Annotated in this window: 60 protein-coding genes and 4 tRNA genes (1 of these 64 running past the window's edge); 19 read left to right on the forward strand and 45 right to left on the reverse strand. The window is 67.8% G+C overall.

From position 1 onward, the window contains the following. Positions 1-3: 3 nt before the first annotated feature. Positions 4-633, reverse strand: coding sequence for a TetR/AcrR family transcriptional regulator (locus tag MOM01_RS15960; RefSeq protein ID WP_241386412.1), 630 nt, complete (start codon positions 631-633; stop codon positions 4-6). A 133-nt stretch (positions 634-766) separates the two neighbouring features. On the opposite strand from MOM01_RS15960, the gene MOM01_RS15965 reads away from it, so the two are divergent. Continuing rightward, positions 767-1,366: a TetR/AcrR family transcriptional regulator gene (locus MOM01_RS15965; RefSeq protein WP_241386413.1), complete on the forward strand. Its 600-nt coding sequence runs from the start codon at positions 767-769 to the stop codon at positions 1,364-1,366. On the opposite strand, the gene MOM01_RS15970 is transcribed toward MOM01_RS15965, so the two are convergent. From MOM01_RS15970 to MOM01_RS15980, 3 genes are all read right to left on the reverse strand, one after another. Then, positions 1,363-2,523, reverse strand: coding sequence for an acyl-CoA dehydrogenase family protein (locus tag MOM01_RS15970; protein ID WP_241386414.1), 1,161 nt, complete (start codon positions 2,521-2,523; stop codon positions 1,363-1,365). The genes MOM01_RS15965 and MOM01_RS15970 overlap by 4 nt on opposite strands. A gap of 64 nt (positions 2,524-2,587) precedes the next feature. Next, positions 2,588-3,736 (reverse strand): acyl-CoA dehydrogenase family protein, encoded by a 1,149-nt coding sequence (locus MOM01_RS15975; protein ID WP_241386415.1) that lies wholly within the window; start codon positions 3,734-3,736, stop codon positions 2,588-2,590. A gap of 49 nt (positions 3,737-3,785) precedes the next feature. After that, on the reverse strand, positions 3,786-4,580 hold the full coding sequence (locus MOM01_RS15980) for a TIGR03084 family metal-binding protein (protein WP_241386416.1): 795 nt from the start codon (positions 4,578-4,580) through the stop codon (positions 3,786-3,788). Positions 4,581-4,672: 92 nt separating this feature from the next. Between MOM01_RS15980 and MOM01_RS15985 the strand changes: the two genes are divergently transcribed. Next, positions 4,673-5,536, forward strand: a complete 864-nt coding sequence (locus MOM01_RS15985) for an EamA family transporter (RefSeq protein WP_241386417.1) — start codon at positions 4,673-4,675, stop codon at positions 5,534-5,536. Positions 5,537-5,545: 9 nt separating this feature from the next. On the opposite strand, the gene MOM01_RS15990 is transcribed toward MOM01_RS15985, so the two are convergent. Then, positions 5,546-6,439: a LysR family transcriptional regulator gene (locus MOM01_RS15990; protein WP_241386418.1), complete on the reverse strand. Its 894-nt coding sequence runs from the start codon at positions 6,437-6,439 to the stop codon at positions 5,546-5,548. A 101-nt stretch (positions 6,440-6,540) separates the two neighbouring features. Between MOM01_RS15990 and MOM01_RS15995 the strand changes: the two genes are divergently transcribed. Next, positions 6,541-7,566 carry a YeiH family protein gene (locus MOM01_RS15995; protein WP_241386419.1) on the forward strand — a complete coding sequence of 342 codons (1,026 nt, stop codon included), beginning with the start codon at positions 6,541-6,543 and terminating at the stop codon, positions 7,564-7,566. On the opposite strand, the gene MOM01_RS16000 is transcribed toward MOM01_RS15995, so the two are convergent. From MOM01_RS16000 to MOM01_RS16015, 4 genes are all read right to left on the reverse strand, one after another. Continuing rightward, positions 7,553-7,885: a DUF202 domain-containing protein gene (locus MOM01_RS16000; RefSeq protein WP_241386420.1), complete on the reverse strand. Its 333-nt coding sequence runs from the start codon at positions 7,883-7,885 to the stop codon at positions 7,553-7,555. The genes MOM01_RS15995 and MOM01_RS16000 overlap by 14 nt on opposite strands. A 16-nt stretch (positions 7,886-7,901) precedes the next feature. Continuing rightward, complete coding sequence (locus MOM01_RS16005) at positions 7,902-8,267, reverse strand: YidH family protein (RefSeq protein ID WP_241386421.1); 366 nt, start codon at positions 8,265-8,267, stop codon at positions 7,902-7,904. Positions 8,268-8,292: 25 nt separating this feature from the next. Then, a complete protein-coding gene (locus MOM01_RS16010; protein WP_241386422.1) occupies positions 8,293-8,748 on the reverse strand; it encodes a Rieske (2Fe-2S) protein in 456 nt (151 codons plus the stop codon). A 90-nt stretch (positions 8,749-8,838) separates the two neighbouring features. Beyond that, the gene (locus tag MOM01_RS16015) at positions 8,839-10,515 is read right to left on the reverse strand and encodes an FAD-dependent oxidoreductase (RefSeq protein ID WP_241386586.1); all 1,677 of its coding nucleotides are present in this window, start codon (positions 10,513-10,515) and stop codon (positions 8,839-8,841) included. Between the two features lie 167 nt (positions 10,516-10,682). Between MOM01_RS16015 and MOM01_RS16020 the strand changes: the two genes are divergently transcribed. The 3 genes from MOM01_RS16020 to MOM01_RS16030 are packed head-to-tail and all read left to right on the forward strand — an operon-like array spanning position 10,683 to position 12,243. Continuing rightward, positions 10,683-11,492: an acyl-[acyl-carrier-protein] thioesterase gene (locus tag MOM01_RS16020; RefSeq protein ID WP_241386423.1), complete on the forward strand. Its 810-nt coding sequence runs from the start codon at positions 10,683-10,685 to the stop codon at positions 11,490-11,492. After that, complete coding sequence (locus tag MOM01_RS16025; protein ID WP_241386424.1) at positions 11,489-11,980, forward strand: SixA phosphatase family protein; 492 nt, start codon at positions 11,489-11,491, stop codon at positions 11,978-11,980. The genes MOM01_RS16020 and MOM01_RS16025 overlap by 4 nt, the downstream gene beginning before the upstream one ends. Further along, positions 11,923-12,243 (forward strand): nuclear transport factor 2 family protein, encoded by a 321-nt coding sequence (locus MOM01_RS16030; RefSeq protein WP_308196999.1) that lies wholly within the window; start codon positions 11,923-11,925, stop codon positions 12,241-12,243. The genes MOM01_RS16025 and MOM01_RS16030 overlap by 58 nt, the downstream gene beginning before the upstream one ends. A gap of 60 nt (positions 12,244-12,303) precedes the next feature. Here MOM01_RS16030 and MOM01_RS16035 read toward each other — a convergent pair whose 3' ends face one another. The 26 genes from MOM01_RS16035 to MOM01_RS16160 form a co-directional block, all read right to left on the reverse strand. After that, on the reverse strand, positions 12,304-16,275 hold the full coding sequence (locus MOM01_RS16035; RefSeq protein WP_241386426.1) for a DNA-directed RNA polymerase subunit beta': 3,972 nt from the start codon (positions 16,273-16,275) through the stop codon (positions 12,304-12,306). Positions 16,276-16,387: 112 nt separating this feature from the next. After that, positions 16,388-19,894, reverse strand: coding sequence for a DNA-directed RNA polymerase subunit beta (gene rpoB / locus MOM01_RS16040; protein WP_241386427.1), 3,507 nt, complete (start codon positions 19,892-19,894; stop codon positions 16,388-16,390). 392 nt (positions 19,895-20,286) lie between these two features. After that, positions 20,287-20,982 (reverse strand): hypothetical protein, encoded by a 696-nt coding sequence (locus MOM01_RS16045; RefSeq protein WP_277609825.1) that lies wholly within the window; start codon positions 20,980-20,982, stop codon positions 20,287-20,289. Between the two features lie 115 nt (positions 20,983-21,097). Next, positions 21,098-21,709, reverse strand: a complete 612-nt coding sequence (locus tag MOM01_RS16050) for a hypothetical protein (RefSeq protein WP_241386587.1) — start codon at positions 21,707-21,709, stop codon at positions 21,098-21,100. Positions 21,710-21,801: 92 nt separating this feature from the next. Then, positions 21,802-23,049 (reverse strand): MCE family protein, encoded by a 1,248-nt coding sequence (locus tag MOM01_RS16055; RefSeq protein ID WP_241386429.1) that lies wholly within the window; start codon positions 23,047-23,049, stop codon positions 21,802-21,804. Continuing rightward, a complete protein-coding gene (locus MOM01_RS16060; RefSeq protein WP_241386430.1) occupies positions 23,046-24,374 on the reverse strand; it encodes an MCE family protein in 1,329 nt (442 codons plus the stop codon). Before MOM01_RS16060 ends, MOM01_RS16055 begins: the two co-directional genes overlap by 4 nt. Further along, the gene (locus MOM01_RS16065) at positions 24,371-25,621 is read right to left on the reverse strand and encodes an MCE family protein (RefSeq protein ID WP_241386431.1); all 1,251 of its coding nucleotides are present in this window, start codon (positions 25,619-25,621) and stop codon (positions 24,371-24,373) included. Before MOM01_RS16065 ends, MOM01_RS16060 begins: the two co-directional genes overlap by 4 nt. Beyond that, entirely contained in the window at positions 25,621-26,619 is a 999-nt protein-coding gene (locus tag MOM01_RS16070) for an MCE family protein (RefSeq protein WP_241386432.1), read from the reverse strand. The genes MOM01_RS16065 and MOM01_RS16070 overlap by 1 nt, the downstream gene beginning before the upstream one ends. After that, a complete protein-coding gene (locus MOM01_RS16075) occupies positions 26,616-27,695 on the reverse strand; it encodes an MCE family protein (RefSeq protein WP_241386433.1) in 1,080 nt (359 codons plus the stop codon). The genes MOM01_RS16070 and MOM01_RS16075 overlap by 4 nt, the downstream gene beginning before the upstream one ends. Next, positions 27,692-29,065, reverse strand: coding sequence for an MCE family protein (locus MOM01_RS16080; protein WP_241386434.1), 1,374 nt, complete (start codon positions 29,063-29,065; stop codon positions 27,692-27,694). Before MOM01_RS16080 ends, MOM01_RS16075 begins: the two co-directional genes overlap by 4 nt. After that, a complete protein-coding gene (locus MOM01_RS16085; RefSeq protein ID WP_241386435.1) occupies positions 29,062-29,922 on the reverse strand; it encodes an MlaE family ABC transporter permease in 861 nt (286 codons plus the stop codon). The genes MOM01_RS16080 and MOM01_RS16085 overlap by 4 nt, the downstream gene beginning before the upstream one ends. Positions 29,923-29,926: 4 nt before the next feature. Continuing rightward, positions 29,927-30,718 (reverse strand): MlaE family ABC transporter permease, encoded by a 792-nt coding sequence (locus MOM01_RS16090; RefSeq protein WP_241386436.1) that lies wholly within the window; start codon positions 30,716-30,718, stop codon positions 29,927-29,929. A 32-nt stretch (positions 30,719-30,750) separates the two neighbouring features. Then, positions 30,751-31,833, reverse strand: coding sequence for an ABC transporter ATP-binding protein (locus tag MOM01_RS16095; protein WP_308197004.1), 1,083 nt, complete (start codon positions 31,831-31,833; stop codon positions 30,751-30,753). Positions 31,834-32,143: 310 nt separating this feature from the next. Further along, the gene (gene rplL, locus MOM01_RS16100) at positions 32,144-32,530 is read right to left on the reverse strand and encodes a 50S ribosomal protein L7/L12 (RefSeq protein WP_016932673.1); all 387 of its coding nucleotides are present in this window, start codon (positions 32,528-32,530) and stop codon (positions 32,144-32,146) included. 123 nt (positions 32,531-32,653) lie between these two features. Beyond that, entirely contained in the window at positions 32,654-33,181 is a 528-nt protein-coding gene (rplJ, locus tag MOM01_RS16105) for a 50S ribosomal protein L10 (RefSeq protein ID WP_241386438.1), read from the reverse strand. Between the two features lie 391 nt (positions 33,182-33,572). Then, complete coding sequence (gene rplA, locus MOM01_RS16110; protein WP_241386439.1) at positions 33,573-34,286, reverse strand: 50S ribosomal protein L1; 714 nt, start codon at positions 34,284-34,286, stop codon at positions 33,573-33,575. A 125-nt stretch (positions 34,287-34,411) separates the two neighbouring features. Then, complete coding sequence (gene rplK / locus MOM01_RS16115; RefSeq protein WP_006552290.1) at positions 34,412-34,846, reverse strand: 50S ribosomal protein L11; 435 nt, start codon at positions 34,844-34,846, stop codon at positions 34,412-34,414. Between the two features lie 95 nt (positions 34,847-34,941). After that, complete coding sequence (gene nusG / locus MOM01_RS16120) at positions 34,942-35,778, reverse strand: transcription termination/antitermination protein NusG (protein WP_241386440.1); 837 nt, start codon at positions 35,776-35,778, stop codon at positions 34,942-34,944. 50 nt (positions 35,779-35,828) lie between these two features. Continuing rightward, complete coding sequence (gene secE, locus MOM01_RS16125) at positions 35,829-36,254, reverse strand: preprotein translocase subunit SecE (RefSeq protein ID WP_241386441.1); 426 nt, start codon at positions 36,252-36,254, stop codon at positions 35,829-35,831. Positions 36,255-36,286: 32 nt separating this feature from the next. Beyond that, positions 36,287-36,359 (reverse strand) — tRNA-Trp (locus MOM01_RS16130). A 182-nt stretch (positions 36,360-36,541) separates the two neighbouring features. Continuing rightward, a complete protein-coding gene (hadB, locus tag MOM01_RS16135; protein ID WP_241386442.1) occupies positions 36,542-36,967 on the reverse strand; it encodes a (3R)-hydroxyacyl-ACP dehydratase subunit HadB in 426 nt (141 codons plus the stop codon). Continuing rightward, the gene (gene hadA, locus MOM01_RS16140) at positions 36,954-37,529 is read right to left on the reverse strand and encodes a (3R)-hydroxyacyl-ACP dehydratase subunit HadA (protein WP_241386443.1); all 576 of its coding nucleotides are present in this window, start codon (positions 37,527-37,529) and stop codon (positions 36,954-36,956) included. Before hadA ends, hadB begins: the two co-directional genes overlap by 14 nt. 84 nt (positions 37,530-37,613) lie before the next feature. Continuing rightward, entirely contained in the window at positions 37,614-37,781 is a 168-nt protein-coding gene (gene rpmG / locus MOM01_RS16145) for a 50S ribosomal protein L33 (protein WP_003941903.1), read from the reverse strand. Between the two features lie 58 nt (positions 37,782-37,839). Continuing rightward, a tRNA-Met gene (locus MOM01_RS16150) sits at positions 37,840-37,915 on the reverse strand. Between the two features lie 43 nt (positions 37,916-37,958). Next, a tRNA-Thr gene (locus MOM01_RS16155) sits at positions 37,959-38,031 on the reverse strand. Positions 38,032-38,256: 225 nt separating this feature from the next. Continuing rightward, positions 38,257-38,339 (reverse strand) — tRNA-Tyr (locus tag MOM01_RS16160). A 150-nt stretch (positions 38,340-38,489) separates the two neighbouring features. On the opposite strand from MOM01_RS16160, the gene MOM01_RS16165 reads away from it, so the two are divergent. Then, a complete protein-coding gene (locus MOM01_RS16165; RefSeq protein WP_241386444.1) occupies positions 38,490-38,981 on the forward strand; it encodes a YajQ family cyclic di-GMP-binding protein in 492 nt (163 codons plus the stop codon). Between the two features lie 73 nt (positions 38,982-39,054). On the opposite strand, the gene htpX is transcribed toward MOM01_RS16165, so the two are convergent. Both htpX and MOM01_RS16175 read right to left on the reverse strand, forming a co-directional pair. Further along, a complete protein-coding gene (gene htpX, locus MOM01_RS16170) occupies positions 39,055-39,918 on the reverse strand; it encodes a zinc metalloprotease HtpX (protein WP_241386445.1) in 864 nt (287 codons plus the stop codon). Positions 39,919-40,014: 96 nt separating this feature from the next. Beyond that, entirely contained in the window at positions 40,015-41,061 is a 1,047-nt protein-coding gene (locus MOM01_RS16175; RefSeq protein ID WP_241386446.1) for a polyprenyl synthetase family protein, read from the reverse strand. Positions 41,062-41,173: 112 nt separating this feature from the next. On the opposite strand from MOM01_RS16175, the gene MOM01_RS16180 reads away from it, so the two are divergent. Next, positions 41,174-42,445 carry a geranylgeranyl reductase family protein gene (locus MOM01_RS16180; RefSeq protein ID WP_241386447.1) on the forward strand — a complete coding sequence of 424 codons (1,272 nt, stop codon included), beginning with the start codon at positions 41,174-41,176 and terminating at the stop codon, positions 42,443-42,445. A 94-nt stretch (positions 42,446-42,539) separates the two neighbouring features. Here the strand turns inward: MOM01_RS16180 and MOM01_RS16185 are convergent, their stop codons facing one another. The 3 genes from MOM01_RS16185 to menD form a co-directional block, all read right to left on the reverse strand. After that, on the reverse strand, positions 42,540-43,238 hold the full coding sequence (locus MOM01_RS16185; protein WP_241386448.1) for a demethylmenaquinone methyltransferase: 699 nt from the start codon (positions 43,236-43,238) through the stop codon (positions 42,540-42,542). Between the two features lie 93 nt (positions 43,239-43,331). Continuing rightward, positions 43,332-43,784 carry a DUF3592 domain-containing protein gene (locus tag MOM01_RS16190; RefSeq protein ID WP_241386449.1) on the reverse strand — a complete coding sequence of 151 codons (453 nt, stop codon included), beginning with the start codon at positions 43,782-43,784 and terminating at the stop codon, positions 43,332-43,334. Further along, a complete protein-coding gene (gene menD, locus MOM01_RS16195) occupies positions 43,781-45,400 on the reverse strand; it encodes a 2-succinyl-5-enolpyruvyl-6-hydroxy-3-cyclohexene-1-carboxylic-acid synthase (RefSeq protein ID WP_241386450.1) in 1,620 nt (539 codons plus the stop codon). The genes MOM01_RS16190 and menD overlap by 4 nt, the downstream gene beginning before the upstream one ends. 53 nt (positions 45,401-45,453) lie before the next feature. Between menD and MOM01_RS16200 the strand changes: the two genes are divergently transcribed. Both MOM01_RS16200 and MOM01_RS16205 read left to right on the forward strand, forming a co-directional pair. After that, a complete protein-coding gene (locus tag MOM01_RS16200; RefSeq protein ID WP_241386451.1) occupies positions 45,454-46,059 on the forward strand; it encodes a flavin reductase family protein in 606 nt (201 codons plus the stop codon). 71 nt (positions 46,060-46,130) lie between these two features. Further along, a complete protein-coding gene (locus MOM01_RS16205) occupies positions 46,131-46,991 on the forward strand; it encodes a siderophore-interacting protein (protein ID WP_241386452.1) in 861 nt (286 codons plus the stop codon). 87 nt (positions 46,992-47,078) lie between these two features. Here MOM01_RS16205 and MOM01_RS16210 read toward each other — a convergent pair whose 3' ends face one another. From MOM01_RS16210 to MOM01_RS16220, 3 genes are all read right to left on the reverse strand, one after another. Further along, complete coding sequence (locus MOM01_RS16210) at positions 47,079-47,519, reverse strand: DUF6918 family protein (protein WP_241386453.1); 441 nt, start codon at positions 47,517-47,519, stop codon at positions 47,079-47,081. Between the two features lie 73 nt (positions 47,520-47,592). Beyond that, positions 47,593-48,576 carry an o-succinylbenzoate synthase gene (locus tag MOM01_RS16215; protein ID WP_277609854.1) on the reverse strand — a complete coding sequence of 328 codons (984 nt, stop codon included), beginning with the start codon at positions 48,574-48,576 and terminating at the stop codon, positions 47,593-47,595. Positions 48,577-48,584: 8 nt separating this feature from the next. Next, positions 48,585-49,244 (reverse strand): PaaI family thioesterase, encoded by a 660-nt coding sequence (locus MOM01_RS16220; protein WP_241386455.1) that lies wholly within the window; start codon positions 49,242-49,244, stop codon positions 48,585-48,587. 64 nt (positions 49,245-49,308) lie between these two features. Between MOM01_RS16220 and MOM01_RS16225 the strand changes: the two genes are divergently transcribed. Continuing rightward, positions 49,309-50,202: a 1,4-dihydroxy-2-naphthoyl-CoA synthase gene (locus tag MOM01_RS16225; protein WP_241386456.1), complete on the forward strand. Its 894-nt coding sequence runs from the start codon at positions 49,309-49,311 to the stop codon at positions 50,200-50,202. A gap of 81 nt (positions 50,203-50,283) precedes the next feature. Here MOM01_RS16225 and MOM01_RS16230 read toward each other — a convergent pair whose 3' ends face one another. Further along, positions 50,284-50,580, reverse strand: coding sequence for a DUF4193 domain-containing protein (locus MOM01_RS16230; RefSeq protein ID WP_241386457.1), 297 nt, complete (start codon positions 50,578-50,580; stop codon positions 50,284-50,286). Between the two features lie 189 nt (positions 50,581-50,769). On the opposite strand from MOM01_RS16230, the gene MOM01_RS16235 reads away from it, so the two are divergent. The 7 genes from MOM01_RS16235 to MOM01_RS16265 all read left to right on the forward strand — a co-directional run bounded on the left by MOM01_RS16235 (position 50,770) and on the right by MOM01_RS16265 (position 55,615). Continuing rightward, entirely contained in the window at positions 50,770-51,216 is a 447-nt protein-coding gene (locus MOM01_RS16235; protein WP_241386458.1) for a hypothetical protein, read from the forward strand. Between the two features lies 1 nt (position 51,217). After that, a complete protein-coding gene (locus MOM01_RS16240; protein WP_241386459.1) occupies positions 51,218-51,598 on the forward strand; it encodes a VOC family protein in 381 nt (126 codons plus the stop codon). A gap of 191 nt (positions 51,599-51,789) precedes the next feature. Continuing rightward, entirely contained in the window at positions 51,790-52,974 is a 1,185-nt protein-coding gene (locus MOM01_RS16245) for an inorganic phosphate transporter (protein ID WP_241386460.1), read from the forward strand. Next, positions 52,971-53,228, forward strand: a complete 258-nt coding sequence (locus MOM01_RS16250) for a hypothetical protein (RefSeq protein ID WP_241386461.1) — start codon at positions 52,971-52,973, stop codon at positions 53,226-53,228. The genes MOM01_RS16245 and MOM01_RS16250 overlap by 4 nt, the downstream gene beginning before the upstream one ends. 27 nt (positions 53,229-53,255) lie before the next feature. After that, positions 53,256-53,555, forward strand: coding sequence for a DUF3349 domain-containing protein (locus tag MOM01_RS16255; protein WP_241386462.1), 300 nt, complete (start codon positions 53,256-53,258; stop codon positions 53,553-53,555). Continuing rightward, entirely contained in the window at positions 53,552-54,697 is a 1,146-nt protein-coding gene (gene menE / locus MOM01_RS16260) for an o-succinylbenzoate--CoA ligase (protein ID WP_241386463.1), read from the forward strand. Before MOM01_RS16255 ends, menE begins: the two co-directional genes overlap by 4 nt. Positions 54,698-54,745: 48 nt before the next feature. Further along, positions 54,746-55,615, forward strand: coding sequence for a 1,4-dihydroxy-2-naphthoate polyprenyltransferase (locus tag MOM01_RS16265; RefSeq protein ID WP_241386464.1), 870 nt, complete (start codon positions 54,746-54,748; stop codon positions 55,613-55,615). 22 nt (positions 55,616-55,637) lie between these two features. Here the strand turns inward: MOM01_RS16265 and MOM01_RS16270 are convergent, their stop codons facing one another. Continuing rightward, a complete protein-coding gene (locus MOM01_RS16270) occupies positions 55,638-56,027 on the reverse strand; it encodes a phage holin family protein (RefSeq protein WP_241386465.1) in 390 nt (129 codons plus the stop codon). Between the two features lie 110 nt (positions 56,028-56,137). Here MOM01_RS16270 and MOM01_RS16275 point away from each other — a divergent pair, with 110 nt between their 5' ends. Then, positions 56,138-56,617, forward strand: partial view of a hypothetical protein gene (locus MOM01_RS16275; RefSeq protein WP_241386466.1) — the 5' portion only. It continues 528 nt past the right edge of the window; only the first 480 of its 1,008 coding nucleotides appear in the window; its start codon is at positions 56,138-56,140; the stop codon falls past the right edge of the window.

The raw sequence follows: 56,617 nt of genomic DNA on the forward strand, positions 1-56,617 counted from the left end.
AGACTACCGAGCCGGGCCGCTCGGCGTGCGGCGACGCGAGGAGTCGCACAGGACCGCGTCGAGCTGTGCGGCCCAGTGCCTCACGATCTCGCGCCGGCGGGCGGAGTCGTCGGTCAGCACGTCGGCCAGACCCAGGCCACGCGCGAGATCGAGCGTCGCCTGGACCATCCGGTGCACGACCGGATCACTGTCGTCGGCGGCGAGTTGCTCGACGGCCACCGCGTGCGAGACACGCCCGAACTTCTCCTCGAGCGGCAACAGCATCTCCCGCAGCGCCGGATCCGCAGCCGCGGCCGTCCAGACCTGCAAGGCCGCCTTGAACATGTTCCCGGTGCACTGGTCGACGATGCGTTCGACCACCGCTTCCGTTCGGCCGATGCCCGGAGGCACGTCGAACGCTTCGGTCCGCACCCGTTCGATGCGGTTGTCGAACATGAACTCGAGCGACGCCGTGATGAGATCCTCGCGAGTGGGGAAATGATGCTGGGTGGCTCCGCGGGAGACTCCGGCCCGCTCGGCGACCACACCCATCGTGGTGGCGGTCCAGCCCGATTCGGCGAGACAGTCGATCGTCGCCTCGAGCAGTCGTCGTCGCGTCGCGCGGCTGCGATCCTGCTTCGGTTCTCGGACCATCTCGTTCGTCTCCTCGTCCCGTGACGACTGTTCTTCTGCCGAACGGGTATACGTACGACCCCCGGAACCGTACGCAGGGCTTATGAACCGTACACTCGTATAACGGGTCGGGGTGAAAGGGGCGGCACCAACTGTGGCGACGATTGTCAGGCGCGAAGATTACTTCGACGCGGCCTTAGCCATCCTGGCTACCAACGACCATGCGGGACTCAAACAGGCGAGATTGTGCAGTCGTCTCGAGGTGACGACGGGCTCGTTCTACAACTATTTCGACAGCTGGGGACAGTTCAAGTCCGAGCTCCTCCAGCACTGGCTCGAGAATCAGACCCTCCAGCTGACTACTGCGGCACGACTCGAGGGCTCGATGCCCCGTCGGCTGCAGTTGCTCATCGACTTCGCGTGCAACCTGCCGCACTCCGCCGAGTCCGCCATCCGCGGCTGGTCGCACAGCGACCCGGCGGTGCACGAAGTGCAGTGTCAGGTCGACGAACTGCGGTACGCCGTGATCGCCGAAGCGGTGACCCCGATCCTCGGGCCGCAGGAGAAGGTGGAGCCCTTCGCTCGCACGGCCCTGTACGCGCTCGTGGGATATCAGCAGACCGTGCCCCTGCAGGATGTGAGTTCCCTGCGTTGGTCGCTCGACTACCTGCTCCAGACGCTGTTGTCCCGGCTGAGCGCGGACCACCACCTCCCTCCGGCCTCCGACACCCGGCCGGCCGGGCCTCCGGCCTAGTACGACTTCGGCAGGCCCAGCGAATGCTGGGCCACGAAGTTGAGGATCATCTCCCGGCTGACCGGTGCCACGCGAGCGATCCGCGCGGCACCGAGCATCGCCGCAAGGCCGTACTCACGTGTGAGCCCGGCGCCACCGTGCGTCTGGATCGCCTGATCGAGCGCGGTGATCGCCGCTTCACCCGCCGCGTACTTGGCCATGTTCGCGGCTTCCGCGGCGCCGAAGTCGTCGCCGCTGTCGTAGAGCACCGCAGCCTTCTGCATCATGAGTTTGGCGAGTTCGAGCTCGATCTTGCGCTGCGCCAAGGGGTGTGCGATGCCCTGGTGCGCGCCGATCGGCTGCTTCCAGACGGTGCGCTCGTTGGCGTACCGCACGGCGGCGTCGAGGGCGTACCGGCCCATGCCCACGGCCATTGCCGCACCCATGATGCGCTCCGGATTCAGGCCCGCGAACAGCTGCATGAGGGCCGCCTCCGGCTCACCGACGAGGGCGTCGGCGGGGAGCCGCACGTCGTCGAAGAAGAGCGAGAACTGGTAGTCCGGTTCGAGGATGTCCATCTCCATCGGCGTCTTCGTGAAGCCCGGCGCGTCGGTCGGCACGATGAACAGGGCCGGCCGGAGTTTTCCGGTCTTGGCGTCCTCGGTCCGGGAGACCACGAGTACCGCGTCGGCCTGGTCGACTCCCGAGATGTACACCTTGCTGCCCGAGAGGATCCAGTCGTCTCCGTCGCGACGCGCGATGGTCGTGATGTTGTGCGAGTTGGAACCTGCGTCGGCCTCGGTGATGCCGAACGCCATGATGCGCGACCCGTCGGCCAGTCCCGGCAGCCACTGCTGCTTCTGCGCTTCGGTGCCGTACTTGGAGATGATCGTTCCGCAGATCGCGGGTGACACCACCACGAGCAGCAGCCCGCATCCCTTGGCGGAGAGCTCTTCCTGCACCAGGGCGAGTTCGTAGATGCCGGCGCCGCCGCCCCCGTACTCCTCGGGAAGGTTCACTCCGAGGAAACCGAGCTTGGAGGCCTCGGCCCACAGTTCGGTGAGCGGTTCGTGATTGCGCGACTTGGGGAGCACGTAGTCGACGTAGTTGTAGCGTTCGGCCAGAGCCGCCACCGAAGCGCGCAGTTCCTTCTGCTCGTCGGTTTCGATGATGCTCACGAGGATGCCTTCCGGTCGTGTCGGACACGCGGCCGTGGTCGGCCGTACGAGGAGAACAAAGGGCTCAGGTTCCGAAACCCAGCCGCTTGGCGGCGAGTTCGGTGAGGATTTCGGTGGTGCCCCCACCGATGCCGAGAATGCGCATGTCGCGGTACTGCCGCTCGACCTCGGATTCGGCCATGTATCCGAGTCCGCCGAACAGCTGCACGGCCTGGTGCGCCACCCACTCGCCGGCCTCGACGGAGGTGTTCTTCGCGAAGCACACCTCGGCGATCAGGTCGGTCTCCCCGGTCAACGCCCGCTCGGCGACGTGCCGGGTGTAGACCCGGGCGACGTCGATACGGCGTGCCATCTCGGAGAGCGTGCGCTGCACGGATTGCCGGGTGATCAGCGGGCGGCCGAAGGTCTCCCGGTCGCGGCACCACGCCACCGTGAGATCGAGGCATCGCTGTGCACCGGAATAGGCTTGTGCGGCAAGGGCGATCCGCTCGGCCACGAATCCCTGTGCGATCTGCAGGAAGCCTGTGCCCTCCGCGCCGACGAGGTTGCCGGCCGGGACGCGCACGTCCGCGAAGGACAGTTCCGCGGTGTCCGATGCCCGCCAGCCCATCTTGTCGAGCTTGCGGGAGACCGTGAAACCGGGTGTGCCCTTCTCGATCACGAGAAGTGAGACTCCTCCCGCCCCGGGGCCGCCGGTGCGCACCGCGGTGACCACGAAATCCGCCCGGCAGCCCGAGGTGATGTAGGTCTTGGCGCCGTTGACGAGGTAGTGGTCACCGTCGCGGACCGCTGTGGTCGTCAGGTGGCCGACATCCGAGCCGCCGCCCGGCTCGGTGATGGCCAGGGATCCGACGAGTTCACCTGCGAGGGTGGGGCGCACCCACCTGTCGATCTGCTCGGCGTCGCCGGCGGCGATGAGATGCGGTAGCGCGATGCCGCAGGTGAACAGCGACGCGAAGGCTCCCCCCGAGGCGCCCGCCTCGTGGAACGCTTCGCACACGGTCAGACTGTCGGCACCGTCACCGCCGGAACCGCCGGCCTCCTCCGGGAAACCCGCACCGAGGAGACCGACCTTCGCCGCAGCGAGATGCAGGTCACGGGGCAGTTCGCCGGCCCGCTCCCAGTCGTCGAGGTGCGGCAGGATCTCCCGCTTCACGAACGCCGTGACGGTCTCGCGCAGCGCGCGGCGCTCGGGTGTGGTCCACATGTTCACGGTGTCTCCGGAAGGTGTCGTGGTGGCGGTCGGGGGTGGCACGTCCGGCTCAGGAACCGGCCGAACTCGGTGCGCGTCCGGCACCCGGAGTTCCGGCGAAGGCCTGCGCGAGGCCGAGCCATTCCTCGGCGTCCGGGCCGTCGGCGACGAGGGCGGTGTCGTCGCGGTGGATGCGCTGGGTGACCAGCAGGCAGAAGTCGAGCGCCGGGCCGGTGACCGATTGCGCGGCGTCGGAGGGTCCCCATTCCCACTCGCTCCCGTCGGGTGCGGTGAGCCGCACGTGGAAGGGTTCGGCCGGTGGGGCGAGGGCGCGGATGATGTACGCGAAGTCGCGCGTCCGTACACCGAGATGCGCGACGTTCTTCAGGCGGGCGGTGGGCGTGCGTACGACTCCGAGGGCATCCGCGACGTCGCCGCCGTGGGCCCACGTCTCCATCAGGCGCGCCGTCGCCATCGACGCCGCCGACATCGGAGGTCCGAACCACGGGATCTTCGTGCCCCGCGGCAGTTCGGCGAGGGCATCCGCGAGTTCGCGGCGGATGTCGCGCCAGTCGGCGAGCAGATCGGCAGCGGCCCGGGTGGCCTGCTCGTCCGCCCCGGCGTCGACGAAGCCCGAGGGATCGGCGAACGCCGCCTCGATCATCGCGACGAAGGCATCGGGTTCGCGGACAGCGGTGAGCGCTGCTCGATCCGTCCACAGGAGGTGACCGATCTGATGGGCGATGGTCCATCCGGGTGCGGGGGTGGACAGCGTCCAGCCGTCGTCGGACAGGTTCGCGACGAGGCCGTCGAGGTCGTCGCCTTCCGCGCGGAGATCGTCGAGCACTGTGTGCAGATCGGCCATGAGGCAAGCGTCACACGTCGCGGGCGCAAAATCAAGCACTCATGATTGTTTTACGGCGGGCGGTGGCCGTCCGTGTCGGAGAGACTGACGTGATGGCCGACGTCCACCGCACGCATACCGCCGTGCCTGTGGCGGCCGTCCTGGGAGCGGTACTGTCCATGCAGTTCGGGGCGGCGTTCGCCGCGACACTGTTCGACCGGGCGGGTGCGCTCGGCACTGTCACCCTGCGTCTCGTGTTCGCGGCGGCGATCCTGTGCGCCCTCGTCCGGCCTCGGGTGCGCACGTGGACACGCGAGCAATGGCAGGCCGTGGCGACGCTCGCCGCCAGTCTGGCGCTGATGAACGCGTCGTTCTACGCGGCACTGACGCGACTGCCGCTCGCCGCCGCCGTCACCATCGAATTCCTCGGTCCGCTCGGACTGGCCGCGGTGTTGTCGCGCCGTGCGCGCGACGCCCTGTGGGTACTGCTCGCCCTGGCCGGGGTGGTCCTGCTCGGAGCGGGTGACGAGGCCGGCCCGTCCGGCGGTCTCGACCCGGTGGGCATCGCCTTCGCCCTGGTCGCCGCCACCGGATGGGCGTGGTACATCGTGGCCGGCGCCCGCGTCGCCACGACCCTGCGCGGGCCGTCGGGACTCGCCGGCGCCACGGCCGTCGCAGCCGTCGTCATCCTGCCTTTCGGAGCGGCGTCGGCCGGCACGCAACTCCTCTCGCCCGACCTCGCGCTCACGGGACTCGCCGTGGCGCTGCTGTCGTCGGCGATTCCCTACACCCTGGAGATCCGGGCCTTGCGCGACCTGCCGAAGAAGGTGTTCGCGATCCTCATCGCGCTCGAACCCGCCGCCGCGGCACTCGCAGGTCTCCTGGTACTCGGCCAGCTCGTCGACCCCCTGGCCGCCGTGGGCATCGTGCTGGTGGTGGCCGCCGGAATCGGCGCGATGCGCACCGCGCGGGCCTGAACAGGGTCCTCAGCTACCGCGAACGATCATGCGGACGAGTTCCCCTGCCGGCCCGGCGAGCCGGCGCGGTGGCCGCCAGACCGCACGGAGTACCCGGCGCAGATCGAGACCGTCCACCTCGACAGCGACCAGACGCCCGGAAGACAGATACTCCTCGACCGCGAGCGTGCTGAGAACAGCGGGGCCCGTGCCGCCGAGCACACTCGTCCGGACCGCGGCACCGCTCCCGAGCTCGAGCAGCGGTGCCGCCCGTTCGTATTCCTGCAGCGCGAGATCCAGTGTGCGCCGGGTGCCGGAGCCCTCCTCACGGACGACGAGCGGTGTCGCGGCGAGTTCCGCCACGGTGAGCGGGCGCCGTCGCCGCGCCCAGGGGTGTGCGGGCGGAACGACCACGACGAGGCGGTCCCGCGCGACCGGCACACTGTGCACCCCCTCGGGCACCGACGGTCCTTCCACGAATCCGAGATGGCACCCACCGTCCGCGACCACATCGCACACGCGCATCGAATTGTGGACCTGCAACTGGATCTGGACGTCGTCGCGGATCAGCCGGAAGGCCCCGAGCCAACGCGGGACGAGATGCTCGGCGACCGTCATCGAAGCCGCGACCATCAGTTCGGGCTGCCGTTCGACACGCAGAGCGGCAGCGGCGTCGAGCAGTCGTCCCGCATCGGCGAGCACCTCGCGTGCCCAGTGCGCGACGACGGTTCCCTCCGGCGTGAGCGCAGATCCGGTGTGGCCCCGGCGCACGAGGACCGCGCCGAGTTGCCGCTCCAGCCGGCGCAGGGTCCGGGTCGCATTCGGCTGGGCGAGGCCGGCGGCACGGGCGGCAGCTCCGAGCCCGCCCAGGTCGTCGATACCGACGAGGAGTTCGAGGGCTCCGAGGTCCGGCCAGTCGGTCATGCACGAACGATATGTCACCCGCACTACTCATATCGAGCCGGCATGAGCTCATGCCCGATCGGAGGCTGGTGCGGGCCTCGCGGGGACGGGAGAGTCGAGACATGCCCGCCGTTCTCTCCGCCTCGCCCCGGCCGACCGTCGCCCCGGGCCTGCTCGTGGCCGGGGCGGGTACGCTCGCTGCCCTCGCGGCAGCCCACCTCGTGCCGGAGGCCAGCCCGCTCCTCGTCGCGATCGTCCTCGGTGTGGCGGTGGCGAACGCGGGCCTGCCCACGGCCGCCGTCGAGACCCTCGGACCCGGGATGGGCGTGGCGTCCAAGCACCTGCTCCGTGTGGGAGTCGCACTCCTCGGACTGCAACTCGCGGTGTCCGATCTCGCTGCTCTCGGGTGGGGAACGGCGCTCGTCGCGGCGACGGTCGTCGTCGCGGGCATCGGCGGATCGCTCGCCCTCGGCAGATCGCTCGGTGTGGGGTGGACCCAGCGCCTGCTCATCGCGTGCGGGTTCTCGATCTGTGGGGCGGCTGCTGCGGCAGCGGTCGACAGCGTGATCGACTCGCGCACACGCGAACTCGTGACGACCGTCGCGCTCGTGGTCGTCTTCGGCACCGCGATGATCCCGCTCGTCCCACTCGTGGCGGAGATGTCCGGACTCGACACCCGGTCCGCCGGACTCTGGGCCGGCGCGGCGATCCACGAGGTCGCACAGGTCGTCGCGACCGGCACGGCACTCGACGCCGCGGCGGGAGGGGCCCTCGCGGTCGCCGTCACCGTCAAACTCGCGCGGGTGGCCCTGCTGGCACCCGTGATCGCGATCGTGGGCGTCGTCGCACGCCGACGGGGCGAGGGTCGCACGGACGGGAAGCCCCAGCCGATCGTGCCGCTCTTCCTGCTGGGCTTTCTGGCCTGCGTCGCGGTGCGTTCGACGGGCGTGCTCGGCCCGTTCGTCGTGGACGTCGCGCACTCGGTGCAGACGGCGCTGCTGACGGCCGCGATGTTCGCCCTGGGCACGGGGGTGCGGCCGGCGGTGTTGCGCGGGGTGGGATGGCGGCCGGTCGCCCTCGCCGCTGCAGCGACGATCTGGATCGCGGGAATCGCTCTGGCCGGAGTGCTGGTGATCAGTGCGCGATGAGGATCAGGACGGCCGACGCCACGGCGAGGACGGCGACGGTCCCTGTGATCGCGACATTGCGCCACCAGAAGTAGGGCACACTCCCCTCGACGAATCCGCGCACCCGGGCGCGATGGCCCGACCGGGCGGCGAACAGCAGAGTGAGGACCGGCACCAGACAGACGAGCCCGATCGTCGCCACTACGGGCCCCGGGCCGGGAACGAACCGCATGAACGCCAGCACCACCGCGCCGAGCAGTGCGCCGGTGCGCAGCCACGACAGGCTCGTCCGTTCGGGTTGCAGACCCGCGTCGTCGTGCCGCAGATCGTCCGGCCCCACTAGGACGCCACCGTTCTCACCGCACGATGGCGACGGCCAGCACCACTCCCGCCGCGCCCAATGTCACTGCGAGCAGATAGGCCGCCCAGGGAAGCGGAAGCGGTCGCCCGGTGCGCATCGCGCGTTCCACGCTGTGCCAGCGGAGCAGGGCGAACACCACGAGCACGGCGGCGAACACCAGGAGGACGCACGCGAGCGTCGTGCGGAGCCCGACGGACACGATGTCGCCCGCGAAGGTCTCGAGTGCCACCGCAGCGGCGAGGATGCCGAGCGCGGTGCGCACCCATGCCAGGAAGGTGCGTTCGTTGGCGAGGGTGAATCGCGGGTCGGGATCGGTGCCCTCACGCAGTGCTTTCGGGCGCCAGCCTCCGCGTTTCTCCACGAAGCGGACTCTATCCCTCGCGTGGTCAGCCGACGACGAGATCGGAACCGCGGGCCGCCACCGGGCGGGACTTCAGCGGCCGCTTCGCCGGCCCTTCGGTGGGTACGCCGTCGAGGTCGAACCGGCTTCCGTGACACGGGCAGATGATCCGGTCGTCCTCGACACCGCTGATGTTGCATCCCTGGTGACTGCAGATCGCGATGAACGCCCGGAACTCGCCCTCCGTGGGCTGGGTGACCACCAGTCTCTCCGACTCGAGCATCACTCCCCCGCCGACCGGAACGTCCGCGACGGCGGCGACCACCTTCGCGTCGGGGCCGGGCGGAGTCGTGGTGGTGGGCGCCGCGGCTGCGGGACGTGCCTCACCGGCGTCATCGGACGCCCCGCAGGCCGTCAGTGCCGCACCGGCCGCCACTGCACCCGCCCCTCCGATGAATGTGCGACGCCCGAGCGTCGTACGGTCGAAGAAGTCGCTGCTCATGCACATGTCCGTTCGGGTCGCGAGAACTGTCTCTCCCGAGCCTATCGACGAACCACCCGCCCTCGCCGCGACGTGCGTCACCTGCGGGGACTATCGCTGCCGTGACGTGAGCAACGGCAGGCGACCACGGCGGCGGCCCAGCTCGACCAGGGCTGCACGATCGGTGATCTTGACCCGTGGCCTGCCCTGAGCGTGTCCGGCCCGCCGTTCGGCGGCATCGATCACCCTCCACCCGTCCAGATCCACGCGTTCGGGACGGCGCTGCCCGAGCAACCGGTTCAGGGCGCGGCGATCGCCGCGCGGTTCGGCGAGGCCGCCGGAGTCGAAGTCGGCGAGCAGCGCCGCCACCGTCTCCTTCGCGCAGCCCTTGTTGGTACCGATGACCCCGCTCGGTCCGCGCTTGGCCCAGCCGGTGACGTAGACACCGTGGTCGACCCGTCCACCGGTGTTGGGGACGACGCCGCGGACGTCGTCGAACGGCACGCCGGGTACGGGGACCCCGCGGTATCCGATCGACCGGAGCACGAGCGTGGCGGCCAGATCCTCGAACCGGCCGGTGGGACGGGCCACGAGGCGACCCTCCTCGTCGGCCAGCTCGGTGCGTTCGATCCGGATCCCCGTCACGTGGTCGTCCCCGAGCAATTCGCTCGGTGCGGAGAGATACCGGAAGACGATGCGGCGGTGGCCCGGACGCACGGTGCGGTCTGCATATTCGCGAGCGAGCCGGACACGCAGGGCGGTGGCCTGATCGTCCTCCGCGGCCCGGGCGCTGACCGGGTCGAGCTCGAGGTCGGCATCGTCGACGACGACGTCGACACCCCTGAGGTCGCCGAGGGCGAGGAATTCGGGGTTGCTGTACGCCGCCTGGGCAGGACCACGCCGGCCGAGCAGGACGACCTCACGGATGTTGCTCTTCCGCAAGGCCTTCAGCGCGTGATCGGCGATGTCCGTGCGCGCGAGTTCGTCGACGTCCATCGTGAGGATCCGGGCGACGTCCAGCGCGACGTTGCCGTTCCCGACGATCACGGCGCGTTCGCCGGAGAGATCGAAGACACGATCGGCGTAGTCGGGATGGCCGTTGTACCAGGCCACGAACTCGGTGGCGGCGTGGCTTCCGGGCAGGTCCTCACCGCGGATCCCCAGTCGCCGATCGGACGACGCGCCGGTCGCGTAGATCACGGCATGGTGATGCTCGAGCAGTTCGGCGTGCGTGATGTCGCGACCGACCTCGGTGTCGAGGTGGAGTGCGAACTCGTCTCGCCGGAACGACCATTCGAACGATTCGGTGACGGCCTTGGTACCCGGGTGATCGGGTGCGACGCCGGCGCGCACCAGGCCGAAGGGTGTGGGGAGCCGATCGAACATCTCGACCTCGACGTCGGATCGTTCGAGCAGTTCCTGTGCGGCATAACAGGCCGCGGGCCCGGCGCCGACGATCGCGACACGCAGCGTCCCCCGATCGCGCGGGGGCGCCGGGGTCGGAACGAGCGGCTGCCATCCCTCCGGCACGGGGTGGTGCTCGTAGTAGGCCGCGTTGATCTCGGCGAACCGGGCTTGCGCCGGAGAGAGCCTGTCGTCGGGCAGGATCGCCTCGACCGGGCACGCATCGGCGCACGCTCCGCAGTCGATACAGGTCTGCGGGTCGATGTGCAGCATCTCCGCCGTCGCGAATTCGGGTTCGTCCGGCGAGGGATGGATGCAGTTCACGGGGCAGACCGCGACGCAGCTCGCGTCGTTGCAGCAGGTCTGGGTGATCACGTAGGCCATGTGGAGGTCCTCGCAAAGCCGGGCGGAGCCGTCCGCCAAGTTCATGTAACGGTCCGTAACAGTTAACAAGACTGTAGCGGCTGCGCCGGGACGTTCGCAAGAGTCCCTGCGACCCGGCCCGGAAGCTGCGAGAATCGCACGATCGGACATCCGACCGGGGGGAGCGCATGGGCATGCCGACGTCGACTTCCGATCGCCCCTGGACCCGGCCTTTGACGGCACTACCCGACGGTGCGAACCCCTACTCCACCGCACGCACCGTCCGCACCGGGGACGTGGACACCGGCAGACGCCTCCGCCTCGACGGCATCGCGCGGTACCTCCAGGACATCGGCACCGACAATCTCGCGGCGGTGGGCGCAGCCGACACCGATCCGCTGTGGATCGTCCGGCGCACTGTCGTCGACGTTCATCGCCCCGCCCATTACGGACGATCCCTGCGGCTTCGACGCTGGTGCGATGCACTCTCGACACGATGGGCCAACGTGCGCGTACGCCTGGACGACCCCGACGATGCCCACGGCCCTCTCATCGAGACGGCAGCCTTCTGGATAGACATCGGCCCGACCACCGGCGCGCCCACCCGGATCAGCGACGGCCTGTTCGAGCACATGTCCCGCTACGCACACGACACGCGCCTCAAATGGAAGGCATGGCTACCGGACAGCGCACCCGAGACGGTCGACGACGAACGCGAATTCCCCTTGCGCGTCACCGACTTCGATCCTTTCGGACACGTCAACAACGCCGTCTACTGGCACGGCGTCGAGGAGGTCGTAGCGCTGCGGGCCGACATCGTGGAGGGGCCGTACCGCGCGGTGATCGAACATCTGCGGCCCGTCGCCGCGGGCGAGACGGTCACGCTCCGGACCGGCCTCCACGAGGACGGTCTGACCGTGTGGTTCACGGTCGGGGATCACACTCGTGCGGTCGCGTGGATCGCCCGGAATCCGGACGCTCTACGGTGGACCCCATGACCCGTACCCTGATCTTGCTGCGCCACGGCAAGTCCGCGTACCCGGACGATGTGGACGATCGCGATCGCCCCCTCTCCCCCCGCGGACGACGCGAAGCCGGACTCGCCGGTCGCTGGATCCGCGCGAACCTTCCCGAGGTGGACGCCGTACTGTGCTCCCCCGCCGTCCGGACGCGCAAGACGCTCGCCGAGGCAGCGGTCGAGGCACCCACCGAACACCCCGAGAGCCTGTATCTCGCCGGCCCGGAGACCCTGCTCGGTGAGATCCGCGGGGTGGCCGACGACGTGAAGACCCTGCTGGTCGTGGGGCACGAGCCCACCCTGTCGGCCACCGTCCTCGGACTGGTCACCGACCACAGCACCGATGCCGCACACCAGGTGGCCGAGAAGTTCCCCACCTCCTCGATCGCGGTACTGACCGTCGACGGTTCGTGGAGCGACCTGGCGCGCGGCACCGCAGAACTCGTGGACTTCCACATTCCGCGGTAGTCCGCCGGCTCGAGGACCAGGTCGAGATCATGCAACTCGTCGCCCGGTACGGACCCGCGGTGGACAGCGGGTCCGGCGATGCCGCCGCCGCGCTCTGGACCGAGGACGGTCGCTTCGACGCCGTCCCGCAACGACGGATGAAGGTGTCGGCGAACACCTGGCGCTGGGTGCGCACACCGGACGGCTGGCGCACCACCGAACGTGTCGATGCCGATCTCGACGGCACCCCCGCGCACCGGGAGATGCTCGCCCCGAAGAAATGACGAAGGCCCCGCCCCCGAAGAGAAGAGGGCGGGACCTTCATCGCCTACAGCGGCAGCGAACTACCGGTAGTCGTTGGAGTAACCGTAATCGTCCAGCGGAACCGCAGCGCCGGTGTTCTGGCCGAAGCCGTCCGGCGAGTAGTACTGGTCGTCGTACGCCGGGATGGCGTACGCGGCCGCGCGGGCCTCCTCGGTCGGCTGAACCTCGATGTTCCGGTACTTGTTGATGCCGGTACCGGCCGGGATCAGCTTGCCGATGATCACGTTCTCCTTGAGACCGATCAGCTTGTCCGAGCGGCAGTTGATCGCCGCGTCGGTCAGCACGCGAGTGGTCTCCTGGAAGGACGCCGCCGACAGCCACGAGTCGGTGGCCAGCGACGCCTTCGTGATACCCATGAGGACCGGACGGCCGGCAGCCGGCTCGCCACCCTCCTGGACCACACGGCGGTTCGCAGCCTCGAACTCGCTGCGCTCGACCAGTGAACCGGGCAGGAACTCCGTCGAACCCGAATCGATGATCGTCACGCGACGCAGCATCTGGCGCACGATGACCTCGATGTGCTTGTCGTGGATCGACACGCCCTGGCTCCGGTAGACCTCCTGGACCTCGTGGACCAGGTGGACCTGAACCTGACGCGGGCCCATCACGCGCAGCACCTCGTGCGGATCGGCAGAGCCCTCGAGCAGCTGCTGACCGACCTCCACGTGGTCGCCGTCCGCGAGCACACCTTCGGTTCCGTCGGCCTTGCGGATGACGTGCAGACGCTGACGCTTGGACAGCTTGTCGTACACGACCTCCTCGCCGCCGTCGTCGGGAACGATCGTGATCTTGTAGAAGCGATCGTCGTCCTCGAGGCGGATACGGCCGGAGACATCGGCGATCGGGGCCTTGCCCTTGGGGACACGGGCCTCGAACAGCTCCTGGACACGCGGCAGACCACCGGTGATGTCCTCACCGACGCCACCCTGGTGGAAGGTACGCATCGTGAGCTGCGTACCGGGCTCACCGATCGACTGGGCGGCGACGATACCGACGGCCTCGCCGATGTCGACGAGCTTGCCCGTCGCCATCGAACGGCCGTAACAGGTCGCGCACACACCCGTGCCGGTGTCGCAGGTCAGGACCGAACGGACCTTGACCTTCTGGATACCGGCCTCGAGCAGTGCCTCGATCGCCGGATCACCGAGATCGGAACCGCGCTCGACGACCACGTTCCCGTTCGCGTCGACGGCATCCGTCGCGAGCGTCCGGGCGTAGGTGCTGGTCTCGATGTGAGCGTCGCGCACGAGCTCACCGGTCGGCTGACCACTCGCATCGCGAGCGGGCTCGGCGATGGTCATCTCGATGCCGCGCGGCGTGCCGCAGTCGACCTCGCGCACGATGACGTCCTGCGAGACGTCGACCAGACGACGGGTCAGGTAACCCGAGTCGGCGGTACGCAGAGCGGTATCGGCCAGACCCTTACGGGCACCGTGCGTGTTGATGAAGTACTCGGCAACGGTCAGGCCCTCACGGAAGGAGGACTTGATCGGGCGCGGAATGAACTCGCCCTTCGGGTTCGTCACCAGGCCCTTCATACCGGCCAGCGACCGGATCTGGGTCATGTTGCCCGCAGCACCCGACTTGACGATCGTCGGGATCGGGTTGTCGTCGGGGTAGTGCGCCTCCATGGCCTGACCGACCTCTTCGGTCGCTTCCTGCCACAGCTTGACGAGCGAATCCCGACGCTCGTCCTCGGAGAGCTTGCCGCGGTCGTACTGCCGCTGGATGGAGTCGGCCTGGCTCTCGTACCGCTCGAGGATGTCCTTCTTCTCCGGCGGAACGAGCACGTCCGCCATCGAGATGGTCACGCCCGAACGCGTAGCCCAGTAGAAACCGGCGTCCTTCAGCTTGTCGACGGTCTGCGCGACGACGATCATCGGGTAGCGCTCGGCGAGATCGTTGATGATCGCGGCCTGACGCTTCTTCGGCATGATGTCGTTGACGAACGGGTAGTTCGCCGGGAGCAGCTCGTTGAACATCACGCGGCCCAGGGTGGTGTGCGTGATCCACGGCTGACCGAACTTCCAGCCCTCCGGGAACAGCTCGTCCTCGACGTCGCGCGGCGGACGCTGCTGTGTCAGGCGCACCTTGATCGGGGCCTGCACCGACAGCACGCCACGGTCGACCGCCATGATGGCCTCGGCCGGCGACGAGTACACGCCCTGCTCGGGCTCGTCGGCCGTCGCGGCACGGTAGGCGCCCACGGCGTCCTCGACCATGCGGGTGAGGTGGAACAGACCCGTCACCATGTCCAGACGCGGCATGGCGAGCGGACGGCCCGATGCCGGCGACAGGATGTTGTTCGACGACAGCATCAGGATGCGGGCCTCGGCCTGCGCCTCCGCCGACAGCGGGAGGTGCACGGCCATCTGGTCGCCGTCGAAGTCGGCGTTGAAGGCCTCACACACGAGCGGGTGCAGCTGGATCGCCTTGCCCTCGACGAGCTGCGGCTCGAACGCCTGGATACCGAGGCGGTGCAGCGTGGGTGCACGGTTGAGCAGCACCGGATGCTCGTTGATGACCTCTTCGAGGACGTCCCACACCTGCGGGCGCTGGCGCTCGACCATGCGCTTCGCGGACTTGATGTTCTGCGCGTGGTTGAGGTCGACGAGACGCTTCATCACGAACGGCTTGAACAGCTCGAGCGCCATGAGCTTCGGCAGACCGCACTGGTGCAGCTTCAGCTGCGGGCCGACGACGATGACCGAACGGCCCGAGTAGTCGACGCGCTTACCGAGCAGGTTCTGACGGAAGCGACCCTGCTTGCCCTTGAGCAGATCGGACAGCGACTTGAGCGGACGGTTGCCCGGACCCGTGACGGGCCGGCCACGACGGCCGTTGTCGAACAGGGCGTCGACCGACTCCTGCAGCATCCGCTTCTCGTTGTTGACGATGATCTCGGGAGCACCGAGGTCGATCAGTCGCTTGAGGCGGTTGTTGCGGTTGATGACGCGGCGGTACAGATCGTTGAGATCCGAGGTCGCGAAGCGGCCACCGTCGAGCTGCACCATCGGACGCAGCTCCGGCGGGATCACCGGCACGGCGTCGAGCACCATGCCCATGGGCGAGTTGCCGGACTGCTGGAAGGCCGCGACGACCTTCAGACGCTTGAGAGCGCGCAGCTTCTTCTGGCCCTTGCCGCTGCGGATGGTCTCGCGCAGCGACTCGGCCTCGGCGTCGATGTCGAAGTTCTCGATGAGCTTCTGGATCGCCTCGGCACCCATGGCACCGGTGAAGTACTCGCCGTAGCGGTCCTGGAGCTCGCGGTAGATCATCTCGTCGACGATCAGGTCCTTCGGCTTCAGCTTGGTGAAGGTGGTCCAGATCTCGTCGAGGCGATCGAGCTCGCGCTGCGCGCGGTCACGGAGCTGACGCATCTCGCGCTCGCCGCCGTCCTTGACCTTGCGGCGGACGTCGGACTTCGCGCCTTCGGCCTCGAGCTCGGCGAGGTCGGCTTCGAGCTTCTGCGCACGGGCCTCGAGGTCGGCGTCGCGCTGGTCGGCGACCGACTTCTTCTCGACCTCCATCTCGGCTTCGAGGGTGGAGAGTTCGTTGTGGCGCAGTTCGTCGTCGACCGAGGTGATGACGTACGCGGCGAAGTAGATGATCTTCTCGAGATCCTTCGGCGCGAGGTCGAGCAGGTAGCCGAGGCGGCTCGGCACACCCTTGAAGTACCAGATGTGCGTCACCGGAGCGGCGAGCTCGATGTGGCCCATGCGCTCACGGCGGACCTTGGCGCGGGTCACCTCGACGCCGCAGCGCTCGCAGATGATGCCCTTGAAGCGGACACGCTTGTACTTGCCGCAGTAGCACTCCCAGTCCCGGGTGGGACCGAAGATCTTCTCGCAGAACAAGCCGTCCTTCTCGGGCTTGAGCGTGCGGTAGTTGATGGTCTCGGGCTTCTTGACCTCGCCGTACGACCAGTTGCGGATGTCCTCGGCGGTGGCCAGGCCGATCCGGAGTTCATCGAAGAAGTTGACGTCGAGCACGTAACTTCCTTTCCCCTGTGCGGGTTGTATTGCTGCTAGTTGTCGCTATCGCTGCCGGGGCCCGATGCGGTACGCCCGGTGTCCCCGGTTGCGTACCGCATCGGCTCGGCTCCTAGTTCGCGAGGTCGTCGACCGTGGCCGACTCGTTGCGGGAAAGGTTGATGCCCAGGTTGGCGGCCGCCCGCTCGAGGTCCTCGTCGTCGCCGTCGGCCATCGCGATGGCAGCACCGTCGCTGGAGAGCACCTCCACGTTCAGGCACAGCGACTGGAGTTCCTTGAGGAGCACCTTGAACGACTCGGGGATACCCGGCTCGGGGATGTTCTCGCCCTTGACGATCGCCTCGTAGACCTTGACGCGACCGACCACGTCGTCGGACTTGATCGTGAGCAGTTCCTGGAGCGTGTACGCGGCACCGTAGGCCTGCATCGCCCAGCATTCCATCTCACCGAAGCGCTGACCGCCGAACTGCGCCTTACCACCGAGCGGCTGCTGGGTGATCATCGAGTACGGACCGGTCGAACGCGCGTGGATCTTGTCGTCGACGAGGTGGTGCAGCTTGATGATGTACATGTAGCCGACCGAGACCGGGTACGGGAACGGCTCGCCGGAGCGACCGTCGAACAGCGTCGCCTTGCCGTCGGGGCCGACCATGACCTCGCCGTCGCGGTTCGGCAGCGTCGAGGACAGCAGACCCGTCAGCTCCTCCTCGCGGGCACCGTCGAACACCGGGGTGGCGATGTTGGTGTCGGGCTCCGCGGCGAGCATCTCCTCGGAGAGGTTCTGCGCCCACTCGGGACGGCTGCCGTCGTCGGCGACCTGGATCTTCCAGCCCGCCTTGCCGATCCAGCCGAGGTGCGTCTCGAGCACCTGACCGATGTTCATACGACGCGGAACACCGTGGGTGTTCAGGATGATGTCGACCGGGGTGCCGTCGGGCAGGAACGGCATGTCCTCCTGCGGGAGGATCTTGCCGATGACGCCCTTGTTGCCGTGGCGGCCGGCGAGCTTGTCGCCGTCCTGGATCTTGCGCTTCTGCGCCACGTACACACGGACGAGCTCGTTGACGCCCGGAGGCAGATCGTCGTCGTCCTCGCGCGAGAACACGCGCACGCCGATGACCTTGCCGTTCTCGCCGTGGGGCACCTTCAGCGAGGTGTCGCGGACCTCACGCGCCTTCTCACCGAAGATCGCGCGGAGCAGGCGCTCCTCGGGAGTCAGCTCGGTCTCGCCCTTCGGCGTGACCTTGCCGACGAGGATGTCGCCGTCGCGGACCTCGGCACCGATGCGGACGATGCCGCGCTCGTCGAGATCGGCGAGGACCTCGTCGGAGACGTTCGGGATGTCGCGGGTGATCTCCTCGGCACCGAGCTTGGTGTCGCGGGCGTCGATCTCGTGCTCCTCGATGTGGATCGAGGTGAGCACGTCCTCCTCCACGAGGCGCTGCGACAGGATGATCGCGTCCTCGTAGTTGTGGCCCTCCCACGGCATGATCGCCACGAGCAGGTTCTTGCCGAGTGCCATCTCACCGTTCTCGGTGCAGGGGCCGTCGGCGAGGACCTGGCCGGACTCGACGCGCTGCCCCTCGTCCACGATCGGACGCTGGTTCGAGCAGGTGCCCTGGTTGGAACGATCGAACTTGCGCAGACGGTAGGTCTTGCGGGTTCCGTCGTCGGCCATCACGGTGATGAAGTCGGCGGAGACCTCTTCGATCACGCCGCTCTTCTCGGTGACGATGACGTCGCCTGCGTCGACGGCGGCACGCAGCTCCATGCCGGTACCGACGATCGGCGACTCGCTGCGCACCAGCGGCACGGCCTGACGCTGCATGTTCGCGCCCATGAGGGCACGGTTGGCGTCGTCGTGCTCGAGGAACGGGATCATCGCGGTCGCGACAGACACCATCTGGCGCGGCGAGACGTCCATGTACTCGACCTGGTCGGCGCCCACGTACTCGATCTCGGCGCCCTTCTTACGGACGAGCACGCGCTCGTCCGTGAAGCGGCCGTCCGAGCCGATCGGCGAGTTGGCCTGCGCGATGAGGTAGCGGTCCTCCTCGTCGGCGGTCAGGTACTCGACCTGGTCGGTGACCACACCGTCGACGACCTTGCGGTAGGGCGTCTCGATGAAACCGAACGGGTTGACCCGCGCGTACACCGACAGCGAACCGATCAGGCCGATGTTCGGGCCTTCCGGGGTCTCGATCGGGCACATACGGCCGTAGTGCGAGGGGTGGACGTCGCGGACCTCGAGGCCGGCGCGCTCACGCGACAGACCACCGGGGCCGAGGGCCGACAGACGACGCTTGTGCGTCAGGCCCGACAGCGGGTTGTTCTGGTCCATGAACTGCGACAGCTGGGAGGTTCCGAAGAACTCCTTGATCGCGGCGACGACCGGACGGATGTTGATCAGGGTCTGCGGCGTGATCGCCTCGACGTCCTGGGTGGTCATGCGCTCGCGGACCACGCGCTCCATGCGGGACAGGCCCACGCGGATCTGGTTCTGGATGAGCTCGCCGACCGTGCGCAGACGACGGTTGCCGAAGTGGTCGATGTCGTCGACCTCGACGGGAACCTCGACGCCGCCGGGAACGGTCATCTTGTTCTCGCCCGCATGCAGACGCACGAGGTACTCGATCGTGGCGACGATGTCTTCCTCGGTGAGGGTGGACGCCTCGATCGGCTGGCCCGAGTTCAGGCCGAGCTTGCGGTTGATCTTGTAACGGCCCACGCGCGCCAGGTCGTAGCGCTTGTCCTTGAAGAAGAGGTTCTCCAGCAGGGTCTGCGCGCTCTCCTTGGTCGGCGGCTCGCCCGGACGGAGCTTGCGGTAGATGTCGAGCAGCGCCTCGTCGGTGCCGGCGGTGTTGTCCTTCTCCAGCGTCGACATCATGATCTCGGAGAAACCGAAACGCTCGACGATCTGCTCGGTGGACCAGCCGAGGGCCTTGAGCAGCACCGTGACCGGCTGGCGACGCTTGCGGTCGATGCGCACGCCGACGGTGTCGCGCTTGTCGACGTCGAACTCGAGCCACGCACCGCGGCCGGGGATGACCTTGACGCTGTGCAGGTCCTTCTCGGTGCTCTTGTCGACGGTCTTGTCGAAGTACACGCCCGGGGAGCGGACCAGCTGGGACACCACGACACGCTCGGTGCCGTTGATGATGAAGGTGCCCTTGTCGGTCATCATCGGGAAGTCACCCATGAAGACCGTCTGGCTCTTGATCTCACCGGTGTTGTTGTTGATGAACTCGGCAGTGACGAACAGCGGAGCCGCGTACGTCATGTCCTTGTCCTTGCACTCCTCGACGGAGGCCTTGACCTCGTCGAAACGAGGATCGGAGAAGGACAGGGACATCGAACCCGAGAAGTCCTCGATCGGCGAGAGCTCGTCGAGGATCTCCTCCAGGCCACCGACGACGTGACCGTCGCCGCGCTCGGCAGCCTTCGCGCGCCAGCGCTCCGAGCCGATCAACCATTCGAAGGAATCGGTCTGTAGATCGAGGAGCCCGGGAACTTCGAGGGGTTCGCGAATCTTCGCGAACGACACCCTCGTCGGGGCTCCGGGGATTCCGGCTACTGCCTTGGTCTGGCTAGAGACTGCCAAGATGCGTCCTTCCAGCACCTCACGCGGGCCGCTCCAACCGGTGCGACCGCCGCTGTACCTGCTTCTTCATGTGGGGCGTTTTCGCTGGTTGCAGCCCGTACGAGAACCCCACCGAGGCATCGGGACGGTCTCGCCCTCCGGGGCGAAATCCGACCCGAGGATCAGAAGGTGAACAGGAGGCAGCCAGCGCAAAGAACTAACCTACACCTGAGTAGGGAAAATGTCCACAGGGGTGCCTCAAAGAAACCTGGCAAACGACCACGAGCGGCTTACGAAGAGGCCTCCGGTCGAACAGGCGTACCGATAGAGTGACCGCTCGCGTCGCCCGCGTCAAGACTCCACGTCCGGAAAGGGAGCGCGCGTCGCGGTCGCGGACACCCTCCGGCAGGAAGATCCGCACCCTGCGGTCACTACTGGTCGCGGATCTCCGAGACCAGCCAGCGCCCGTCCGACTTCTCCATCCTCACCAGCAGCGGCGCGGCAGCACTCCCCTGAGCGATGCCGTCCCCGGTGGCGCTGACGTTGATGTAGGCGGCCACCTCCGCGCGGTTGTCGTCGAGCATCGTCGCGCCGATGTGCTCCACGGTCACCTCGGTGACCGTGCGGGTGTCGACCGCGGCCTTCTTCGTCACCTCGGCGGTCGAGTCGAACTCCTCTAGCCGCTCCGGAGTGAGCAGCTCACGGATCTGCGCGAAGTCCTCGTCGATCGTCCGGTAGTCGTAGCCGTGCATGCTCTCGATCGCGACCTTCGCGGCCTCGGTGACCTCCTGTGTCGCCGAGGAGTCGACCCAGGCGACGTTCGAGACGTCGGCACCGGGACGGAAAGCGGCGACCGCCGCGATCACGGCGAGCACCACCGCCGCCGCACCGATCAGCGCCACGGGTCGCCATCCTCCGGATCCGTGGGAGCCGCCGGCGGCGGGGCGGGTGGGTCGCGCGGACGCGGACCGGGCGCCCGATTTTCCCTTCTCGACCGCTTCGCCCGTCTCCACCGGTTTCTCCAGGCTCACCGCGTCCGGCTGCGCCGGTTCGGCAGGCTGCACCTGATCGGGGGGCGTGATCGGCCGGTCCGAGTCGGCCGAGCGCTCACCCTCTCCGGGAGTCATCCGCGGAGGTCGGGACGATCCCGCGACCTTGGGCCGCCGGCGCGGGGGACCGCTCGGTCCGGATTTCCGTCGCTGCGGGGGCACTACACGTTCTCCTTCGTCGACTTGCCGAACATCACGGGCCCGCCTCCCCCTCGGGTGCGGTCTCTCCCCCGGGCGCGGGTGCGGGCGCCTCGGGAGGTGCTGCGCCGGGAGCCGGCCCCGACTCCAGTTCGACGGATGCGAGCGGCTCGATGGTCTCGGCCTTCCACACGTCGTCGTCCTTGCGGAGCGAGACGATCACCGGCACCTTGTTCGTCACGAAGTACTCGGGCGTCGAGGTGCGCACCGCGAGCACCACGAGCGCTTTGCCCAGGTCGTCGTCGGTGTTGAGTTCGGTGAGGGTTCCGAACAACGGCTCGGCCGACATGCTGGTTCCCGTCTCGGCGACCCGCGCCCGGATGTCCTGCTCGGTCGCTTCGAGGTCGTTGCGCAGGGCGTCACCGGTGATCGACGACCGCATGTTCTCGATCGACCGGTCGACATCTGCGGCATCGACGCTGTTCAGATTGACAGCCGCCTGCACAGCGCCCGACAGTGCGGCATCCCGCGTGTCGGCCACCGCACGATCCACGAGCAGCGCACGCCCCCAGCCGACACCGAACCACACCGCCGCTGCGAGAGCGATCACGGCCGCTACGGTGACGGCGACGAGAGCCGTCCGGCGTGCCCTGCCCGGCCCCTTCACATCCGCGGACGACGTCGCGTCGTCGGATGTGGCCGGGGCGGGCGGAGCGTCGGAGGATCTTGGTGCACTCACTCCACAAACCTACTCACTGCTCACTTGGGGGTGACTCCGAGCAACGGCGCCAGCTGCGTCGCGATCGGATTCAGATTGAGCCTGTCGGGGTCCTTCTTCGGCTTGAAATCCCAGGGCTGGATCGTGTTGGGGTCGGCGAAGACGATGCGGTTCGCGCTGCGCACGCCGGTGACACTGCCCTGGGGGGCCTCGCACGACGCGTTCGTGTTGAACGGGAAGTCCTGCTGAGTGTCGTCGAAATTCGGATCCTGGGCGCGCATCTGCGCGAGGATCTCCTGCGTCCCCTCGTACCCGATGGTGCACGAGGGCGGATTGTTCGTCTCGAGCACGATGCCCTGACGCACCGCGCCGTCACCCGGAGCGACCGTGCTCGCGCTGCCCGCAACCGCAGGCAGGAAGGCGAGCAGCGGCTGCAGCGCAATCGCCTGCGGCGCGAGCGTGCGCCCCAGCGCGGCGAGATTCGTGAGGTCGGCCGTCAGGCCCGGCCCCGAACCCTCCACGAGCTGCGAGAGCTGGTCGCTCGAGTCGGTGCCGGTCTCGATCAGTCGTCGCACATCCGGATCGCTGTCGCGCAACTGCGCCGTCACCAGGTCCAGATCCGAGCTGAACTGCTGGATCGCCGACGCCTGGTCGGACTGCGTGTTCAGCACGGTGAGACTGTCGCGGATGAGGGTGACCGTCTGAGGCAGGTATTCGGCGCCCTTGTCGCTGAGCCCGGCGAGCGCGTCGACGAGGACCTGCAGGTCGTCGCCCCGCCCGTCGAAGGCCGCTCCGAGTTCGGTGACGACCGTGCGCAACGGCTCGAGCGGAACCGAGTACACCAGGTCGTTGGTGCTCACGAGCAGGTCCTCCACCGGGGTGGGCAGATCCTCCTCGGTGCCCTCGATCACCGCCCCCTCCCCCAGATAGGGACCCTCGTCGGTCGGGGGCTGGAGATCCACATACTGTTCGCCGATCGCCGACCGGTTCGCCACGACGGGTCGCGCCGAGGCCGGGATCGGCGGGCCGCCGTTGTCCAGGCGCAGCTCGACGTTGATGCCGTCGTCCGTCAGGCTGAGCGCACCGACCCTGCCCACCGGCACGCCGCGGTAGGTGACCTCGGCGTTCGGGAAGATTCCACCAGCGGTCGGGAACCGGGCGTCGACGGTGTACTGGCCGAAGCCCATCAGATTGTCGAGGCGCACGTAGCGGGCGCCCACGAACACGATCCCGAGCAGCGCGATCACCACGAACAGCGCCAGCTGCACTTTCACCAGGCGCGATCTCACTGCCCACCCCCGAGTCCGAGCCGATCGAGCAAACCTTGCAGCGGGCCCGGCGGCGGAGCCCCGTCGCCCTCGGTACCGGCGGCCGGACCCGCCTCGCCGACTCCCGGAATCTCGATGCCGTCGGGCAGCGACACGCCCTCCGGCAAAGTCGGACCGCCCGGCAGACGCGGCACGGGCAGCACCGGCAGCAACGAGACCGTGGGCCAGCCCGGCGCCGGCCCGTTCCCGTCGTAATACGGATTGGAGGGGTCGACGAGCGGCGTCGGGCTGCCGAACTTCGGCTCACGGTAGACCGGCTCGCCCTGACCCACGCCGAGCGCGGCCAGCGCGTCGCCGATCTGCAGATCGACCACGAGGAACAGATTCACCGAGTTGCCCAGGGCGATCTTCTCGACCCCGTCCGGGAACGGCACCGTGGGCACGAATGCGAGCGCCTGCACGAGATCGTCGCCCGAAGCGGCGAGCTGCTGCAGTGTCGGGCGCAAGGCGAGCAGATCCGCGATCAGGTCGTCCTTGGACTGCTCGAGAACGTCCACTCCGGCGGTGCCGAGGCGGTCGAGCTGACCGAGGAGCTGAGTGAGCTGGGGTCGCTGCTGTTCGAGGACTTCGGTCGCGACCGGCAGTTCGTCGAGCACCGCCGCGATCTTCTCGTTCTGATCCGCGACCCGCACCGTCAACCGGTCGAGTCCGTCGAGTGCCCGGGTGATGTCCTCGCGCTGCTGATCGAGTCCGGTGATGAGCGCCTCGGCCTGCTCGACCAGGCTGCGTGTCGTGTCCTCTCGTCCTTCGAAGGCCGTGGACAGCTCGTTCACGATCGGAGCGAGCTGACCCACACCGCCGCCGTTGAGCAGCAGCGACAGCGCCCCGAGCACCGGTTCGAGTTCGGTCGCATGTCGCGTTCGTTCGAGCGGAATGACATCGCCGTCGGAGAGCCGGCCTGCCGGCGGTTCGTTCTCCGGCGGGGTGAGCTGGACGAACTTCTCGCCGAGCAGGCTCGACTGTTCGACGGTCGCGAAGGCGTTCGCCGGCAGGTCGACCGTCGAATCGAGCACGATCCCGACGTCGGCGGTCCACCCGTAGTCCGACGCCACCGAGATGGATTCGACGCGCCCCACCGGCACGCCGTCCACCTTCACGCTCGACTGCGGAACCAGGTCGAGAACGTCGTCGAACTGGATGGACAGGCGGATCGGATCGCTGCCCACGTCCGCACCACCGGGCAGTGGAATGTCGGACAGGCCGCCGCACCCCGTGACCGTCACCGCGACGACACAGGCGGCCGCGCCGAATGCTCCCGCGCGCGACGCTCTTGTCGTGCCGCTCACCGATCTCCTCCCTGGAGGTCGAACCGGGGCGCGACCACGCCGGGCACGGTGCCCGGAGTGACCTGCCTCTGGATGTTCTCGCCGCTGAGGATCCCGAACGGCAGGATGAGGTCGGGGGAACGCTGATCCTCGGTGATCTGCGTGGCGACATCGCGGCACCGGTCGATCAAGGGCTGCATCTGCCGGCCCAACTGCTCGAAGCGCGGGTCGCCGGGGACGAGATTGCCCAGGTCGACGAGCTTGCACACCGTTCCGGCGGGATCCTGCAGGTCGGGCAGGACGAGCCGGGACGCGAGCACACCGGCCTCGGCGTCGTACGAGTTCACGAGGTTGCTGACCGCGAGCGGGAGCAGGGTCAGCGAGTCCACGAGTTCCTGGCGCCGGTTCGACAGTGTCTCCGTGATGGGCACGAGCGCGTCGACGTTGTCCTTCAGTGCCGCCTGGTTGTCGCGCACGAACGTCGCGACGTCCCCGAGCGTGACCGACAGCCGGTTCAGCGCCTCCCCGAGGTTCTGCCGCTCCCCCGCGAGGAAGCCCGACAGGTCGGACAGTTGCGTATTGAACTGGCGGACCTGCTCGTCGTTGGCCGCGAGAGCGCTGACGAAGATCTGCAGGTTCTCGATCGTGCCGTAGAGATCGTCGCGGGACTGGTCGAGTGTGCGCGCAGCCGCGGAGAGATTCTCGATGCTCTGCCCCAGCGCCTCGCCGTTGCCGGCGAGGTTCTCGGCGCCGACCTGCACGAAATCGGTGAGAGCGCCCTCCCGGTTGGCGCCGTCGGGCCCGAGTGCGCGCGACAGTTCGTCGATGCTGGCGTAGAGCTGGTCGACCTCGACGGGCGTCGCCGTCCGGTCACGCTCGATCACGGCGCCGCTGCTCATCTTGTCGCCACCTGTGTAGGCGGGGGTGAGCTGCACGTACCGGTCGGCGACCACGGAAGGCGTGATCTGGACGGCCCGCGCGTCGGCCGGGATGTCGATGCCACGATCGACCCGCAGACCGACCTTCACGAGCTCGCCCTGCGGTTCGACGGAGGTCACCGTCCCCACCTCGACACCGAGCACCCGGACGCCCGAGCCTTCGTAGACACCGACGGCCTTGTCGAAGTACGCGGTGATCTCGGTGGTGCCCGCGCGGGTGAACAGCCACCACCCGGCACCGGCCACGGCCACCGCGCCCGCCACGACGGCCGCGATCAGCGCGATGCGCCCGCGCATGCTGCGCGATTCCCCGTTCTCGGCGTGTGCCATCAGTTGCCCCCTTCCAGGCGGCGGCCGGGCTCCCGGTAGCCGGGGATCTCCGGCAGACCCGGCGGGGTGAGGTTCACGATGACCTGGTCGAACCACCTGCCGTTGCCGACGACGTTGGTATAGACGCGGACGAACGGCTCGTAGAGTTCCATCGCCCGGTCGAGGTTGTCGTTGTTCTCCTGCAGGATGTCGACGACGCCGCGCAGCTGTTGCAGGGCGGGTCCGATCGTCTCGCGGTTCTCCTCGACGAGTCCCGACAGTTCGGCCGACAACCGCTTGGTTCCGTCGAGCAGCTGGGAGATCGCCTGCTGCCGGTTGTTGAGCTCGGCGATGAGAAGCGCCCCGTCGGAGAGCAACCGGTTGAACTCGGCATTGCGGTCGGCGAGCACTTTCGACACGTTGCCGGTCGCGTCGAGGAGCTTCTTCAGCTCCTGATCGCGGCTCGCGACGGTGTCGGACAGCCGGCTGATCCCGTCGAGAGAGGCGCGGATGTCGTCGGGGGTCTCCGCGAAAGCCTCGGACAGCGTCTCGAAACCGGTTGCGAGCTGTTCGGAATCGATCTCGCCGATGGTCGTGGCCGCCGACGAGAACGCCTCGATCACGTCGTACGGCGCGACGGTCCGTTCCAGTGGGATCCGGTCGTCGGGATCGAGCACTTCCGTACCGCGCGGATCGAGTGCGAGATATTTCTGCCCCAGGATCGTCTTGATCTGGATGGACGCGGCCGTGTCGTTCCCCACCCAGGCGTCCTGGACCTTGAACGAGACGATCACCCGATCGCCTTCGAGATCGACGCCCGTGACCTTGCCGACCTTCACACCGGCGATACGCACCTCGTTGGTGGGCTTGAGGCCCGCGGCCTCGCTGAACTCGGCCCGGTAGGTCGCTCCCGCCCCGATGATGGGCAGCTCGTCGAGGAAGAAGGCGGACAGTGTCCCCAGCAGCACCACGACGATGCCCAGAGCACCGGCGACGGCCGGACTACGACGTTTGCTCATCGTCCCTGCAACTCCTGCATCCCGTCCTGCGAGCAACGCTTCGCTGCGTTCGTGTAGATCGGCTGGTTCACGGTGGGCAGCCCCGTCGGCAGATTCAGATACGGGACCGAACCCGGACCCGCGACGACGTCGATACCGCACAGGTAGAACTGGAACCACGAACCGTAGCTGGCGACGCGCCCGAGCTTGTCGAGCTTGACCGGCAGCGTCTCGAGGACACGGTCGACCTCATCCCTGTTCGCATTGAGATTCGAGGCCACCTGCTCGAGGGCCGTGATCGACTGCGCGATCGACGGGCGGGTGGGTTCGAGCACGTCGGACACCGCATCGGTCAGCCCGGCCAGCGACTGCACCGCCGAGCCCACGGTGGCACGATCGGCGGACAGCCCGCTCACCAGCGCCTGGGTGTTGACCAGCAGCGAATCGAGCTGCTCGTCCCGCTGGTCGATCGTGGCGAGGACCGTGTTGAGGTTGTCGACGACCGCACCGATCACGCGATCCTTGTCGGCGATGGTGTTCGTCAGGGAGGCGGTACTGCGCACCAGGTCGTCGATCGTGCCGGCCTCACCCTGGAAGACCTGGATGATCTGGTACGACAGTTTGTTGACGTCGTCGGCGCTCAGGGTCTGGAACAGCGGCCGGAAGCCGTCGAAGAGCGTCGTGAGATTCACCGCCGGCTTCGTGCGCTCGATCGGGATCGTCGCACCTTCCGCCAGCTTCTCCCCCTGCGGTCCCTCGCCCTGGCCGAGGGCGATGTACCGCTGACCGACGAGATTGCGGAAACGGATGGTCGCGGTGGCGCCGGCCGGGAGCCAGTCGCGCTGCTCGAGCGAGAAGGTCACCCGTGCCTGCCGGTCGTCGAAGACCGAGATCTCCTCGACCTGACCGACCCGCACACCCGCGATGCGGATGTCGTCGCCCTCGTTGAGCGAGGTGACGTCGCTGAAGATCGCATGGAACTTCGTTCCGCCTCCACCACCGACACTCGCGATGGTCGCGGCCAGGACACCCGTCGCGAGGACCGTGACGACGGCGAAGACGACCAGTTTGATCAGGGGCGCTGCCAGGCCTCTCACCGGAAACTCACCTCCGTACCGCGGATCGCGGGAGCACCGAGCCGGGTGGTCCAGGACGGGACCTCCTCGGGATCGACGCCGGTCGCCTGTCCGTAGATCACGTCGAGAGTGTCCTGCTCGAGACGCGAACCGGCGTACGACACCGGGGTGGCCCCGCCGTCGGAGGTGCCGATGATGTCGCCGACCGCGTCCGGCACACCGGAGCCTTCCGGAGCAGGGAAGAAGTCGATGGTCTCCGGGCCGGGATTGCGCGACGGAACCTGATAGGAACCGTCGTTGACCGATCCACCCGGATACTGCGGGAAGTTGCGACCGGGCGCGGTGACGTCGTCGTAGCAGGCCGGGCCGCGGTCGTCGAGGAGCCGGGGCTCGTCCTGATTCGGGAGGTAGCGGCCCTTGGGATTGGTGAACTGGATGTTCGCGCGCACCCCGGGGAACGGATCGTCCGTCGCGAGCAGGTCGGTCGCGGCCGGCTTCGCGTCGGCGAATCCCTTCAGCGTGCACGGGAACGACGGCGAGTAACGCGCGAGCAACTGCAGCGCCTCCTTCGAGTCCGCCGACAGCGTGATGATCGAGCGGGAGTTCTGCTCGACGAAATCCGCCGTCTGCGACGACGCTCCGGTCGCACTCGCGAGCAGCGTACGGATCTGATTCTGCTGTTCCACGACCGTCCCGCCCGTCGTACGCAGATTGTTCAACGCTTCGACGAGATCCGGGGCGGCTTCGGAGTAGGTCTGCGAGAAATCGGCGAGCCCACGCAGATCTTCCTGCAGCGTCGGCAGCTCGACGTTCACCTCACGGAAGACACGTTCGAGGTTGTCGATGGTGCGGCCCAGAGTCTCCCCACGACCGCTCAGGCCCTGAGCGAGGGCACCGAGGGTGTTGGCCAGATCCTGCGGCGGAATCGCCTCGAGGAGCGGAAGCAGCCCGTCGAGCACGTCGCCCAGTTCGACGGTGCGCTCGCTGGTGTCCTGGACGAGGACGTCACCGTCGGTGACGGGACGGTCCGGATCGTCGGGAATGATCAGCGAGACGTACCGCTCGCCGAAGAGCGTCTTGGGCAGCAGCTGCGCGGTGGCATTCGCCGGGATCTGCGCGGCCTTGTCGGGCTGGAGGGCGAGATGGGCGGTGACGTTCCCGCCTTCGGCACTCGTACCCCGCACCTCGCCGACCAGCACACCACGGGCCTTGACGTCGGCGTTGAGCGGCAGCGCGTTACCGATGCTGTCGGTGCGCAGATCGACTTCGACGACTTCGGTGAACGACTTGTTGTACATCGCGATGGTGACGTAGAGGAACAGCGCCAGTACGACGAAGAAGACCAGGCCGAGGACCCGGCGGCGCAGTGGTGAAGTGGTCGTGTCGCTCATCCCGCCACCCTCACAGTGGTCGTCGTGCCCCAGATCGCGAGGCTGAGGAAGAAGTCGAGGATCGCGATGGTCACGATCGCGGTGCGCACCGCACGCCCCACGGCCACGCCGACGCCGGCGGGACCGCCGCTGGCATGGAAGCCGTAATAGCAGTGGATGAGGATGACGACGAACGCGAAGACCAGGACTTTCCCGAACGAATAGAGCACATCTTCGGGTGGTAGGAACAGATAGAAGTAGTGATCGTACGAGCCGCTCGACTGACCGTTGAACAACGTGCTGATCGTGCGCGTCGCAAGATAGGCCGCGAGGAGCCCGATGATGTAGAGCGGGATCACCGCGACGAAGCCGGCGATCATCCGCGAGGTGACGAGGAAGGGCAGCGACGGCACGGCCATCACTTCGAGGGCGTCGATCTCCTCGCTGATCCTCATCGCGCCGAGCTGCGCCGTGAATCCGCAGCCCACGGTCGCCGACAACGCGAGTGCCGCGACGATGGGCGCGAGCTCACGAGTATTGACGTAGGCCGACAGGAAGCCGGTGAGCACCGACGAACCGAGCTGTTCGAGCGCCGCGTATCCCTGCAGGCCCACGACGACGCCGGTGAAGCCGGACATCATCGCGATGACGCCGATCGTGCCACCGATCACCGCGAGGGCACCGCTGCCGAAGGTGACCTCGGCGAGCAACCGCAGAACTTCCTTGCGGTAGTGGGTGAGGGTTCTCGGTGTCCACGCCACGGCCCGTGCGTAGAAGGACATCTGGTCCCCCGCACGGTCGAGCACGTTCAGCGGTGCGCGCATCGCTCGGCGACCCCGGAGAAGAACGAGATCTCCGCGGCCCTTGGAGACTGTCATCTGGTCAGGATCCCTTCGCAGGAACGATCTGCAGGTACACCATCGTCAAGATCAGGTTGGCGAAGAAGAGCAACAGGAAGGTGATGACCACGGTCTGGTTCACGGCCTCCCCCACCCCCTTCGGCCCGGCGCCCGGGTGCAGTCCCTTGTAGGACGCCACGACCCCGGCGATGAGCCCGAAGATCGCCGCCTTGAGTTCGGCCACGTACAGATCGGGTAGCTGGGCGAGCGCCGAGAACGACGCGAGATAGGCACCGGGAGTACCACCCTGCAGGACCACGTTGAAGAAATAACCGCCGGCGATACCGATGACGGACACGAGGCCGTTCAACAGGAGAGCGACGAGCACCATGGCGAGCACACGCGGGACGACGAGGCGCTGGACGGGGTTGATCCCGAGCACCTCCATCGCGTCGATCTCCTCGCGGATGGTCCGTGATCCCAGATCCGCGGTGACCGCCGACCCTGCGGCACCGGCGATCAGCAGGGCAGTCACGATCGGACTGCCCTGCTGGATGACTGCGAGCACGCTCGCGGCGCCCGTGAACGACTCGGCGCCGAGCTGCTTGATCAACGAGCCGGTCTGCAGCGACACGACCGCCCCGAACGGAATCGCGACCAGCGCGGTCGGGAGGATCGTGACACTGGCGATGAACCAGGCCTGTTCGATGAACTCCCGGAACTGGAACGGCCGCCGGAAGGTGTTCCGCACGACGTCGACGAACAATTCGACGATGTTGCCGGCTTGTGTGAGTGCGCCGTGAACCGGTCGCACGAGCGAGCTGCCCGCCCCCATCTACTCTCCTACTTCTCCAGCCTTCGGCTGTACTACTTCCGAACCTGCGGCTGGTCGAAACCTTCGCCGGAGTAGACGGGAATGACCTGGGTGTCGTCCTCGGCGTAGCCCCGGGGGGTGTCGTGGCGCCCGCCGTGGTCGTCCAGCGATTCGAGGATCGCGCTCTGCGCGGCCGGCGGCAGAGTGTGCAGGATCGACCGCACCCGCTCCTGACGACGCCGCACCGCCTGACGCTCCGGCATCCCCGGGGTGGCCTGCATCTGCGGCACGATGCCCTCGACGTCGTCCACCCCACCGGCATGATGACCGGCCTCCACGAGCGCCTGCTCGTGCGCCATCGTCGCCTCGTCCTTCTCCTCCGACATCCCGATCGGACCGATCATCGTGCCGTTGAGGAACTGCTTGACCACCGGCTCGTCCGAGGTCAGCAGGACTTCACGCGGACCGAACATCACCAACTGCCGACGGAACAACATGCCGATGTTGTCCGGCACCGTCCGCGCCAGATTGATGTTGTGCGAGACGATCAGAATCGTCGCATCGATCTCCGCGTTGATGTCGATCAACGTCTGCGAGATGTACGTCGTCCGCACCGGATCCAGACCCGAATCCGGCTCGTCGACCAGAATGATCTCCGGATCGAGCACCAGCGCCCGGGCCAGACCGGCACGCTTGCGCATACCACCGGAGATCTCACCGGGCAGCTTGTCCTCCGCGCCGAGCAGACCGACGAGCTCGAGCTTGCTCATCACGATCTGCCGGATCTCCGACTCGGACTTCTTCGTGTGCTCACGCAGCGGGAAGGCCACATTGTCGTACAGATTCATCGAGCCGAACAGCGCACCGTCCTGGAACAGCACCCCGAACAGCTTGCGGATCTCGTAGAGCTCCTTGCTCGAGCACTGCAGGATATCCGTGCCGTCGATGACGATCGATCCCTGCTCCGGACGCAACAGACCGATCAGCGACTTGAGGAAGACCGACTTACCCGTACCCGACGGGCCGAGCAGAGCACTGACCTCACCCGCCGGCAGGGTCAATGTCACGTCCTGCCAGATGCGCTGCGAGCCGAAGGACTTGGTCAGCCCCTCGACGGAAACCTCGACTCCCACGATTACCTCCGCTGTCCGATACCGCCGCCCGCTGTGGGTTGGGCCACTCTATCGCATCGATAGTGGTACCTGTGACAGCTGATCCTACTCAGGAGTAAGGACGCCCAACAAGGGGGTCCGCATATCTCGACTTATACCGTGACCTGCGTGAACATCACAGGAAAGTCACTTCACGCAATTTCGGGCATATCGCGCAGGGCACCTTTCGAAGATATACAAAAGGGCCGTTTCCGCGAATTGGTTTCGCGAAAACGGCCCCTGTGCCGAACTGTCCCGGAGAGCGCGAACGCCCGTCCGGAAAGGTCGCAGCGTCTTACTTGACGGTGACCTTGGCGCCGGCCTCTTCGAGCTTGGCCTTGGCAGCGTCGGCAGCGTCCTTGGCGACCTTCTCGAGGATCGGCTTCGGAGCACCCTCGACGAGGTCCTTGGCTTCCTTCAGGCCCAGGCCGGAGACGATCTCGCGAACGACCTTGATGACCTGGATCTTCTTCTCGCCGGCACCCTCGAGGATGACGTCGAACTCGTCCTGCTCCTCAGCAGCCTCGGCAGCGGCAGCCGGGGCGCCGGCAGCGGCGACGGCGACCGGAGCAGCAGCGGTGACCTCGAAGGTCTCCTCGAATGCCTTCACGAACTCCGAGAGCTCGAGCAGGGTCAGTTCCTTGAACGCGTCGAGCAGCTCTTCGGTGGTGAGCTTCGCCATGGTGGCGGTCCTTCCTGATAAGTCCCATGTCGCTGATCCGCGACCGGATGGGATGGTGCATGCCGGGGCACGCGTGGATGTATCTTTCGCAGTGATGCGGATTCGCAGTGATGCGGATCAGCGTCAGGCGGCTTCTTCGCCCGCCTTCTTCTCCTGCAGAGCGGCCGCGAGACGGGCCACCTGCGAAGCGGGGGCGTTGAACAGGCCTGCGGCCTTTGCCAAGTTGCCCTTCATCGCGCCGGCGAGCTTGGCCAACAGCACCTCGCGGGACTCGAGGTCCGCGATCTGGTTGACCTGATCCACGGACAGCGCAGCGCCGTCCATGTAGCCGCCCTTGATGACGAGTGCCTTGTTGTCCTTCGCGAAGTTCTTCAGAGCCTTCGCAGCGTCCACCGGCTCGCCCTTGACGAACGCGATGGCGGTCGGACCGACGAACAGATCGTCGAGACCCTCGACGCCCGCCTCAGCGGCGGCACGCTTGACCAGGGTGTTCTTGGCGACGGAGTAGGTGGCACCCTCTCCGAGAGCGCGACGCAGCTCGGTCAGACGTCCCACCGACAGACCACGGTATTCCGTGATCACGGCGGCCGTGGAGGTCTTGAACTGCTCGGTGATCTCCGACACTGCGGAAACCTTCTCGGGCTTTGCCATACTTCGCCTCCTCTCAGTAACAGTCGTTTTCCCGGTGTCCCGACTGGGACGCCCCACCGGAGGACCGCGTGGACCGGAAACGACGAACGCCCCGGCGCAGGGCACACGGGGCGTACAGGAGGAGGAACCTCGATCTCGCGCTGGGCGCGATCGCAGTTCGCATCATTCCTGACCTCGTCCTCCTGCGTGGGCCGCCGGACAACTCCGGACCTTCAACCGATCCGCATGCGAATCGGTGACCAACGGTCTTGGGTAGAACATGATCGGGGTGAAGATCGGCACACGCCGAACTACCCGACCACTGTAGCGGATGGAACTGCACGGATGCAAAACGGCCGGCACAGCGATGCTGTGCCGGCCGTTTCGTGGTCCGATCGCGCGGAGTGGAGAACTACTCGGCGGTCTCGAGAAGGTTACGCGTGCGCTGCGGGTCCACCGGGATGCCCGGGCCGGTGGTCGTAGCGATCGTGATCTTCTTGATGTAACGACCCTTCGCGCTGGACGGCTTGGCGCGGAGCACCTCGTCCAGAGCAGCGGCGTAGTTCTCGACCAGCTTGGTCTCGTCGAACGAGGCCTTGCCGATCACGAAGTGCAGGTTGGCGTTCTTGTCGACACGGAAGCTGATCTTGCCGCCCTTGATGTCGGTGACAGCCTTCGCGACGTCCGGGGTGACCGTGCCCGTCTTCGGGTTCGGCATGAGACCGCGGGGACCGAGGACGCGGGCGATGCGGCCGACCTTCGCCATCTGGTCGGGGGTCGCGATCGCGGCGTCGAAGTCCAGCCAGCCGCCCTGGATACGCTCGATGAGGTCCTCGGCACCGACCACGTCGGCGCCTGCAGCCTCGGCCTCGGCAGCCTTCTCGCCCACCGCGAAGACGATGACGCGAGCGGTCTTGCCCGTGCCGTGCGGCAGGTTGACCGTGCCGCGCACCATCTGGTCCGCCTTACGGGGATCCACACCGAGTCGCATGGCGACCTCGACGGTGGCGTCGTAGTTCTTCGAGGTGGTCTCCTTCGCGAGCTTCGCAGCTGCGAGGGGGCTGTACAGGGAATCCGAGTCGATCTTCTCGGCCGCGGCGAGGTATGCCTTGCTGCGCTTTGCCATGTTCTTTCCTAACTTCTCACCGTGAGGTGAATGGTTCGGGCGTGGTAGCGGGCCTGGCCGGCCCTCCCACGAGTGCTACTGCAGTACTGCAGGGCGGGGTTCGATTCCCGCACCCGTGCGAGGGCTCAGCCCTCGACCGTGATGCCCATCGACCGAGCGGTGCCGGCGATGATCTTCGCGGCAGCCTCGATGTCGTTGGCGTTCAGGTCTTCCTGCTTGGTCTTGGCGATCTCGCGCACCTGATCCATGGTCACCTTCGCGACCTTGGTCTTGTGCGGCTCACCGGAGCCCTTCTGCACGCCCGCTGCCTTGAGCAGCAGCTTCGCGGCCGGCGGCGTCTTCAGCTTGAAGTCGAACGAACGGTCCTCGTAGACCGTGATCTCGACCGGCACGACGTTGCCACGCTGCGACTCGGTCGCGGCGTTGTAGGCCTTGCAGAACTCCATGATGTTGACGCCGTGCTGACCCAGCGCGGGGCCGACCGGCGGAGCCGGGTTGGCCTGGCCGGCCTGGATCTGGAGCTTGATGAGCCCGGCGATCTTCTTCTTCTTGGGGGGCATCTCTATTCCTAGTTTCTTGCTCGGTGTGGTTCTTGCGTATTGCTACTGCAAGCTTGTGCGCGCCGGATGCCGGCGCCGTCGGGTCCGCGGGACCGTCAGATCTTCGACACCTGGTTGAACGACAACTCCACGGGAGTCTCACGGCCGAAGATCGACACCAGGACCTTGAGCTTCTGCTGCTCGGCGTTCACCTCGCTGATGGAGGCCGGCAGGGTGGCGAACGGGCCGTCCATCACGGTGACGGACTCGCCGACCTCGAAGTCCACCTCGATGGTGGGCTTCGCAGCCGCGGCGGGAGCCTGCTCACCGGCGGTCGGGGCGCCTGCTGCCGGCTTCTTCTTCGCCTGCTGCGGAAGGAGGAACTTCACGACCTCCTTGATGGTCAGCGGCGACGGACGCGAGGTGGCTCCGACGAAACCGGTCACGCCGGGCGTGTTGCGGACGGCGCCCCACGACTCGTCGTTGAGTTCCATCCGCACGAGGATGTAGCCGGGCAGGACCTTGCGGTTGACCTGCTTGCGCTGACCGTTCTTGATCTCCGTGACCTCTTCGGTCGGAACCTCGACCTGGAAGATGTACTCGGAGAGGTCCAGGTTCTGGACGCGGGTCTCGAGATTGGTCTTGACCTTGTTCTCGTAGCCGGCATAGGAGTGCACGACGTACCAGTCGCCGGGCTCGCGCCGCAGCTGCTTCTCGAGGGCCTCGGCCGGATCGACCTCGTCCTCGGCCGCCTCGGCAGCGGTGTCGGACTCTGCACTATCGGACTCTGCGCTATCGGACTCGGAGGCCTCGGAACCGGAGGCCTCGGAACCGGACTCGGGGGCCTCGGTGTCCGCCTCCGCCGACTCGGCCGTCACGTCGTCAACCAACGCGTCGTCCGAAACGTGCTCCTCGGCCGAAGCCTCGTACGAGTCGTTCTCGGGGGTGCTCACCGGGCACTTTCCTCTCGTCGATCACATTTTTCGTCTCGCGCGGACAGGCGCTAACCGAACAACCAGCTGACGCCCTGCACGAACGCCAGATCCAATCCGAAGATGAACGCCGTCATGACGATCACGAACGCAAGGACCACGAGCGTGTAGGTGGTCAGCTGCTTGCGATTCGGCCAGATCACCTTGCGGAGCTCGGCGACGACCTCACGGAAGAAGCGCGCGAGACGCTTGAAGATGTTCTCCGACTTCGCGGCGGGACGATCGCTCACGGCTGTTGCCGCGCGGGACGTCTTCGTCACGGACACCGCGCTCGCGGCTGTGTCGGGAGAACCGGCCGCGCCGCGACGTGCAGCGCGCTTACCGGTGGGCCGAGCGGCCGCGGAGGAACCGTCGGGGGTCGCGCCGGTGGCCGTTTCGGCGTCGCCGGGAGTGTTCCCTGCGGTGCCGCTGTGGCGCTGACCGCGCTCCTCGCTCACATCGTTCCTCTCGGTCGCTGGCAGTCCGGGGGCAGGGGCGACAGGACTTGAACCTGCAACCTGCGGTTTTGGAGACCGCTGCTCTGCCAATTGAGCTACGCCCCTCTGGTCGGACATCGACACTCCTCGTACGAGACGAGTGTCCGGAACCGACCCATCTGCGACCACATGACACGCGCGCTACCCCGTCGGGCCGTGAAGGCCTACGAAGAGCAGCGCGCTGCTATGCGATCCCAGAAGCCTAAGTGTACTGCATTGCCCCGGGACAAACCCAATCCGCTCGGCCGTCAGGCCAAACGGACCGTTGCCGTGGCACGCCCGAAGATCTTCCGACCGTCGGACTTCGCCACGATAGCGACCACTGCTGTCTTGCTCTCCTCGTCCACCGACTTGACCTTGCCGGTGAACTCGATCGCGGCGGCCTTGTCGGCCTCCACATATACCGGACTGGTGAAACGGACGTTGTATTCCGTCACCGCTCCGGGGTCTCCCAGCCACTCCGTCACGAAGCCGGCCGCGATGCCCATCGAGAGCATGCCGTGCCCGACCACATCACGCAAGCCGGCCAGCTCGGCGACCTTGTCGCTCCAGTGGATCGGGTTGGGATCCCCCGACACACCCGCGTAGTTGACCAGATTTCCGCGTGTGAGTGTCACCACCTTGGGCGGGAGCTCGTCCCCCACCGCGATGTCCGCGAAACTACGGAGTGTCACTGTGCATCACCACATCCTTGACCGCGTGCGCGATGTTGTCGTCGACCTCTCCACCGGATCGGGCCACGAGCGTCGTCCAGGACGTGAGGACGAGATTGTCGTGCTGGTCCGTGATGACGTTCTTGGTGGTGATGATGTCGCTGCCGGCCGCCTGACGGAAATCGTCGAGGTAGACGTCGCAGAACAACCGGTCGCCGGCCTGGATCGGGCGGTGGTAGACCATCCGCTGATCGGTCTGCATGATCTGACTCAGGTCGTATCCGGTGACGACCTCCTCGAACAGCTTGCGCTGGGCGATCATGCCGATGATCGACACGAACGTCAGAGGAGCGATCACGCCGTCGTAGCCGAGCCCGCGGGCAGCCTCGTCGTCGTGATGCGCCGGATGAGGATCGCGTACCGCGCGGGCGTACTCGCGAATCTTCTCGCGCCCCACCTCGTAGTAGTCGTCCACCCGGTAGTGGTGGCCGACCATCGACTTGGCGTGCTCGGCGACGTCGAACGGGATCCCGGCCTGTCCGGTCGCACCCACCGATTCCTGGTTCAGAAGCACGTTCGTCATACGCAAAACCTCCGCAACTCCGACGACGCCAAACGGCGCGGTCGGTATTGCGGAGACCTTACCCGTCGACGTCTGACCGACTGGCTACTTCGACTCGCGGTGCGACTGGTGCGTACCGCAGTTCGGGCAGAACTTCTTCAGCTCGAGCCGGTCGGGGTCGTTACGACGGTTCTTCTTCGTGATGTAGTTGCGGTGCTTGCACACCTCGCAGGCCAAGGTGATCTTCGGCCGAACGTCAGTAGAGGAGGCCACGGGATGCCTTCTTTCGCGTCAATCCGATCAGTATCGATCAGGGTGGATCAATGAACTTTGGTAGCGGTGACCGGACTTGAACCGGCGACGCAACGATTATGAGTCGTTTGCTCTACCAACTGAGCTACACCGCCTCGGTGCCGAGTGTCGCTACGATGGCGGCACCTCAATCCAGCGAGCCCCCTGACGGAATCGAACCGTCGACCTTTTCCTTACCATGGAAACGCTCTGCCGACTGAGCTAAGGGGGCGCGGCCACCGGAGCATCTCTGCTCGCTGCGGCCTCCAAAAGATTACACACACTCCGTCGGAGTGCAAAATCCCCTGGTAGAGGCGCATAAACCTCATGCCGTCCACGACCGGACGCGCACCCCACCCGGACACATCCGCGCGCGATGCAACGTCCTGCATCCCGCACCCGGAACGACCCGGATATGCAGAACGGCCCCGGTTCCGAAGAACCGGGGCCGTTCCGGTGGCAGGTGTAGGATTCGAACCTACGTAGGCGTAAGCCGACGGATTTACAGTCCGCTCCCATTGGCCGCTCGGGCAACCTGCCGGGTGCGATCGGGACCGTGTCCTCGATGCGTTTGGAAGAATACAACGCACACCCCCCCGAAACGCAAACCGGGTGGTCACAGGCCCGACGGACCCGATAGCGTCGGGTGCGCAAGAACCGTTGAAGATCGATCCGGAAGTGGAGTGAGACGTGGCTGATTCGTCGTTCGATGTGGTGAGCAAGGTCGACCGTCAGGAAGTGGACAACGCCCTGAACCAGGCCGCGAAGGAGATCGCGACCCGCTTCGACTTCCGGAACACCGGCGCGCGCATCGAGTGGTCGGGTGAGGAGGCCGTCACGATCACGGCCGACACCGAGGACCGTGCCCTCGCGGCCCTGGAGGTCTTCAAGGAGAAGCTGATCCGCCGCGACCTCTCGCTGAAGTCCTTCGACGCCGGCGAACCCGCCCAGTCCGGCAAGGTCTACAAGATCACCGGAACTCTGGTGCAGGGCATCAGCCAGGAGAACGCGAAGAAGATCTCCAAGCTCATCCGCGACGAAGGCCCCAAAGGCGTCAAGGCCCAGATCCAGGGCGACGAACTGCGGGTGAGCAGTAAGAAGCGCGACGATCTGCAGGCGGTCATCGCGTTGCTCAAGAACGCCGATCTCGACATCGCCCTGCAGTTCGTCAACTACCGCTGACGCACTCCCCCGCTACGGCTCCGCCCGCGACGATCGTCGCGGGCGGAGCCGTTTCGTGGCGGGTGGCGTCGGATCAGCGGATTCCGGCCATACGTTCGAGACGCGCGATGCGGTCGGCCATCGGCGGGTGTGTCGAGAACAACCGGCTCATCTTGTCGCCCGGCCGGAACGGATTGGCGATCATCAGATGCGACTGCGCCGCGAGTTGCGGTTCCGGCGGTAACGGCGCGATCTGCGTACCTCGTTCGAGCTTGCGCAGGGCGGATGCGAGAGCGAGCGGGTCCCCCGTCAGTTCGGCGCCCGACTGGTCTGCCTGGTACTCGCGAGACCTCGACACGGCAAGCTTGACCACCGACGCCGCGATCGGACCCAGGAGCGAGACCAGCAGGAGCGCCAACGGATTCGCGCCCCCCTCCCGATTGCCGCCGAAGGCCGAAGCGAAGAACGCGAAGTTCGCCAGACCCGAGATCACGGCGGCCATGGCCCCGGCGATCGACGAGATGAGGATGTCGCGGTTGTACACGTGCGCGAGTTCGTGCCCGAGCACCGCGCGCAGTTCGCGCTCGTCGAGGATCTCGAGGATGCCCGTCGTGCAGCACACCGCCGCGTTGCGCGGATTACGTCCCGTGGCGAACGCGTTGGGCGCATTCGTGGGGCTGACGTACAAGCGCGGCATCGGCTGGTGCGCGAGGGTCGCCAGTTCGCGCACGATCCGGTACATCGTGGGTGCCTGCACCTCGGTGACCGGCTGGGCGTGCATGGCCCGCAGCGCGAGTTTGTCGCTGTTGAAGTACGCGTAGGCGTTCATACCGACGGCGAGCACGATCGACACCATCAGGATCGTCGAGTTCTGGAACAGCGACCCGATGAACACGATCAGCGCGGACATCCCGATGAGAAGTCCGGCCGTCTTGAAACGGTTCGAGTATCCGTGCACGTCGCACCCCTTTCGCACCACGATGTCCACTCGTTCGTCCAACGAACGAGCAGGCGGTGCGGTTCCCCGGCGAGAGGCCGGGGCCCGTGCGATCGGCTATCCGACCCGCGCGACCGTGAAGTCCACGAGACGCCTCAGCGCCTCGTTGGCCGGTCCCTGCGGCAGAGCATCCAGCTCTGCGTGAGCTCGGGCGGCATAGGTCGCGAGAGTCGCCTTCGCCGCCTCCATCCCCGGCGAGCGGACGAGCAACTCGAGGGCCTCCGCGACGTGCGCCTCGTCCTCGATAGGCCCGACGAGCAGTTCGCGCAACCGGTCCGCCTCCGGCCCGCTCTCCCGCAGGGCGTAGAGCACCGGCAGCGTGTACACGCCCTCGCGAAGATCGGTTCCGGGTGTCTTCCCCGACTCCGAGGTATCCGACGAGATGTCGATGATGTCGTCGACGATCTGGAAGGCCGTGCCGACCGCGTCGCCGAGTCGTTCGAGACGCTCGACGTGCTCGGTCCCGGCACCGGAGAAGGTGCCGCCGAACCGGCCGCTCGCGGCGATGAGCGAGCCGGTCTTCTCCCAGATCACCCGGAGATAGTGCTCGACCGGGTCCTCGTCGGTGCGCACGCCGACCGTTTCCCGCATCTGGCCCGTGACCAGTTCGGCGAACGTCTCGGCGATGATCTGCACGGCGGACGGGCCCAGCGTCGACACCAGTCGCGAGGCATGGGCGAACAGATAGTCGCCGGCCAGGATCGCAACGCTGTTGCCCCAGCGCATGTTCGCGCTCGGCGCTCCACGTCGCATCGTGGCCTCGTCCATCACGTCGTCGTGGTACAGCGTCGCCAGGTGCACGAGTTCGACGACGGTCGCCGCGGTCACCACTGCGGGATCCGTCGGCTGCGGCCCCAGCTGAGCCGTGAGAATCGTGAACAGCGGCCGGAACCGCTTTCCGCCCGCCTTCGCCAGGTGCAAGGCCGCCTCGGTCAGAAAATCCTCGCCGTCGGACAACTCGTCGACGAGGAGCTTCTCGACGCTCGCGAGGCCGTCCCTGACGGTCGCGGCGAGGACCGGATCGCCGAGTTCCACACCGGCCACGACGGTGCTCGGCGCCGCGTCGGCCGAACCGGCGGTCCGAGCCGCCCCCTCAGTGCTCACGATGACGTACCCATCCTGTTCTGTCGCCTCGACTTCACCGTAGTGAACCTAGCCGTTCGGTCTCCGGCCCACCTCGTCGAGGCAGCCGATCGCGGCCTGAGAAGATGGAGCGGTGGCGGCCGAACACTCCGCGCAGGATCCGCGGCAATCCCAGTCCTGCGTTCCCGACAGTACCGATGTTCTCGTCGTCGGCGCCGGTCCCGCCGGTTCCTCCGCCGCCGCATGGGCAGCCCGGGGCGGACGTGACGTCCTGCTCGTGGACGCTGCCGGCTTCCCCCGCGACAAGACCTGCGGGGACGGGCTCACACCGCGAGCCGTCGCCGAACTCGACGAACTCGGACTCGGCGACTGGCTGCGCACCCGCACCGTCAACCGCGGGCTGCGCCTCGAGGGCTTCGGCGGCCGCTTCGAACTGCCCTGGCCCGACTCGTCGTTCCCGTCCGTCGGCAGCGCCGTGCCGCGCACCGAGCTCGATATGCGGATCCGGCAGGTCGCGGTGGATGCGGGCGTCACAGCCGTGGACGGCACGAAGGCCGTCGACGTCGAGCGTGACGGCGACCGGGTCGCAGCCGTGGTCCTCCGGACCGCCGAGGGCCCGCGGACCGTCACGTGCCGGACACTGGTCGTCGCCGACGGGGTGCGCTCGCCGCTGGGCAAGGTGCTCGGCCGGCGCTGGCATCGCGATACCGCCTACGGGGTGGCCGCCCGCGCCTACGCCGACTCGCCACGTAGCGACGATCCCTGGATCACGTCGCATCTCGAACTCCGGGACGACGACGGCGTCGTCCAGCCGGGTTACGGCTGGGTCTTCCCGCTCGGCACCGGTGAGGTGAATCTGGGCGTGGGCACCCTCGCGACCGCCTCACGACCGGCGACCGGCTCGCTGCGGCCGCTCATCGACCTGTACGCACGGCAGCGACGTCCCGAATGGGAACTCGGCGAGGTGAGACGGGTGGCGTCGGCGCTGCTCCCGATGGGTGGGGCGGTCTCGGGTGTCGCGGGGCGCAACTGGGCGCTCATCGGCGACGCCGCAGCCTGCGTCAACCCGCTCAACGGGGAAGGCATCGACTACGGACTCGAAGGGGGCCGGCTGGTCGCCGGGCTGCTCGACGCGGACGACCTCACCGACGCGTGGCCCGCGACGTTGCGCTCGCATTACGGCCGCGCGTTCTCCACCGCGCGGCGTCTCGCGGGCCTGCTCACGATTCCGAAGTTCCTGCCGGCGACCGGCCCGATCGCGATGCGGTCCCGGGCGATGATGTCGGTCGCGGTGCGGGTGATGGGCAATCTCGTCACCGACGAGGACGCCGACCTCGTCGCCCGCGTGTGGCGTACGAGCGGTCGCCTCTCGATGCGCTGGGATCGGCAACCGCTCTTCGCGTGAGCGCCGACGCCCTGCCGGTACGGCCGCTAGCGCACCGAGCGGTATCGATACGCGCGGCCGCTACCGCACCGCGCGGTATCGATGCGCGCGGCCGCTACCGCACCGCGCGGTGCAACGCCGTGATCCCGCCGGTCAGATTGCGCCACTTCACGTCGGTCCAGCCCGCGGCTTCGATGCGCCGGGCGAGCTGTTCCTGGTCGGGCCAGGCCCGGATCGACTCGGCGAGATAGACGTAGGCATCGGGATTGCTGCTCACCGCACGCGCGACGCGCGGCAGCGCGCGCATCAGATACTCCATGTAGACCGTGCGCAGCGGTTCCCGGACAGGGGTGGAGAACTCGCACACCACGAGCCGTCCACCCGGCTTGACCACGCGCGCGATCTCCCGCAGACCCTCCTCGGGATCGGCGACGTTGCGCAGACCGAACGAGATGGTCGCGGCATCGAAGACTGCGTCGGCGAACGGCAACCGCATCGCGTCCCCGGCGACCATCGGTACCTTGCGGAACTCCCCCGCGTGCAGCATGCCCTTCGAGAAATCCGTGGCGACGACCCATGCGCCGGACCGCCCGAGCTCGACCGTCGACACTCCGGTGCCCGCCGCGAGGTCGAGCACACGCTCGCCCGGCTTCAGATCGAGTGCCCCGCGAGTGGCACGACGCCATCCGCGGTCCTGGCCGAACGACAGGACGGTGTTGGTGAGGTCGTAGCGTGCCGCCACCCCGTCGAACATGGACGCGACCTCACGCGGGTCCTTGTCGAGCGACGCACGTGATCCGTGAGTTGTTGCCACGGGCCACAGGCTACCCGTTCACCGCCGGGCCCCCACGCCTCCGGCAGCGCCGGGCAGGTGGGCGCGGCACCCGGCGACCGGACGTTCCGTTCGTCACATATCGGCTCGACGGCCCGTCCCGGCGGGAAGCGACGCGGACGCCTCCTCGTCCTTGCGTCGGAGCCAGAAGAGCAGGGGCGCGGCGACCATCCACGTGACGACGATCACCGATCCCGTGGGGACGAGGGCGACGCGCGCGTCGCGTCCCGTCACGCGTACGAGATCGGGATCACTGCGCGCGTATTCCACGGCGATACGTTGCCCGGTGATCAGTCCGGTGGGATAGAGCACTCCGAGCTCGGGATTGTGGGTGACACCATCCGGAGTGACGAAACTCACCGCGGAGCGCAGTGATCCCGCCGACAGCACTTCCGCGACGGCCGTCCCCGTGTCGGACCGGATGGTGTGGTCGTTACGCAGGGCGCCGAGGAACAGGATCACCGCGAGGGCGGAGATCGCCGCGGCGACGATGAGAATCGCGCGACGTGCGCGTGCGGGTCCGGTCACAGCTGCGCTCGCACCGCCGCGTGGAGTTCTCGCAGTCCCGCGCGCTCGGTGGTGACCTCGACCACGCGAATGCCACCCTCGGGGGCGTCGACGTCACCGAGCGCGAGGGCCAGACCCTGCAGATCGACCCGCTCGTGCGGGATCCGGTAGGCCGCGCAGAGTGCGGCGAGATCCATGCCGTGCGGGGTGCCGAAGACACGTTCGAAGACCCCGGCGTACTGCGGGTCGCCCTGTTCGAGCAGTTCGAAGATGCCGCCGCCGTCGTCGTTGGCCACGACGATCGTGAGGTTCTCCGGGCGCGGCTCCGCCGGGCCGATGAGCAGACCCGAGGCGTCGTGGAGGAAGGTCAGGTCGCCGAGCAGAGCGATCGTCCGTCCTTCCCCGTAGGCCAGTGCGGCACCGAGGGCGGTGGACACGGTGCCGTCGATCCCCGCGACCCCACGATTGGACAGCACCTTCACATCGGGCTTGGGGTAACTCACGAGCGCCGCGTCGCGCACGGGATTGGACGCCCCGAGCAACAGCTGGTCGCCCTCCTTCAAGGCGTCGGTCACGACTGCGGCGACGTGCAGCCCGGTCGGCGCGGGGTGGGTGTCGAGCTGGGCGCGCACGGCCTTGTCGGTGTGCGCGGACAACTGGCGGCACCGCTCGAGCCAGGCCTCGTCCGGCGTTCCCGAGACCACCGCGCGGGTGCCGGTCGCGACGACGTTGCCCGAGACGTCGGGCCAGCGCGGGCCGGTCGTGAGCGCGTACACCTGCACAGCAGGATCGGCGAGCAGGGTGGAGACGGGGCGATGCAGGGTGGGACGCCCGGTGATGATCGCCTGCCGCGGCTTCAGGTGCGGCAGCGCCATCGGGTGCAGCGGGATACCGTGCAGCGGCGCCGTGGGCTCGGCGACGGTCGGCAGGCCAGCCAGTTCGGGCCGGTAGGCGGAACCGTGACCGGAGACCACGACGGTGTCGGGGGTCAGGTCGATCTCGAGCGGGACGTCGAGGGTCGCGTGCACGGTGGTCGTCCAGGCCGCCCCGTCGGGCCGGCCCTCGGGCACCGGGCCGTCCGCGTGCAGGTCGGGGACGAGGGGTTCCCGCAACGGGATGTCGAAGTGGACCGGACCCGCGTTGCCGGAGCGTGTTCCCCGGGCGGCAGCGAGCACGCGGGACACAGCCGAGCGCCACTGACTGTTCTGTTCGATGCCTTCGGCGAGGCCGAGGCTGATCGTCGCGCGCACCTGGCTGCCGAACAGGCCGAGCTGTTCGACGGTCTGGTTGGCTCCGGAACCGAGCAGCTCGTACGGCCGGTTCGCGCTGAGCACGACGAGCGGGACCCGTGCGTAGTTGGCTTCGAGGACTGCCGGGGCCAGATTCGCCACGGCCGTTCCGGAGGTCATCACCACCGGGACGGGACGACCCGAGGCGAGCGAGAGGCCGATGGCGAGGAATCCGGCGGTGCGCTCGTCGATCCGCATGTGCAGCCGGAGACGCCCGGCGGTGTCGGCGGCCTGGAGCGCGAAGGCGAGCGGCGCGTTGCGCGAGCCCGGACACAGCACCACGTCCCGGACACCACCTCTGGCGAGTTCGTCGACGACAGCGGTGGCCTGGGCAGTGGACGGATTCACGACATCCAGCCTAGTTGCGCGGGAGGTGGGGCCGGTTCGGAGGTGTGAGCAGAATGGGGATCGTGCGCACAGTCTTCGATCCCGCAGAGTCGAGCCCGGGTCGCTTCTACCGTCTCCTCACCGCGACCATCGTGCCGAGACCCATCGCCTGGGTGTCCACGGAGTCGGCCGAGGGTGTGTTCAATCTCGCGCCGTACAGCTTCTTCACCGTCGCGAGCACCGATCCGCCCGTCGTCCAGTTCACCTCCGTGGGACGTAAGGACAGCGTGCGGAACATCGAGCAGACCGGCGAATTCGTGATCAACATCGCGACGAGGGGATCGATGGAGAAGGTCAACGCGTCCTCGGCGGCGTTTCTGCCCGGGGTCGACGAGTTCCGGGAGGTCGGGCTGCGCGCCGAGCCGAGCGCGCGGGTGCGGCCGCCGCGGGTCGCCGAATCTCCCGCCTCCATCGAGTGCCGCTTGCGGCGCGTGATCGAGGTCGGCGATTCGTTCGTGGTCATGGGCGACGTGCTCGCGGTGACGGTCGATCCGGGCGTTCTCGCGGAGGACGGGGTGCCCGACTTCGCGGCGCTCGCGCCGGTGAGCCGGCTCGGGCGGATCGAATGGGGCCTGCCTCCCGAAGTGCGGGAACTCGAGCGTCCCGGCGTCCCGGAGTGACGACCGCATCGTCCGGAACACAGGTTAGGCTTCGCTGAACGATCGCAGTATTCGACGACTTCGGAGGCCGCATGGCGAAGAGCACCGGAACCACGCGGCGCAATCCGTACGTCAAGCCCGCCTCGCGGCGGATGGTGCGCGCGCAGGTTCGTGCCGTCGAACGCATCAGCCCGACCTTCGTCCGGATCACCGTCGGCGGCGACGACCTCGGCTCGATCGCGCCCATGGGGTCCGACCACTGGTTCCGGATGTTCTTCCCCACTCCGGAACAGCAGGAACTGATCCTGCCCGCGGCGACCGACGATCGCTGGTGGCCCGAATACCAGGAGTTGCCCGCGGATCGCCGGCCGGTGCTGCGCAACTACACGATCCGTCGGCTCCGAGCCGCCGGGGAAGGATTGTTCGGCGCGACCGCAGAGATGGAGATCGACTTCGCGTCGCACGGAGATCTCGGACCGGCATCCGCGTGGGCGGAACGGGCGACGCCGGGAGACGAGATCGGCATCCTCGACGAAGGCATCAGCAACCTCCGCCTCGACGAGGCGCGGTCGTGGCTGCTCGTCGGTGACGAGAGCGCGGTACCGGCCGTCGCCGGCATCCTCGGTTCCGTCCTCGCCTCCGACCCTCGCGCAGTCGTCGAGGTCTTCGTCGAGGTTCCCGATCCCCGCGATCTCACCGCTCAGAACCTGCCGACGGGTGAGAACGTGCGGGTGCATCCGGTGATCCGTACGGACGCGGAAGCAGTTCCGGGTGCACTCGCTGCCGAAGCGGTGCGGGCGTCGGCCCTTCCCACGGAATCCGCATATGCCTTCGTGGCGGGCGAATCGTCCCTCGCCACCGGTGTCCGGCGGCATCTCGTACGCGAGCGCGGCTGGGACCGATCGGCGGTGACCTTCTCCGGATACTGGAAGTACGGCGAGCCGGTCTACTGACGGCGGTCACTCACGGGGAACGACGGACGTCGCGAGCCCGACCGGCCGAGACCGGTGCGGGACCGCGACGTCCGTGTTGTCGATGTATCAGCCGGCGTGCTTCTGGATGAGCTCACCGACACGCGGCAGCGCCTCGACGACGTGCTTCTTGGCCGAGGGACGCAGGGAGTCGTAGACCTTCTTGACAGCGGCCTTCGACGAGCCGGCGATCCGCTCGTCGGTCACCCCGAGAAGAGCGTCGGCGACGACCTCACCACGGGCGACCAGGAAGTCGGCGAACGAGCCGTTACCGGCGTACTCCTGCCAGAACGGCTGGAGCTTCTCGACGAATTCGGGCAGCAGAGCTTCGACGGCGCTCGGCACGATATTCGGGCCGACCTTCTTCACTGCTGCGTATCCACCCTTGAGGGCGAGACCGGACGCACCCTTCTTGTCCGACACCTCAGCATCGATCAGGGCTTCGACGTCTGCCTTGACCGCCGGGAACCTGTCGGCGCCGAGCAGGGCATCGCCCAGAGCTGCAACCACTTTCACTGCCTCCGTAGATGTGACGTTTGTGACCGATGGGACGCGGGGAACGATATACGACGATCCCGCCGAGTCACAGCCCGCGTCCGGCGAGCACCGATCGGCAGCGTTTCAGCCGGTCGTGCCACCACTCGACCCGGTTCGGCGCAGCTCGTACGGCACCGAGCAGCTCCGGGTCCGGCGCGACGGAGACGACCTCCAGAGACCCCTCCGACATGTGCAGAGGCGGGGCGACGTCGGCGGTGAAGAAACCGCCCGTACCCAGCCCACATGCGTACGGAAGTTCGGGCAGCGCCGCAGCCGCCGCGAGTCCGGTGGCGATTCCCACGACCGAGTCGAGGGCACTGGATACGACCACCTCCACCCCGTGGGCGGACAGTTCGCCGGCGAGGTCGACGAGCCGGCGGACACCCCCGAGCGGCGCCACCTTCACGACGGCGACATCGGCTCCGCCGGCGCGCACGACGCGCAGCGGATCGTCGGCCCGGCGGATGCTCTCGTCCGCGGCCACCCGGATGCCGGGCACGCGGCGTCTGAGTTCCACGAGCTCGGGCACGCTCGCACAGGGCTGCTCGGCGTATTCGAGCGGCCCGTCCGCCGTGAGCGCGGTCAGTGCCCGGGCGGCCTCGTCCACCGTCCAGCCACCGTTCGCGTCGATCCGCACGGCGGGGACGAGTTCGCGCACGGCCCGGACGCGGGCGAGGTCCTGCGCGAGATCCTGGCCCGGCTCGGCGACCTTCACCTTCGCGGTACGCGCGCCGGGGAACCGGGCGAGCACATCCGGAACGCGGTCGGGGCCGACCGCCGGCACCGTCGCGTTGACCGCGATCCGGCTTCTGCGCGGAGCGGGACGGCCCTGCCACGCGGCTTCGATCGCCGACTGCAGCCAATAGGCCGCTTCGTCGTCGCCGTACTCGGGGAAGGGCCCGAACTCTCCCCACCCGGCGGGACCGTGCAGGAGCAGCACCTCCCGGGCGGTGATCCCACGGAACCGGACGCGCATGGGCAGCGACACCACGACCGCGCCGTCGAGCAGTTCGTCGACGGTCGGCAGCATCGGAGAGGTCACGGCTGTCCCGGCAGCAACTGGATCATCAGGGCCTCGCAGTCGGCGAGGAGCGTGCCGTCGGCCTCGCGCAGCTCGGCCACACAGAAGATCTTGCGGCCCTCGACGCGTTCGACCCGGCCCTCGACGACGAGCTCCTTCTCCAAGGGCGTGATCTTGCGGTAGTTGACGTGGAGATAGCCGGTGCGCGCGATGGGATGACCGGACGCGTGGACGACCATGCCGAACAGGTCGTCGAACAGCAGGGGCAGAGTTCCACCGTGCGCCGCTCCGTTGCCGCCGCGGTGGTAGATACGGAAGACGCCGCGGGATCGGACCGACTCCGCATCGGCCTTCTCGATCTTCCAGGGCAGCATCAGCAGGCTGCCTCGTCCGGGCAGGCCGGGATTGAAACCGGCCGGGGATCGGCCTTCGGGAACGCGATAGGGCTCGAGCAGATCACCGAGCGCTTCGGCATGGTCGATCGCGCGATCGATGACCTCGTCGGGCGCATGCGTGGACACTGCGAGGTCCTGCAGATGCCGCAGCGCTTCGACGAAACGCCCGAAGTTCGGGCCCGCCTCCACCGGTTCGTAGACCGGGAAACCGCCGTGGTGGTTGTGGTCGTCGCGACCGGCAGTCGTATCGGTGGCCCGGCCCGGCTCGGTCTGCTCGCTCATGAAGATGCACGTTATCGGGCTCGCGGCCCGGCCGTTCGGTTGCCCGGCCATCTAAGGTGACGACGTGACCTTCGATCCAGAACTGTGGCGCCCGGTACCCGGGTTCGAGAACCTCACCGACATCACGTACCACCGACACGTCACGCAGGGCACGGTCCGCGTCGCGTTCGACCGTCCCGAGGTGCGGAACGCCTTCCGTCCCCACACGGTCGACGAGCTCTACCGTGCACTCGACCACGCACGCACCACGTCGGACGTCGGCGTGGTGCTGCTGACCGGCAACGGGCCGAGCCCGAAGGACGGCGGCTGGGCCTTCTGCTCCGGCGGCGACCAGCGGATCCGCGGCCGCAGCGGCTACCAGTACGCGAGCGGCGAGACCGCCGACACCGTCGACAAGGCACGCGCGGGCAGATTGCACATCCTCGAGGTGCAACGGCTCATCCGCTTCATGCCGAAGGTCGTCATCGCCCTCGTCAACGGGTGGGCTGCCGGCGGCGGCCACAGCCTGCACGTGACCTGCGACCTGACGCTCGCCTCCCGCGAGCACGCCAGGTTCAAGCAGACCGACGCCGATGTGGGCAGCTTCGACGGCGGCTACGGCAGCGCCTATCTGGCCAAGATGGTCGGCCAGAAGTTCGCGCGGGAGATCTTCTTCCTCGGCGAGACGTACACGGCCGAGGAGATGCACCACATGGGTGCGGTGAACAAGGTCGTCGACCACGACGAGCTCGAGAACGTGGCGCTCGACTGGGCGCGGAAGATCAACGGCAAGTCGCCGCAGGCACAGCGGATGCTGAAGTACGCCTTCAATCTGCAGGACGACGGACTCGTCGGGCAGCAGTTGTTCGCCGGCGAGGCCACGCGCCTGGCGTACATGACGGACGAGGCGGTCGAGGGTCGCGACGCTTTCCTCGAGAAGCGCGATCCCGACTGGTCGCCCTACCCGCACTATTACTGACCCCGATGCAGTGAACCGTCCTTCGCCTACCCCCGAGGGGGCGCGAAGGACGGTTCACCGAGTGGAGAAGCCGACGGAATGTCAGGCGCAGTCCCTGCAGTAGGCCTGCTCGCCCGCAGCCGTGGCGCGCCGGCTGTGGTGCTGGACCAGGAAGCAGCCCATGCACGTGAACTCGTCGGACTGCTTCGGCAGGACCTGGACGGACAGTTCCTCGGCCGACAGCGCCGAGAGGTCGGCGCCCGGCAGGTCGAGGGTCTCGAGGATCTCCCCCTCGTCGGTGTCGGCGGCCGCGGTGGGCTTCAGGTCCAGTTCGTCCAGGGCAGTGCCACCGCCACCCAGAATATCGGTGGTGCGGGGAGCGTCGTAGTCGGTCGCCATGGCAGTTCTCCTCACTCGTATCGGTCCGGCGTTCCCCACGAAGCACTGTTCGCGCTTGTCGGTGAATTCCGCATGTGGCAGTCCGGCGCGTTCACACCGTTGCCGTCAGTTATGTCCCACCAGGAGCTTCGTCAAACGTCATAGGTAGAGTTACGTTCAGGGAGTGTGGTCTCGGGCACACTGTGGGTCATGACCGATCGCCAGAGCCCCCCAACAGCTCACACCCGGCCCGAGGGCGTCTCCGACGCCACCGTCGACGCGACGGGAAAGCTCTCCGAGGCCCTCGAGACCGTCGAGCGGGCACGGGGCCATCTCTACGCCTTCCATCAGCTGATGGGTCACGCCGACCTGCTCGCCGGTGAGGCGGCGGATCTGCTGCACGAGGCCGGGCACGAGGAGATCGCCGAGCGACTCCTCGACGAGATCATCGGACGCAACATCGCCGAGGGCCGATGGACCTTCCAGCTCGTCGAGGAGTTCGACGACGGCTACTGGGCGGGTTTCCGGGAGTTCGAGAAGCGAGTGCGCGACGAACTGGTCGCGGGCCGCCGCCATCTGTTCGAGGCGGAGATGAAGGAAGCGCGACGCACCCCGGGGCGGCGCCGGCACGAAGCCCGCCCGGCGGAAGGACAGTGACATGGAGATCCTCAGCAGCCGCACCATCCTCCGGCCGCGTGACTACGACGCCGCGCTGGACTTCTACGGATCCACCCTCGGGCTGGCCGTCGCTCGCGAGTACCCGGGAGGCACCGTCTTCTTCGCCGGCCAGTCGTCGATCGAGATCGCCGCGCACGGTCGTTCCGACGGCGACGAGGTCTTCCACGGCGCACTGTGGCTCCAGGTGCGGGACGTCTACGAGGCGGAGGCCGAGCTGACACGGAAAGGGCTCCGCATCGTCCGCAGCGCACAGCAGGAGCCCTGGGGACTGCACGAGCTGTGGATCGCCGACCCCGACGGAATCCCGATCGTGCTGGTGCAGATACCGGAGGATCATCCTCTGCGACGCGATCTCCGCTGACGGACAGCGGTACCCGATCCGCCCGGATCCAGTCGCGAGCAGCCGGTGATCTTGCACACAAGCCGGTCGGTCCGCTCTCGTCTCCGCTCATGGTCGGAGTACGAACAACCCCCGTGGACCGGTGACGACGCCCGGAGTTCACATGCCCGTCGCTGTACATTCACGTGCCCGCTACCCCACAATCGACAGACGTGACCGCAGAGTTCGTCGTGCTCCTGGTGGTGGTCGTCACTGCCCTCGCATTCGATTTCACCAACGGCTTCCACGACACCGGCAATGCCATGGCGACATCCATCGCCACCGGCGCCCTCAAACCCAAGACCGCGGTCACCCTGTCCGCGACCCTGAACCTGGTAGGCGCCTTCCTGTCCGTGGAAGTCGCCGCAACCGTCGCGAAGGGTGTCGTCGACCTCGACACCGTCGGCGGTACCGACCTGTTGCTCATCGTCTTCGCGGGTCTGGTCGGCGCGATCCTCTGGAACATCGCGACCTGGCTGTTCGGACTGCCGTCGAGTTCCTCGCACGCCCTGTTCGGTGGCCTCGTCGGCGCCGCGCTCGCGTCGATAGGCGTCCAGGGCGTGGTGTGGGACGGAGTCCTGGGCAAGGTGCTGCTTCCCGCCGTGCTCGCACCCGTCATCGCGGCGCTCGTGTCCACGGTGGGCATCTGGTCGATGCACCGTCTCACCCGCTCGATCTCCACCGAGCATCGCGACCGGGGTTTCCGGATGGGCCAGATCGGCACCGCTTCCCTGATGTCGCTCGCCCACGGCACCAACGACGCGCAGAAGACGATGGGCGTGATCTTCCTGGCACTCGTGGCGCACGGCAGCATCACCGCCGAGACCGAGATGCCGTTCTGGGTGAAGGTCGCGTGTGCGATCGCGATCGCGCTGGGCACCTATCTCGGTGGATGGCGCATCATCCGCACGCTCGGCAAGGGTCTCGTCGAGATCGCTCCGCCGCAGGGTCTGGCCGCCGAGTCGTCGTCGGCCGCCATCATCCTCACCTCGAGCCATTTCGGTCTGCCGCTGTCGACCACGCATGTGGCCACCGGATCGATCCTGGGGACCGGGCTGGGCACCAAGGGCGCCGAGGTGCGCTGGTCGGTGGCCCGCCGGATGGTGGTCGCATGGCTCATCACCCTGCCGTGCGCCGCGGTCGTCGGAGCCGTCTGCTGGGCGATCGCCCACGTGATCGGCGGAATGCCCGGCGTGCTCGTGGTCTTCGCCATCCTCTGCGGCCTGGCCCTGCTCATGTGGGTCCGCTCGCGTCGGCAGCCCGTCGACGCCTCCAATGTCACCGCCGACTGGGACGACGACTCGCTCGCCCCGGCCCCGGGTGCCTCCGAAACGTTCTCCGGGGAAGGACGCCCGTGAACCTGCTGACACACACCCTCGACTCGTTGTGGCAGGTCGTCCTCGTCGGCCTGGTCCTCGGAGCGGGTCTGCCCTCCCTGTTCGCACTGGGAGTCCGGGCGCTCGACACCGGCTCCGGTGGGGGCACAGCGTCACCGGCGGCCAAGGCGGCCGCCGTGCTGTGCTTCGCCGTCGTGGCCTGCGCGGTCCTCGCAGGAATCCTCCTGCTGGCCGGCGACTTCCTCTCCGGAACGTTCGGCATAGACATCTTCTGATTCGACATCTTCTGATCGGAGTGACGGGTGGCTCTCCCGCCGTTTCTCGCTTCCATCGTCGAGTGGCTCCGTGCCGGCTACCCCGAAGGGGTACCGGAACAGGACTACGTCCCGCTCTTCGCCCTCCTCGCGCGGCGCCTGTCCGACGAGGAGGTCTCGCAGATCGCCGACACCCTCATCGAGGAGGGTGATCTCCCGGTGACCCGCATCGACATCGCAGTTCTGGTCAGCAGGGTCACCAACAACATGCCGTCGCCCGAGGACGTCGATCGTGTCCGCCGCCAGCTCGAGGCGGGCGGGTGGGACACGAAACAATACGATCTGTGAACACGCTCGAGCTGCTTCCCGTTCCCGCCGGCGCCGCCGTCCGCGGCGTGCTGCCCATCCTGCAGCGGATGCTCGACGGCAGCGGCCCTGCCCTGCTCCCCGTTCCGGACGGGGACGACCGGGAGACCCGCCGGCTCGTCGACGCGCTGTGTCCCGGTGATCCCGTCGCCGGCGATGTCGGACTGGTGGTCGCGACCTCCGGTACGACCGGCACCCCCAAAGGAGCTCAGCTCTCCGCCGCCGCACTGCGCGCGAGCGGGGAGGCCACACACGCCCGGCTGGGCGGGCCGGGCTCGTGGCTGCTGGCCCTGCCCGCCCATCACATCGCCGGAATGCAGGTGCTGGTGCGCAGCGTGCTCGGCGGAACCGAACCCGTCGTCGTGGATGTGTCCGCCGGTTTCGATCCCGGCGACCTTCCGGCCGCGGTGGACGCCATGCCCGGACCTCGCCGGTACACCTCGATGGTCCCCACTCAGCTCGTCAAGGCTCTCGACCATCCCGGCGCCGTCACGGCGCTCGCCCGCCTCGATGCGATCCTGCTCGGCGGTGCCGCGACTCCCCTACCGATTCTGGAACGCGCCCGCACCGCCGGGCTCACGGTCGTGCGCACCTACGGCATGAGCGAGACGTGCGGAGGATGCGTCTACGAGGGTGTACCGCTCGACGGGGTGCACGTGCGCGTCGACGACGACTCACGCGTATGGCTCGGGGGCACCACGCTCGCCTCGGGTTACCGAGGTCTCCCCGACCATCCGGCCTTCGCCGTACCCGGCTGGTTCCGCACCGACGACGCGGGCACCCTCGAGGACGGGGTCCTGCGCATCCGGGGACGGCTGGACGAGGCCATCTCCACGGGCGGGCTCACCGTGGTCCCCCAGGTGGTCGAAGCCGTGCTGGCCGAGCATCCGGGTGTCCGGGAGGTCGCGGTGGTGGGTCTTCCCGACGAGCGTCTCGGCCAGCGGGTGACCGCTGTCGTCGTGCCCGCGGCGGGCGGCGCGCCGACGCTCGCGGAACTGCGCGAGCACGTCGAGGCCTCACTCGACGCCACCGCGGCTCCGCGCGAACTGCAGGTGGTGGACGCCTTGCCGCTCCGCGGCCCCGGCAAGGTCGATCGTCGGGCCCTCGTCGCGCGCTTCTCCTGAGAGGTATGCGCGGCTCGGGTGCCCGGAACCGGGTGCGAAGATCGACCCATGGCAACGGCTGGTCAATGGCTCGAAGGCGCTCGACCGCGCACCCTCCCCAATGCGATAGCACCCGTCCTCGCGGGCACGGGTGCCGCCGCGGCACTCGGCGAGGCCGTGTGGTGGAAGGCGCTGCTGGCACTCGTCGTGGCCCTCGGCCTGATCATCGGCGTGAACTTCGCCAACGACTATTCCGACGGTATCCGCGGCACCGACGACGAACGGGTCGGCCCGATGCGGCTGGTGGGTTCGGGGGCGGCGAGCCCGGGAGCGGTCAAGCGGGCGGCCTTCGTGTGCTTCGGCATCGCGATGGTCGCCGGACTCGCCCTGGCCGTCACCAGCGCGTGGTGGCTCGTGGTCGTCGGCGCGATCTGCATCGCCGGAGCCTGGTACTACACCGGCGGGAAGAACCCGTACGGCTACAGCGGATTCGGCGAGATCGGTGTCTTCGTCTTCTTCGGGCTCGTCGCGGTCCTGGGCACACAGTTCGTGCAGGCGGGCCGAGTCGACTGGGTGGGTCTGGCCTGCGCCGTCGCCGTCGGGTCGATCTCGACGGCGGTGCTGGTGACGAACAATCTCCGCGACATCGTCACCGACGCGCAGACCGGGAAGCGCACCCTCGCGGTGAAGCTGGGCGACAGCCGGACCCGCCGGCTGCATCTCGTGCTCGTCACCGTGCCCTTCGTGATGTCGCTCGTGCTGGTCGCCGCGACCCCCTGGGCGCTCGCCGGATTCCTCGCAGCCCCCTTCGCGATCCGGGCGCACCGGCCGGTGCGTGCCGGGGCGGTCGGACTCGCCCTGATCCCCGCGCTGAGCGATTCGGGGATCGCGATGCTCGTGTGGGCGGTGGCCACCGCACCCGCGCTGGCCTTCGGCTGACCCGCGCGGGTGGTGGGAGGGATCAGTCCCGGTCCGGCACCACCAGACCGAGGACGAAGTTGACGATCGCGATGATCACGGCGCCCCACAGGGCCGCCCAGAAGCCGCTGATCGTGAGGCCGTAGTCCGTGAACTGGCTCAACCATGCGGTGAGCAGGAGCATCAGGGCGTTGACCACCAGCAGGAACAGGCCGAGGGTGAGGATCACCAGCGGCAGCGACAGCAGCTTGACCAGCGGTTTGACGAGCGCATTGACGATCGTGAAGATCACGGCGAGCACGAGGAGGGCGATGATCCGTCCGGTCGTGTCGGTGGTTCCCTCCGGATCGGTGAAGTCGATTCCGTCGACGAGTTCGACTGCGAGCCACAGGCCCACAGCGTTGATGATCAACCGCAGCAACAGAGAAATCATGGTGCCACTGTGGCACACGGGGACCGTGGGGGACCGGGCGAATCGGGCGTGCCCGGGATACCCGCTCCCCCTCGGCGACCACCCCGCGACGACCGGTAGCCTCGACGAGCGTGCGTTCACGTCTGCTCCCTCTGCTCGTCGCCGTAGCCGGCCTCCTTCTCGTCGTCGCCGGTGCGGTATCCGCCTGGCTCGACAGTCCTGAGGCGACGGTCACCACCGCCTCCGGACAACCGGCTCCGACGGCCGAGGGGGTGGACGAGGCGCGGAGCAATCTGCAGCGTGCGGGATTGCCGTTGTCGGTGCTCGACGGCGGCGTCGGGCAGCTCACCGACGGCAGCGTCCAGCTCGACGACGGCGCCCACCAGCTCTCGGACGGTCTTCGACAGGCCCGCGAGGGCGGGGAGCAGCTCGCCGAGGGACTCGGCATGCTCGACGGCGGTGTGGATCTGCTCGGCGACGGTGCGCGCCAGGTCAGCGGCGGGGTCGACGAGGTCGTCGGCAGACTCTCCGGTTTCGGTGAGATGCAGGGCGAGGTGACCGACCAGCTCTCGTCCGTCGCGGCCACTCTCGGGGCGTCGCCGGATCCGGTC

Origin of the sequence: Rhodococcus sp. CH91 (assembly GCF_022554085.1) — a bacterium.
In the GTDB taxonomy this organism is placed as follows: domain Bacteria; phylum Actinomycetota; class Actinomycetes; order Mycobacteriales; family Mycobacteriaceae; genus Rhodococcus.

Excerpts from the sequence above, each read along its gene's own strand:
- MOM01_RS15960 (WP_241386412.1), bottom strand. The coding sequence starts at position 633 with ATGGTCCGAGAACCGAAGCAGGATCGCAGCCGCGCGACGCGACGACGA.
- MOM01_RS15980 (WP_241386416.1), bottom strand. The coding sequence starts at position 4,580 with ATGGCCGATCTGCACACAGTGCTCGACGATCTCCGCGCGGAAGGCGAC.
- MOM01_RS15985 (WP_241386417.1), top strand. The coding sequence starts at position 4,673 with ATGGCCGACGTCCACCGCACGCATACCGCCGTGCCTGTGGCGGCCGTC.
- MOM01_RS15990 (WP_241386418.1), bottom strand. The coding sequence starts at position 6,439 with ATGACCGACTGGCCGGACCTCGGAGCCCTCGAACTCCTCGTCGGTATC.
- MOM01_RS15995 (WP_241386419.1), top strand. The coding sequence starts at position 6,541 with ATGCCCGCCGTTCTCTCCGCCTCGCCCCGGCCGACCGTCGCCCCGGGC.
- MOM01_RS16010 (WP_241386422.1), bottom strand. The coding sequence starts at position 8,748 with ATGAGCAGCGACTTCTTCGACCGTACGACGCTCGGGCGTCGCACATTC.
- MOM01_RS16015 (WP_241386586.1), bottom strand. The coding sequence starts at position 10,515 with ATGGCCTACGTGATCACCCAGACCTGCTGCAACGACGCGAGCTGCGTC.
- MOM01_RS16020 (WP_241386423.1), top strand. The coding sequence starts at position 10,683 with ATGGGCATGCCGACGTCGACTTCCGATCGCCCCTGGACCCGGCCTTTG.
- MOM01_RS16025 (WP_241386424.1), top strand. The coding sequence starts at position 11,489 with ATGACCCGTACCCTGATCTTGCTGCGCCACGGCAAGTCCGCGTACCCG.
- MOM01_RS16045 (WP_277609825.1), bottom strand. The coding sequence starts at position 20,982 with ATGACTCCCGGAGAGGGTGAGCGCTCGGCCGACTCGGACCGGCCGATC.
- MOM01_RS16065 (WP_241386431.1), bottom strand. The coding sequence starts at position 25,621 with ATGGCACACGCCGAGAACGGGGAATCGCGCAGCATGCGCGGGCGCATC.
- MOM01_RS16070 (WP_241386432.1), bottom strand. The coding sequence starts at position 26,619 with ATGAGCAAACGTCGTAGTCCGGCCGTCGCCGGTGCTCTGGGCATCGTC.
- MOM01_RS16080 (WP_241386434.1), bottom strand. The coding sequence starts at position 29,065 with ATGAGCGACACGACCACTTCACCACTGCGCCGCCGGGTCCTCGGCCTG.
- MOM01_RS16085 (WP_241386435.1), bottom strand. The coding sequence starts at position 29,922 with ATGACAGTCTCCAAGGGCCGCGGAGATCTCGTTCTTCTCCGGGGTCGC.
- MOM01_RS16090 (WP_241386436.1), bottom strand. The coding sequence starts at position 30,718 with ATGGGGGCGGGCAGCTCGCTCGTGCGACCGGTTCACGGCGCACTCACA.
- rplL (WP_016932673.1), bottom strand. The coding sequence starts at position 32,530 with ATGGCGAAGCTCACCACCGAAGAGCTGCTCGACGCGTTCAAGGAACTG.
- rplJ (WP_241386438.1), bottom strand. The coding sequence starts at position 33,181 with ATGGCAAAGCCCGAGAAGGTTTCCGCAGTGTCGGAGATCACCGAGCAG.
- rplA (WP_241386439.1), bottom strand. The coding sequence starts at position 34,286 with ATGGCAAAGCGCAGCAAGGCATACCTCGCCGCGGCCGAGAAGATCGAC.
- rplK (WP_006552290.1), bottom strand. The coding sequence starts at position 34,846 with ATGCCCCCCAAGAAGAAGAAGATCGCCGGGCTCATCAAGCTCCAGATC.
- hadA (WP_241386443.1), bottom strand. The coding sequence starts at position 37,529 with ATGACGAACGTGCTTCTGAACCAGGAATCGGTGGGTGCGACCGGACAG.
- MOM01_RS16200 (WP_241386451.1), top strand. The coding sequence starts at position 45,454 with ATGGGGATCGTGCGCACAGTCTTCGATCCCGCAGAGTCGAGCCCGGGT.
- MOM01_RS16205 (WP_241386452.1), top strand. The coding sequence starts at position 46,131 with ATGGCGAAGAGCACCGGAACCACGCGGCGCAATCCGTACGTCAAGCCC.
- MOM01_RS16215 (WP_277609854.1), bottom strand. The coding sequence starts at position 48,576 with ATGCTGCCGACCGTCGACGAACTGCTCGACGGCGCGGTCGTGGTGTCG.
- MOM01_RS16220 (WP_241386455.1), bottom strand. The coding sequence starts at position 49,244 with ATGAGCGAGCAGACCGAGCCGGGCCGGGCCACCGATACGACTGCCGGT.
- MOM01_RS16230 (WP_241386457.1), bottom strand. The coding sequence starts at position 50,580 with ATGGCGACCGACTACGACGCTCCCCGCACCACCGATATTCTGGGTGGC.
- MOM01_RS16235 (WP_241386458.1), top strand. The coding sequence starts at position 50,770 with ATGACCGATCGCCAGAGCCCCCCAACAGCTCACACCCGGCCCGAGGGC.
- MOM01_RS16240 (WP_241386459.1), top strand. The coding sequence starts at position 51,218 with ATGGAGATCCTCAGCAGCCGCACCATCCTCCGGCCGCGTGACTACGAC.
- MOM01_RS16265 (WP_241386464.1), top strand. The coding sequence starts at position 54,746 with ATGGCAACGGCTGGTCAATGGCTCGAAGGCGCTCGACCGCGCACCCTC.
- MOM01_RS16270 (WP_241386465.1), bottom strand. The coding sequence starts at position 56,027 with ATGATTTCTCTGTTGCTGCGGTTGATCATCAACGCTGTGGGCCTGTGG.